Below are 54,913 nucleotides of genomic sequence, written 5' to 3'. Positions count from 1 at the left end.
CTCGATGATGCGTTCCGGCTGGAAGTTGGCGACCTCCGCCGGGGTCAGGGTGGTGACGCCATGGTCCGCCGTCTCGAATAGATTGCAGTAAAAGCCGATGATGTCCCCAGGCAGGACAAAATTGACGACCTGCCGGCGCCCGTCGGGAAGCGCTTTGTGACGGATCGCCCAGCCTTTGCGCATCACGCGCACGCAACCGTAGCGTTCGCCCTGTTGGAGAAGATCGGATCGCGAACCGTGCCGGGTAACATTGCGCTCCAAATCGACGAGGAAGTTCTTTTCCTCGTCTGTCAGTCTCATGTAACTCGTTATCTTGCGCCCCAGTGGAGATGACGGTATGTTGGCCTGGGCGCGGGTCATTTCTGTTCCAGCCTTTGATCGTCCAATTGTTATGGCCCCGAAGCGAGTGCCACTGCCAGCCCAATTCCGGGCGGCCTCGAACGATTAAGCCAAACGATAAAACCATCTATAACATAGGTTAATGGGGCTTAGATTTTCTCGACCGGACAGGTGAGGGATCATATACAGAACTGTTGGTGGCATTGGCCGGATGGGGTTTTGAACGGCCTGCGGTGGTAACAGATCAGTGCGGGGGGCGGCATGGCGGCGGAGCGGGATGCGGCGGGACTGGCTGCCCTCTCGATTTGTGAATCTCTTATGCTCGCATTGGTGGAACGCGGCGTCTTACGGCTCGAGGAAGCGCATGCCGCGCTCGAAGACGCCGCCGCCGCCCACCAGAATCGCGATCCAAAGGGCGAGGACCCGAATCTGCATGGCTTGGCGCTGCAGATCGTCGAACGGCTGATGATCCAGGTCAACGCCACCCATCCCGCGTCGGTGCATGTCGGAGTCGGGGAGATGGCGGATGGCGGTTCACAGGACTGAATAGGTTTGCGGGACGCCGACCGGGCACAAGGCAAAAGCCCCGCCGGAGGATGGCGGGGCTTTCTTCATGTCGCGTTCCGGTGAGCGGGAGCGGTCAGTCCGCCCCGGCTCCGGCGGCTTCCGTGGGTTCCGGGCGCCGCTTGCCCAGCCCGATGTTGGGGAAGGCGTTGATCAGGGCGGTGATGAAGGCCGACAGGTAGGGCAGCGACTGCACGACCAGCAGGCCCGACCACATGAAGGCGTCGCGGTTCTCGTGGCCGAACACCAGCACGATGGCCAGAGCGGCGCCCCACAGGCCCAGCAGCAGCGCTATCTCCTCCCGCGCCATCAGGAAGGCCTGCATCAGCGCCGGCTGGTTCTCGCACTTCGGCGTGCGGACGAAGGGGCGCCCGGAGGTGAACATGCCCAGCCACATGGCACGGCCCACCGTGTGGGTCAGCGCCATGCCGGCGATGGCCGCCCCAACCTTGTCCCAGAAGCCGCACTTCACACGCGCCTCATACAGCCAGAGCGAGGCGCCGACCTTGAACGCGAAGACGCTGAGCGTGGGGATCATGAAGACGCTGGGCGGAAACTCGAAATATTTCGGGAAGGCCAGCAGGCCGATCGACCAGATGATGCCGGCGATGCCGAAGATCATGTGCGCCGCGTCGGCGAACCAGGGCAGCCAGCCGGTGATGAAGTGATACTTCTGCCCGGCGGTCAGGCGCGGGCCGCCCGGCAGAAGGTCGCGCCAGTGGTGCTTGAGGATCTGCACCGCGCCGTAGGCCCAGCGGAAGCGCTGCGTCTTGTAGGCGGAGAAGCTGTCGGGGACGAGGCCCTTGCCGTAGCTCTCCGGCATGTAGACGGCCTCGTACTTGTGCTCGAACAGGCGCAGGCCGAGGTCGGCGTCCTCGGTGATGCACCACTCGCCCCAGCGGCCGACCTCCTCCAGCGCGGACTTGCGGATGATGGTCATGGTGCCATGCTGGATGATCGCGTTGCGCTCGTTGCGCTGGATCATGCCGATGTGGAAGAAGCCGGCGTATTCCCAGTTGATCATCCGCTGGAACAGGTCGTGGCTCCAGTCCCGGTAATCCTGTGGGGACTGCACGAAGCCGACTTCCGGCCGGCTGAAATGGGGAATGGTCGCCTTCAGCCAGTCGGGGTGGACCTGATAGTCGCTGTCGATGACCGCGATGTGCTGGGCGTCCGGCGCCGTCTGGGCGAGGCCGAAATTCAGCGCGCCGGCCTTGAAGCCGGGCCAGTTGTCCAGGTGGAAGAAGCGGAATTTCGGCCCCAGCTTGCGGCAATACTCCTCGACCGGACGCCACACCGCCGGGTCCTTGGTGTTGTTGTCGAGCAGCAGGACCTCGTAGTTCGGGTAGTCGAGCCGGGCCAGCGCGTCCAGAGTCTCCATGACCATGTGCGGCGGCTCGTTGTAGCAGGGCACATGGATGGACACCTTCGGCGCATCGGGCAGGGGTGTCGCCGAGCATGGCTGGAACTTGCGCCTGAAGCGGTCCTGCCAGACCACCTCCGTCAGCTCAAGCCCGTCGATCAGCATGACGGCGAGCAGGACGAGCTGGCAGAAGACCAGGATGCCCCAGGCGATTTCCGTGGTGGTGGCGAGGCCGGCGACGCTGGCCGCGGTGAAGGTGAAGACCAGCACCGACGACACGCCCTGAATCATCGCGCCGTAGAAGATCTGCCCGCCGAACTTCAGGTCGCCGCCGCGGCGCCACAGGAAGAAGACGAGCGGCAGGAAGCCGACGGCGATGGAGATGCCGCAGAGCAGCGGCCAGTTCCGCAGCTCCGTCACCTCGCCGATCATCGGAAACTTCGGCTTGCGCCAGGCGTCCCACAGGCCCCAGCTGGTGCCGGCGGTGCCTTCGATCTCCCGCTTCCAGGGCTGGTCGAAAGCTTCCATGATGAAGTAGTCGAGCTTGTTCTGCGCCGCGACGTTCAGGAAGGTGCGGATGAACTTGGCCTGGTTGACCTGGCTCGCCTCGGCGCCGCGGCGCCACGGGCCGTCCGCCGGCCAGCCGATTTCCGAGATCAGGATGTGCTTGTTCGGGAACTTGGTCTTCAGCTCGTTGTAGCGGAACATGGCGTAATCGACCGACTGGTCGGCGGGCACGCCTTCCCAGTAGGGCAGCAGGTGGACGGCCAGGAAGTCCACCGCGTCGGCCAGTTCCGGATGCTCCAGCCAGACGTGCCACGGCTCCGCGGTGGAGACCGGGACGTTGACCTTCTTCTTCACGCGCTTGATGTACTCGATGGCCTGCGGGACGGTGACGTCGGCGCGCAGAATCGCCTCGTTGCCGACCAGGACGCGGCGGACGTTGTTGTTGTCGCGCGCCAGCTTGATCAGGCCGTTGATCTCCGGCTCGTCGATCTCCGGCTTGCCGGCGATCCAGGCGCCCGCGGTGATCGGAATCCCGTACTTCCGGGCGATGGGCGCCGTCTGCTCCGACCCGTCGGTGGTGGAGTAGATGCGCACGCCCTTGACCGACCCCTCCAGGGCCTTCATGTCCTTCTCGATGTCCTCCGCCGAGGCCTTGTCGCCCTTGGATGGGCTCTTGTCCGGGTGGAAGGGCGTGTAGCCGACGCCGCTGATGGCGCCGCCCCAGGAGCGTTCGGCGACCGGGCGGTTCCACAGCGCCCAGACTCCGATGTTGCCCAGGATCACGAGAAGGAGAGCCGCGATCGCCGACTTGCGCATGACCGTCTTTCTTTATCCCAAACGTCTGCCGACCGTCCTGGCTTTGTCCGCCCCGGCCGGGCATCTTTCAATTCAGCGAAGGGGTTCAACCGGATCGGCACGCAGGGGGACCCGCCGCCCCGACACCGCCTTCGGACCGAACACCCGTACCCACACCCTGGTTGTAGGAACGTCTAAATTCCGCCGCGCGATCCGCATAAGCCGGAGGACCGAACACCACCGACCGGAACATCATCGGACCGAATAAAGATCGTGCGGCAGTTTATACATTTTTCCTAGTCCCGCAACCAGTGTCCCGCAACCAGTCCCGCTCCCGCGCGCAGAGGCTCAGCCCTGCACCGGCGGCAATCCTCACTGGACGAACGCAGCGGATGCGCGTTTTCATCCCCTGAGCGCCGCAAGAAAATCCTTGCCAGACGAAGGGAAGACACGGGACCCCATGACGATGTTCCATCTGCACGACCGTTTGCAGGCCGATACCGCCCCAGTCGCCGAGTTGCCGCTGTGCCGCGTCCTGCTGATGGACAACCGGGTGTGGCCGTGGCTGATCCTGGTTCCGGCCCGGCATGGCCTGACCGAGATCCATCAGCTGTCCCGTGAGGACCAGCACCGTCTGGTGGATGAGATCGCCCTGGCCTCGCGCACGCTGGAAACACTGTTCGGCCCTGACAAGATCAATGTCGGGGCCTTGGGCAACCTGGTTCCTCAGCTTCACATCCACGTCATCGCCCGCTCCAGGACGGACCCGGCGTGGCCGGGGCCGGTGTGGGGATCAGGCTTCGCGGAGCGCTACAGCCCGGACGAGCGGGGGCGTCTGATCCGAAAGATCGGGGAGGAGTTGGACCAAAAGTGAGGTCCGCCGACCCCGAACGCGACGAACCTCTCTCCCTTTGCGGCCAAGCGAAGGCGTGACGTTTCCCGTGCGGCCTTGTTTAGGGTCGCTGAAACATTCACCGATCAAAGGAGAAGGCACCATGAACACCGATCGCATCACCGGTGCCGGCAAGGAACTGAAGGGCGAAGTCAAGAAGCAGGCGGGCGACCTGACCGGCAATCGGGACCTGAAGGACGAGGGCCGCGCCGACAAGGCCGAGGGCAAGCTGGACAAGGTCGTCGGCAAGGTGAAGGACATTCTCAAAGGCGACAAGTGATGGGCGCGGATGAGCGTGGGCATCGCAAGGACGATGCCCCGTCCGACGCCGCCCAGCGGATCGAGGACAAGCTCATCGAGGAAACCGGGAAAGCCTCCGGCGACCCCGACAAGCCCGTTCAGGAAAAATTCGATGAGCTGGGCGAGAAGCCCGACATCAAGAAGAAGAGCCTGAGGGACTAGGAATCGCCCCCTTCCGTTTGGAAGGGGGCTTTCCTTATGGCCCGACCGTGATTTTCGCCTCGACCCGCACCGGGAAATTCACCGAATTGGCGATAAAGCATTTCTCGTGAGCTTCGTGGTGCAGGGCCACGGCCTTTGCAGAATCGCTGCCGGGGGCGACGGTGACCCGGGGGCGCAGGACGACGTCGGTGAAGCGGCCCCCGCCGCTGGAGTCCTCGGCCATGGTGCCGGCGGCCTCGTCCGCGTAGGCGGTCACGGTGACGCCGTTCACGGCGCACAGATGCAGATACCACAGCATGTGGCAGGCCGAGAGCGACGCCACGAGCATGTCTTCGGGGTTGTAGCGGGCGGGATCGCCGCGGAAGGCCGGGTCGGACGAGCCGGGGATCGGCGGCTTGCCGGGAGCCGCGATGTCGTGGTCGCGGCTGTAGGTCTTGTAGCCCGCGGTGCCGCTGCCCTGGTTGCCCGTCCAGCTGACCGTCGTGCCGTAATGGTGTTCGCGCCCTGACATGGTCCCTCCGCATGCTGTTCCGGGAGGGTAACCGCGAACGTCGAACCTGGAAAGAACAGGACCGAAAAGAAAACGGGAGAGCCGAAGCCCTCCCGCATTCCCGAAATCGCTGTGTTCCGAAGCCTCAGCTGGCTTCCGCCGCGCGGGCGTGGCGCTTGCGCTCGTTCGGGTCGAGGTAGCGCTTGCGCAGGCGGATGGACTTCGGCGTCACCTCCACCAGTTCGTCGTCACCGATGTACGACAGGGCGCGCTCCAGCGTCATCTGGATCGGCGGGGTCAGGCGAACCGCCTCGTCCTTGCTGGTGGTGCGGATGTTGGTGAGCTGCTTGCCCTTGATGACGTTGACCTCGAGGTCGTTGCCGCGGGTGTGCTCGCCGATGATCATGCCCTGATAGACCGGAACGCCCGGATCGATCAGCATCGGGCCGCGATCCTCCAGGTTCCACAGCGCGTAGGCCACCGCGGTGCCGTCGGCGTTGGAGATCAGCACGCCGGTGCGCCGGCCGGCGATCGTGCCCTTGTAGGGGGCGTAGCCGTGGAACAGCCGGTTCATGATGCCGGTGCCGCGGGTGTCGGTCAGGAACTCGCCCTGGTAGCCGATCAGGCCGCGCGACGGGGCGTGGAAGACGATGCGGGTCTTGTTGCCGCCCGACGGACGCATCTCGATGAGGTCCGCCTTGCGCTCCGCCATCTTCTGCACGACGGTGCCGGAGAACTCCTCGTCCACGTCGACGACGACTTCCTCGATCGGCTCCAGGCGCTGGCCGTTCAGCGGGTCGGTCTTGAACAGCACGCGCGGACGGCTGATGGCCAGCTCGTAGCCCTCGCGGCGCATCGTCTCGATCAGGATGCCGAGCTGCAGTTCGCCGCGGCCCGCCACCTCGAAGGCGTCGCCGCCCTCGGTGTCGCTGACTCGCAGGGCGACGTTGCCTTCGGCCTCGCGCATCAGGCGGTCGCGGATCATGCGGCTGGTGACCTTGTCGCCCTCGCGGCCGGCCAGCGGGCTGTCGTTGACCGAGAAGGTCATCGCCAGGGTGGGCGGGTCGATCGGCTGAGCGGCCAGCGGCTCGGCCACTTCCGGCGCGCAGATGGTGTCGGCCACGGTGGTGGTGGTCAGGCCGGCCAGGGCGACGATGTCGCCGGCGTGCGCCTCGTCCACCGGAACGCGCTCAAGGCCGCGGAAGGCCAGCACCTTGCTGATGCGGGCGTTCTCGATCAGCTTGCCGTCGCGGCTCAGCGACTTGATGGCCATGTTGACCTTGACGCTGCCGGTCTGGATGCGGCCGGTCAGGATGCGGCCCAGATAGGGGTTCGCCTCCAGCGTGGTCGCCAGCATGGCGAAGGGCAGATCCTCCTCCACCTTCGGCGCCGGGACGTGGTCGCGGATCAGCTCGAACAGCGGGGTCAGCGTCTCGCGGGCGCCGTTCTCCAGGTCCGTGGTCGCCCAGCCGTTGCGGCCCGAGGCGAACAGGGTCGGGAAGTCGAGCTGCTCGTTCGAGGCGTCGAGCGAGGCGAAGAGGTCGAACACCTCGTCATGCACCTCGTGCGGACGGCCGTCGGGACGGTCCACCTTGTTGATGACGACGATCGGGCGCAGGCCGAGCTTCAGCGCCTTGCCCAGCACGAACTTGGTCTGCGGCAGCGGGCCTTCGGCGGCGTCGCAGAGCAGGACCACGCCGTCCACCATGGAGAGGATGCGCTCGACCTCGCCGCCGAAGTCGGCGTGGCCGGGGGTGTCCACGATGTTGATGCGCAGGTCGTTCCACAGGACCGACGTGCACTTGGCCAGGATGGTGATGCCGCGCTCGCGCTCCAGGTCGTTGGAGTCCATGGCGCGTTCGGCGACCTGCTGGTTCTCGCGGAACGAACCGGCCTGCTTGAGGAGCTGATCGACCAGGGTCGTCTTGCCGTGGTCGACGTGCGCGATGATGGCGACGTTACGAAGATTCATGTGTCGGGGACTCTTAAATCCGCTCTGGGGCTTCCGTTGCGCAATGCCGCCCCGACACCGCGGCACGTTGGCCGCGCACAACAAAAAAACCCTCCGAGATCGATCGGGGGGCTCTGCCGGGGAAACTGTTGCGACGCAATATAATGATCCGGCTTCATAACGCAAGCGGCGTGGTGGTGGAAACTCGCCCAATGTGCCTATGCGGAATTTCCTTGCGCCGCGGCGACCGAATCATTGGCGTCTGCGTCGCGGATTCCCACATGGTCCGGTGATGACCCGCCGCGTTTCCGCTTCCCGCCTCGCCATCATTCTCCTGTCCAGCGCGCTCGTTGCCGCGCCGGGCGACCCGCTGCGCGCGCAGGACCCTGCGCCCGACACCGCAAGGGACGCCGCTCCGCCGCCCGCGGCGCAGGAGGATTCCGGGCAGGATGACCCCACCCCCGACGCACCCGGCCCGCAGATCCCCTACGAGGTGGAGTTCACCGGGCTGGAGGACGACGATCTGCGCGACCTGCTGCGCGACAGCTCCTCGCTGGTCAGCCTGAAGGACGACCCGCCGCCGTCGGTGCTGGGGCTGGAACGGCGGGCCGACAGCGACCGGGGACGCCTGCAGACGGCGCTGCGCTCCGCCGGCTTCTACGATGCCGTGCTGGACATCCGGGTGGACGCGAACCAGACGCCGGCCAAGGTGACTGTCGCGGTGACGCCCGGTGCACCCTACCGATTCAAGACCGTCACCATCGCTTCCACCGACGGCGCGCCGCTGCCGGGCGGGGACGTGACCCCCGGCGACATCGGCCTGCCGGTGGGGGAGCGGGCGCGCGCGCCGCAGGTGGTGGACGCCCAGGCCGCGCTGCTGCGCCGGATGATCGAGCGCGGGCATCCCTTCGCCACCGTCGCCGAGCGGCGGGTGGTGGTGGACCACGACGACCACAGCATGGACGTCACCTACACGGTCGATCCCGGCCCGCTGGTGATGTTCGGCGACACCAAGATCGACGGGCTGGCCAGCGTGGACGAGGGGCTGATCCGCGGGCGTCTGCCCTGGAAGCAGGGCGACATCTACAGCCCGGCCAAGGTCGACCGGGCGCGCCAGCAGATCGCCCAGCTCGACGTGTTCGACACGGTGCGGGTGCGATTGGCCGAGGAGCCGGGGCCGGGCGGCGTCACGCCGGTGGACGTGACCCTGTCCGAGAAGCTGCACCGCTTCATCGGGGCCAGCGCCTTCTACTCTTCGGAGGACGGGGTGGGCGGCTCGGCCTATTGGGGCCACCGCAACCTGTTCGGCGGAGCGGAGCGGCTGCGGCTCGGCGTGGAGGTCGGACGGATCGGCGGCGACAACGGCGCCGCGCAGGGACCGCGCGGCAGTCTGGACCTGCCGGACATCCGGCTGTCCGCCAACTTCCGCAAGCCCGATTTCCTGGCGCCGCGCCAGTCGCTGATCCTGGATTTCCAGGTCGCGTCGGAGCAGCCGCCGGCCTACGACCGCGTCGCCACCATCGGCTCGGCCTCGCTGGAGCGGCAGGTGACCGACCAGCTCAAGGTCTCCTACGGCGTGTCGGGGGAGCGCGGGCGGGTGCGATCCAACCTGCGGGAGTACCAGACCGGCTTCATCGGTGTGCCGCTGGGCGTCGCCTGGGACGGCTCGGACAATCTGCTGAATCCGTCCAGGGGCTACCGCGCCTCGCTGCTCGCCACCCCCTGGTTCCCCTACGCCGGGGACACCGATTCGATCTTCACCAGCTTCCAGATCAACGCCTCGGCCTACCGTGATCTGTCCGACGACGGGCGCTACGTCGCGGCGGCGCGCATCGGTGTCGGCAGCACGGTGGGAGCCTCTCTGGACGAGGTTCCGCCGGACCACCGATTCTATGCGGGCGGCGGCGGGTCGGTGCGCGGCTACGGCTTCCAAAAGGCCGGGCCGCGCGACATCTACGGTGACCCGACCGGCGGGCGCTCGCTGTTCGAGGCTGGGCTGGAACTGCGCGTCAAGGTGACGGAGACCGTCGGCATTGTGCCCTTCGTCGACGCCGGCACCGTCTTCGACAGCGCCTTCCCGGACTTCAAGGAGCCGTTGAAGGTCGGCGCGGGCATCGGCGCCCGCTACTACACCGATTTCGGGCCGCTGCGGGCCGACGTCGCCTTCCCGCTGAACGCCGACTCCGGCGATGCGAAGTGGCAGCTCTATCTCAGTCTGGGTCAGGCCTTCTGATTCGTTCTTTCAACCGGTGATGCCGGACCGGGTCGCATTTTTGCCACTTGGATCGGGATCGCCCATGCTCTTTCCCGTTATACCATTCGGGGAATGCCGCAACGGGGTGCGTGGTGTCGGGTCTGCGTCGTCTGATCGTCCTTCTTCTGGCCATCGCCGTCCTGACCGGGGCGGTCCTGACGGAGGCCGCCCGCGCGGCCGACACCGAAGGGAGCGGCTGGGGTCCGGCCAACGCCGTCCGTCGCTGGATCGCCCAAACCATCGAGAAGGCGGTGAACGGACCCGACCTCCAGGTGAGGATCGGCACCATCGGCGGCGCGGTCCCCGTCAACTTCACGATCTCCGATGTCACCGTCGCCGACCGCGAGGGCGTGTGGCTGCGGCTGGAAGAGCTGCGCGTCAACCTCGCCCCGACCGCGCTGCTGACCGGGCGGGCCAAGGCCGACGCGATCGAGGCGCAGCGAGTCATCGTGGAGCGCGCGCCGCTGCCCGCCGAGGGGCCGGAGCCGCCGCCCGACCAGGGGCCGACCTCGCTGCTGCCCAGCCTGCCGGTGGGCGTCGCCGTGGACAAGCTGGCCATCGCCGAGCTGCGCTTGGCGGAGCCGCTGCTCGGGCAGGAGGCGCGGCTGAAGATCGACGGATCGCTCGACCTCGCGTCGGGCGGGTCGTCGCTGGAAGCGCATCTGAACGTGGACCGTCTGGGTGAACAGCCGGGAACGGTGGCGCTCGACGTCGTCTTCAACCCCGACGACAAGCGGCTCGACCTGAATCTGAAGGCGTCGGAGCCGGCGGGCGGGCTGATCGCCACCGCGCTGAACATCCCCGGCGCGCCGCCGGTCAGCGCGTCGCTGGACGGGCAGGGCTCGCTGGACGACTGGAAGGGCACCTTCACCGCGGCGGCGGAGAACGCCGCCCGGCTGGCCGCCGACGCCACGATCAAGGCGGTGCCGGAAGGGCACGCCGTCACCATCGCGGCGACCGGCGACGTGGCGTCCCTGCTCGGCCCCGACATCGCGCCGCTGGCCGGGCCGCAGCCGGCGCTGAAGGGCACCGTGGTGGTCGCTCCGGACGGCGCCCTGACCCTGCAGCCGGTGGCGGTCGAGACCGCCGCCGCAACGGCCAGCCTGTCCGGACGCGTCGGCGCCGACCGCCGCAGCCTCGATCTGCGTTACGAGGTCCAGGCCGGGCCGGATTCCACCCTGCACGGCTTCGCCCCCGGCATCGCCTGGCGGGAGGGCACCGTGTCGGGCACCGCACAGGGCACGCTGGACGCGCTGACCGTAGCGGTGGAAGGGCTGATCCGCGACCTCGCCGCCGACGATCCCGCCCTGGCCTCGGTCGCCGGGCCGGAGGTGCGGCTGGACGGGCGGGCGCAGATCAACGCCGACACCGGAGCGGTGGGGATCGAGGGGGTGACCCTGACCACCGCGGCAGCCAGCGCCGGGGCGCAGGGCAGCGTGACCGGCTGGGGCCAGACCGCCGACGTGACGGTGTCTCTGGATGCCGACGACCTGTCGCGCCTTTCCACCCTCGCCGGGCAGCCGCTGGCCGGTTCGCTGGCTCTGGCCGGGCCGGTGCGGCGGCAGGAGGACGGCACGCTGACGGCGGACCTCAGCGGCGCGCTGCGCGGTCTGGAAACCGGGACGCCCGCCGACGGCGTGCTCGGCCGTGACGTCAGCCTGGGCGCACAGGCGGTGATGGAGCCGGGCGGCGCCATGCGCCTCACCGACCTGACGGTGGATGGCCGCAATGGGCGGCTGACCGGTGCGGCGGCCCTGGTGGACGGGGCGGTGGACGCCAGGACCCGGCTGGAGATTGCCGACCTCAGCCCGGTGGGCACCGCCGCCGGAACGGAGATGGCCGGCGGCCTGACGCTCGACGCGACGGCGAAAGGCCCGCTGGACAAGCTGGTGGCCGAGGCGGCGCTGCACGCCCGGAACCTCGTCGTGCAGGGGCGCCGCTTCGGCGACACGCGGCTGAACGCCACCGCACAGAATCTGCCGGGCGCCCCGCAGGGGCGTGTGTCGGCCCAAACGGAGCTGGCCGGCGCCGGGCTGACGGCGGATGCCGCCTACGCGCTGGAAGGGCAGGCGCTGCGGATCAGCGACCTCGCGCTGGCGAACGGGCCGAACCGGATCACCGGGGCGGTGCGCGTGGCGCTCGACGCCATGACCGCGACCGGCAAGCTCGACGGCACCCTGCCGCAGCTTCAGGCCCTGTCGGAGCTGGCCGGCGTGCCGCTGACCGGGGCGGCAGGCTTCACCGTCGCGCTCGACGCGCCGAACGGCAAGCAGGCAGCCAACCTGACCGCGAACGCCACCAACCTCCGTGTGGAGGGCGAGGGCGGGCCGTTGTTCGCCGCGCGCCGCCTGACCGCCAACGCGGACGTCGCCGACGCGCTGGGCAACGCCAGCGGCAAGGCGCGGCTGGAGCTTCAGGACGGGGCCGCCGCCGGCAACGACCTGTCGCGCGTGACGGCCAGCGTGGACGGCTCGCTCGCCAAGGCGGCCTTCCGGGCGGAGGCCGCAGGGGCCGGGCGCGACCCGCTGGGGCTCGAACTGGCCGGGGAATTCACCCAGAACGGTGCGCTGAACCGCATCCGGCTGGACCGGCTCCAGGGCCGCTACAGCGGCGAATCCTTCCGGCTGACCCAGCCCGCCGCCATCGCCTTGGGCGAGCGGCGCTACGAGGTGTCCGGCCTGCGGCTGGTCAGCGGTAACGCCCAGCTCGCCGCCGACCTCGGCCTGAACGGGGAGCGGCTGTCGGGCGAGCTGCGGCTGGACCGCGTGCCGATGGCGCTGGCCCGGCTGGCGAACCCGACCCTCCGGCTGGACGGCATGTTGAACGCGCAGGCGACGCTCGGCGGCACCGTCCGCCGCCCGCAGGCCGACGCCACGCTGCGTGTCGCCAACCTGAAGGCGCAGCAGACCACCCAGGCCGGCGTGCCCGGCTTGAACGCCACCGTCAACGCCCGCTGGCGGGACGCCCGCCTGTCGGTGGACGGCGATGTCGCCACCGGCAACAACGCGGGAAGGGTGACCCTGACCGCCGCCGCACCGCTGGTCATGGACCCGGACACGCTGGCCTTCTCGGTGCCCGAGCGCGGGCGGCTGGAGGCGGCGCTGCGCGGCGCCATCGACGCCTCGCTCGCCAACGACCTGCTGGCGGCGACCGGCGACCGGGCGCGCGGCACGCTGCGGCTGGACGTCAGCGTCGACGGCACCGTGGCGGCCCCCCGGCTGGGCGGCACGGTGACGCTGGCCAACGGACGCTACGAGAACCGGGCGAGCGGCGCCATCATCAGCGACATCGACGCCCGCATCGTCGGCGACGGCGACGTCTTCACCATCCAGACCTTCCGCGGGCGGACCACCAACGGTGGCTCGATCAGCGCCCGCGGCGTGATCCGTCCCGCCGCCGCGGACCCGCAGCAGCAGCTCGACCTCGCCATCCAGGCCGACCGGGCGCGGCTGGTGCAGAACGATCTGGCGGCGGTCACCATCGGCACCAACCTGACCCTGACCGGCAGCTTTTTGAATCCGCGGCTGGCCGGTCCCGTGCGGATCGAGCGGGCGGAGATCCAGATCCCCAACCAGACCCCGCCCAACGTGGTCGACCTGAAGGTCGTCGAGGTCGGCAGGGGCCGCAAGGCGCAGCCGGTCAGCCTGAAGAACGGCCAAGCGGGCAACGGGCAGGCGGCGGCTCCGGAGCCGGCCTTCGCGATGATCCTCGACCTGACGGTCAGCGCGCAGAACCAGATCTTCGTCCGGGGACGCGGGTTGGAGGCCGAGTTCGCCGGGCAACTCGCCGTCACCGGCACCTCCAGCCAGCCGCTGGTCAGCGGGCGGCTGAACATGCTGAAGGGCGAATTGGACATCCTCGCCAAGACCTTCGTCTTCAAACGTGGCATCATCGAGTTCGACGGCGGCCCAACCATCGATCCACGTCTGGATTTCCTGGCGGAGGCCACCGCCAACGACGTGACCGCGCAGATCCTGGTCACCGGCACCGCCGGACAGCCGAAGCTGGAGCTGACCTCCCCACAGGGGTTGCCGCAGGACGAGGTGCTGTCCGCCGTGCTGTTTGGGAAATCGGTCGGCAGCCTGAGCGCCGTGGAGGCGGTCCAGCTTGCCCAGTCGGCGGCGACGCTGGCCGGATTCGGCGGTGGCGGCCCCGGCCTGATCGGCAACCTGCGCCGCGGCCTCGGCATCGACCGGCTGGAATTCACCGGCGGCGCCGACGGCAAGGGGGGCGCGGTGGAGGCCGGGCGCTACGTCAGCGACCGCGTCTATGTCGGGGTGGAGCAGGGCATCGGCGCGAACCAGAGCCGTGCCACGGTCGAGGTCGACATCACCAAGAACATCAAGGCCCAGGCGGACGTCGGCGCCGATTCCGACACCCGCGTCGGCGTCAAGTGGGAGTGGAATTACTGACCGCGCCCACACGGCCCCGCTTTGACGGTCGGCGGTGGCATGCTATGTTTGCCGTCAGGAGGTGACGCGCCTTCGTTTGCCTGAGTGGCGAGGCTGGTTTCCCAGCCCCGCCTTTCGGGTCATCAGCTTTCCGGGTTTTTTGTTGAAGCCGCATTCCAACTCGATCTTCAACCGGAACCAGAAGCGTCTGAAACACTTCAGGAAACGTCTCAAGCGCGTCACCTCCTTTCGGATTGCCGGACGGCAGGCATGCCGCCGACGCGTTACATCCATAGGAATGCACGCCTTGCGTCAACGGGAAAGTTGATTGTCCTTTCAGTGATGCAACCGCAGCTCTCCTGGTGCCGGTTTGACGCTGGTCATCGGCACAAGAGCCCCCATATCGAGCAAGGATGAAGGCCGGGTCGCCAAGGCTCCGGTCATCGGCGAAGGGGGAGCGGTGCGCGCTGCCAGAAGGATTCCCTACGTCAATCAGGGCATCGTCATGGCCTGCACGCTGGCCTTCGTGCTGGGCGTGCCGCCGGAAACCCTCGCCTTCGTCCCCGCCTACTTCTTCGGAACGGTGGAGACGGCCGGGCCGCTGCCGACCTGGGCGGTGTGGCGCGGGCTGTTCGGCCATGTCCTGATCCACAGCGACATCGTGCATCTGGTCAGCAACATGCTGGCGCTCTGGGCCTTCGGTGGTGCTGTCGAGCTGGCGATGGGCAGCCTGCGCTACCTGCTGTTCTTCCTGCTGTGCGCCGTGGCTGGGGCCGTGGTGGAGGGGGCCTTGGCCGTCGATCTCATGGCGCCCCTGGTCGGGGCGAGCGGGGCGATCTGCGGGGTGATGGGGGCCTTTCTGCTGCTGCACCCGCAGGCGACGCTCGGCGTGACGCCGGGGCCGCGCGTTCCCGCCTCCTTCGTGGTGGGCAGTTTCCTGGCGATCAATGTGGCGATGACGCTGATGCCGCCGGCTCCGGACTCCGCTATGGGCGACGTGGCCTGGGCGGCCCATCTCGGCGGGTTCGGCGCGGGGATGGCGCTGGTCGCCCTGTTCCGCCGTCCCGGCGTGGCGCTGTGGAGCGTCGCACGCCTCGGCACCGCGGCGAAGGCCGCCGTTTATCTGACCCTGGTCGTGGTTCTGCTGCGCACCTTGTGACCCTTGCCGCCGTGACCGTTGCCTTTGCGAGGCCGGGGCGGAATACTGCGCCCTCCCATTGACGGAGGCATGTGACTATGGCGGAAACCGGGTCCGCGCCGGTGCTCGGCGTCATCGGCGGCAGCGGCGTCTACGACATCGACGGGCTGGAGAACCAGCGTTGGGTGAAGGTGGAAACGCCCTTCGGCGACCCGTCGGACGAGCTGCTGACGGGCGAGCTGAACGGCCAGAAGCTGGTCTTCCTGCCGCGCCATGGCCGCGGCCACCGCATCCCGCCGTCCGAGCTGAACTTCCGCGCCAACATCCACGCGCTGAAGGCGCTGGGCGTGACCGAGATCCTGTCGGTTTCCGCCGTCGGCTCGCTGAAGGAACACTTGCCGCCGGGCACCTTCGTGGTGATCGACCAGTTCATCGACCGCACCTTCGCCCGCAACAAGAGCTTCTTCGGCACCGGTCTGGTGGCGCATGTGGCGCTGGGTCATCCGGTCTGCGGGCGGCTGGGCGACCTGATCGAGGAGGCGCTGGTGGAATTGAAGGTCCCGCACCAGCGCCGCGGCACTTACATGGTCATGGAAGGCCCGCAATTCTCGACCAAGGCCGAATCCGAGCTGTACCGGAGCTGGGGCTGCGACGTTATCGGCATGACCAACATGCCGGAGGCCAAGCTCGCCCGCGAGGCGGAGATGTGCTACGCGACCGTCGCCATGGTCACCGACTTCGACTGCTGGCATCCGGAGCATGACCACGTCACCGTGGACGCCGTCATCCGGGTGGTCGTCGCCAACGCCGACAAGGCCCGGTCGCTCGTCAAGACGCTCGCGCCGAAGCTCCAGGTGCGCGACGGGCTGTGCACCCAGGGTTGCCACACCGCGCTCGACCACGCGATCATGACCGCGCCGGACAAGCGCGACCCGGAGATGCTGAAGAATCTCGACATCATCCTCGCCCGCGCGCTGGGCTGAGGGCGCCAATGCAAAAAGCCGCGGGTCCCGGCGTGCGTCCGGGTCCCGCGGCTTTTTCTTTGGATCGGGCGGAAAGCCTCAGTGGCGGGTGCGCGCCGGGGTGACGTAGACGCCGTCCCAATCGACGCCGAACAGCGCGTCGTCGCCGGCCTCTTCCACCAGCTCGTCATAGTCGCTGATGTCGATCAGGCCGAAGATCGAGGCGGTGCCCGAGGCGTCCAGGTCGCAGGTGATGACGCGGCCCGCGAACTCGACGGAGGTGAAGAACACCTCCGGCAGTTCCATGCTGTCGAGGTCGGCGGACACCGCGCATTCGATCTCGTGGACGAGGCGGGAGGAGAGGGAGCTTCGCAGTTTCGCCGCCTGGGAGGCCCAGACGATCTTCTTGACCCGCGCAGCCGGACGGTTGTCGGGCTCGCCGATGCCCTCGTCGGGCTGGGCGGCCATGGCGATCATCCGGGAAACCAGGTTCGACGGGCTGGGCGCACGCATAGAGACCTCCGCTGAAGAACGAGCGCAGATTCACCCGGCTTCGGTTAACGGGGACTTAAATCCCGACGACACGGATGGCTTACCTCTTATGCGTAATGGCGTATGACCAATCATGCCGCCAGCGCCGCGTAAGCCGCCGCCAGCCGCGCCGCGGTGACGGCGTTGTGGCGGATCAGCGCCATGTTCGCGGTCAGGCTGCGCCCGCCGGTGATCCGCTCCAGCGCCGACAGCAGAAAAGGCGTGACGGATTTTCCCGTGATTCCATGATGTTCGGCATCCCTTAGCGCCCGCGCGATGGCCTGTTCCATGGCGGCACCGTCGAGCGCGTCGGCCTCCGGAATGGGGTTGGCAAGGACCACGCCACCCTCCAGCCCAAGCTCCCATTTGGTCCGCAGGATGGCCGCGACCTCGTGCACGTTGTCACAGCGATGAGATACGGGCAGACCAGAGTTGCGGCTGTAGAAGGCCGGAAACGCATCGGTGCCCAGCCCCAGGACGGGAACGCCGCGGGTTTCCAGCACCTCCAGCGTCTTCGGCAGGTCGAGAATCGATTTTGCACCCGCGCACACGACGCAGACGCTGGTGCGGGCCAGCTCGTCGAGATCCGCCGACACGTCGAAACTGGTTTCGGCGCCGCGGTGCACCCCGCCCAAGCCGCCGGTGGCGAAGACGGCGATCCCGGCCAGCCTTGCTGCGATCATCGTGGCGGCCACGGTGGTGGCACCCAGCGCTCCGGTCGCCAGAGCGACGGGCAGGTCGCGGCGGCTCAGCTTCATGACGCTGGTGCCGCCCCTGGCGAGCCGTTCGAGCGCGTCGCCGTCCAACCCGACGCGGATTCGCCCGTCCAGGACGGCGATGGTCGCGGGAACCGCCCCTTCGGCCCGCACCGCGTCCTCCAGCGCCGTCGCTGTTTCCAGATTCTTCGGGAAGGGCATGCCGTGGGAGATGACGGTGGACTCCAGCGCCACCACGGGGCGGCCCTCGGCCAGGGCGGCGGCGACCTCGGGCGTCGGGGACAGGCGGTCGTGCATGGTCGGAGGCTCCCTCGTTCTTCCGCATCCTGCGCTGTGGTTCGCGCCGGCGCAACCGGGGGAATCGGAATTTTGTCCTTTCGCGAGGACGGCCTATATTGCAGGGCATGCCTGCACAAAGCCCCTCCCGTCCCCCCGCCGAACGCTGGATGAAGGTCTGCCCCGAGGGACTCTATGTCGAGCCCGGCGGCTTCTACGTGGACCCGTTGCGCCCGGTGGAGCGCGCGGTCGTCACCCACGGCCATTCCGACCACGCCCGGCCCGGTCACGCCCATGTGCTCGCCACCGCCGGAACGCTCGCCATCATGCGGCAACGGCTGGGCGAGGGGGCGGGGGCGGCGACGCAGACGCTCGACTACGGCGAGGCGATCCGCATCGGCGACGTGACGGTGCGTCTGGTCCCCGCCGGCCATGTGCTGGGCAGCGCGCAGGTGGTGCTGGAGCACGCGGGAACGCGGGTGGTGGTGTCCGGCGACTACAAGCGGCGCTTCGACCGCACCTGCGCCCCGTTCGAGCCGGTGCCCTGCGACGTCTTCATCACCGAGGCGACCTTCGGCCTGCCGGTCTTCCGCCACCCGCCCGACCTGGGGGAGATCGACAAGCTGCTGCACTCGTTGTCGATCTTTCCGGAGCGCAGCCATGTCGTCGGGGCCTATGCACTGGGCAAATGCCAGCGGGTGATCTCCCTGCTGCGCGCCGCCGGTTATGATCGGCCGATTTATCTGCACGGCGCGCTGGAGCCGATCTGCAAACTCTACGAGGGCTTCGGCGTGCCTCTGGGCGAGCTTCGCCCGGCCACCGTCGCGGCCAAGGAGGAGTTGAAGGGCGCCCTGGTGCTGGCCCCGCCCGGCGCGGTGGCCGACCGCTGGGCGCGGCGGCTGACCGATCCGGTGGTGGCGATGGCCTCCGGCTGGATGCGGGTGCGGCAGCGGGCGCGCCAGCGCGGCGTCGAACTGCCGCTGGTCATCTCCGACCACGCCGATTGGGACGAGTTGACCCAGACGCTCGACGAGGTCGCGGCACCCGAGGTCTGGGTGACCCATGGCCGGGAGGAGGCGCTGGTCCACCACGCGACCCAGCGCGGCATCCGCGCCCGCGCCCTGGCCATGGTCGGCTTCGAGGAGGAGGAAGGGGCGTGAGGAACTTCTCCTCGCTGATCGACGGGCTGGTCTTCATGCCGGCGCGCAATGGCAAGATCCGCCTGCTGGCCGACTTCTTCGCCACCACGCCCGACCCCGACCGCGGCTGGGCGCTGGCGGCCCTGACGGAATCGCTGGTCTTCCACGAGGCCAAGCCGGCGGCCATCCGGCAACTGGTCGCCACCCGCGTCGACCCGGACCTGTTCGCCCTGTCCTACGACTATGTGGGCGATCTCGCCGAGACGGTTGCCCTGATCTGGCCGGAGCGCCCCGAGCGGGCAAACAGCCTGCCGCCTTCCATGACCGAGGTGGTGGAGACGCTGCGCGCGGCCAAGCGTGGGCAGGTGATGGGGCTGGTGGAGGGCTGGCTCGACACGCTGGACTCCTCGGGCCGCTTCGCGCTGCTGAAGCTCATCACCGGCAGCCTGCGGGTGGGCGTGTCGGCGCGGCTGGCCAAGACGGCGCTGGCGGAGTGGGGAAAGGTCGATCTCGGTGACCTTGAGGAATGCTGGCACGGACTGTCCCCGCCCTATGCGGACCTCTTTGCCTGGCTGGAAGGGAAGTCCGACCGTCCGGCGGCGGGGAAGGGTGCCGGCTTCCGCCCACTGATGCTTTCCCATCCCTTGGAAGAGGAGGACATGGCAGCCCTCGATCCGGCCGCCTACAGCGTGGAATGGAAATGGGACGGCATCCGCGTGCAGTTGGCGGCGCGTGGCGGCGAGCGGCGCATCTACAGCCGCACCGGCGACGATGTGTCCGGCGCCTTTCCGGACATCGCGGACCACATGACCTTCGACGCCGTTCTCGACGGCGAGTTGCTGGTCGCCCGCGACGAGGGGCAGATCGCGCCCTTCAACGACCTCCAGCAGCGGCTGAACCGCAAGACGGTCACCGCGGCGATGCTCAAGGAGTTTCCCGCCTGGGTGCGGCTCTACGACATCCTGTTCGACGGCGAGGAAGATCTGCGCGGCCTGCCCCTCACCGAGCGCCGCGCCCGGCTGGAGCGATGGCACGACGCGGTGCGGCCCCGGCGGATGGACCTGTCGCCCCTGGTGCCGTTCGAGGGCTGGGAGGCGCTGAAAGGGCTGCGGGAGGGCAGCCGGGAGAACAGCATCGAAGGGCTGATGCTGAAGCGCAAGGACAGCGTCTACGTCGCCGGGCGTCCCAAGGGTCCCTGGTTCAAGTGGAAACGCGGGGCGCTGACGCTCGACACCGTGCTGATGTACGCCCAGCGCGGACACGGCAAGCGGTCCAGCTATTACTCGGATTTCACCTTCGGCATCTGGCGCGGCGAGGAGCTGGTGCCGGTCGGCAAGGCCTATTTCGGCTTCACCGACGCGGAACTGGTGGAACTCGATCGTTGGGTGCGCAACCGCACCACCCGCCGCTACGGCCCGGTGCGGGAGGTCGAGCCGGGGTTGGTGCTGGAGGTCGCCTTCGACAGCGTGCACCCGTCGAACCGGCACAAGAGCGGGCTGGCGATGCGCTTCCCGCGCGTCCACCGCATCCGCTGGGACAAGCCGGCGGCGGAGGCCGACCGGCTGGAGACGCTTCAGGCGATGGTCGTGGGGTGACCCGCTCCGACGGAGCGCTTCTTCCATTTTGAACCGGGTCGGCGTTGACGCCGGCGGGATGGTGCTTAGTCTTCTGCAACCGTTCGCTGCGGTCGAGCGGGGTGGAAGATATCAAGCCGGAGACCCGACCATGCCGTTCGCCGCCGCTCCCGAGTTCAAGAAACACAAGGCGAAGTGCGAGGCCGAGGCGAAGAAGATCCCCAATTCGGGCGATGCCTTGGCCGTGGTGAAGAAGTCCGGCGACGTGGAGAAGGCCGCTGCGGCCTGGGACAAGGCCTACAAGGCCGTGGACGCCAAGGCGCTGCGCGAGGCGCTGGCCGACCTGCTCCAGGCGACCAAGATCTTCCGGGCGAAGCTCAGCGCGGTCATCGTGAAGGCGCAGAAGGCGAAGAACGAGGGCGCCGTCGAAGTGGCGGCCGACATGCTGGGCGGCACCATGAACGTCGAGCAGATGGCCCAGCTGGAAAGCCTGTCCGCCCTGAAGAAGCTGGAGAAGGCGGGCAGCGCCAAGGAGATGCCCGCCACCACCTTCTTCGCCGACTGGACCGCCGCCAAGAAGATGTTCGAGGCGCTGACCGGCAAGAAGAAGCCCGCCGAAGGCTTCCTGCTCGCCTTCCGGGCGTCGAGCGGGCTGGAAAAGGCGACGAAGGCGCTGGACGCCGCCACGCGGGCCAACGACGTGGACGCTCTGCAAAAGGCGATCAAGGGGTTCGAGAAGACCGGCGGCGAGTATTTCTCGACCGTGAAGAAGAAGGCCAAAGTCTCTGTCGCCGCCGACGACACCGACATCCCGGACGAGTCGGCGGAGGCCTTCAACTACGATCAGGCGCTGGCGATCCTGCTCAAGAACCTGAACGTCATCCGCAAGGAAGCCGGCGACATCCTGGCCGACGCCAAGAAGTGATGATTTTAATCACAGAGACACGGAGGCACAGAGTCAACATCTCTCTGTGTCTCTGAGACTCTGTGGTGACCGTTTTCCAATCTATCGGCTCAGCCGCATGTCGATGTGGTCGATGCCGACATCGTCGTAAATGTCGCTGACGCGCCGGAAGCCGAAGCCGCCGTAGAAGCTCTCCAAGTAAAGCTGCGCGCTGATCTGCACGTCGGACTCCGGCCAGTCCTTGGCCAGCCGTTCCAGGCATTCGGCGACCAGCCGACGTCCCAGCGCCTTGCCGCGCCATGCCGGAGCGACCGCCAACCGCCCGAAGGAGGTGGCGCCGGTTTCCGGATCGGGGCCGAAGACGCGGGCATAGCCGACCGGTGTCGGCGCGCCGTCGTCGTAAAGAGCCAGATGCTGCGCGGCCGGGTCGCGCCCGTCCAAATCGGGAAAAGGCGATGCCTGCTCCACCACCAGAACGCTCTGGCGGAGGTGGAGCATGTCATGAAAGGTGCCGGCGGACAGATCGGCGAAGCGGTACCAACGGGAGTGCATGTCAGCCCTTAAAAGGAAGGTTCGGCCGGAGCCAGATGCTCCACCGTGAAGCCGAAACGGCTGTGAAGACGCTCGCCGACGCGAAGCCGGTGGCAGAGATGCGGCGACGCCTCGAAGCAGAGCAGGCAGGCCGGGCGTTCCCGCGCCAGGGCGGCGGCGCGACTCAGGTCGTGCTCGGCTTCCGGAGTCTGCATCTTCGCTTCAACGATCGACCAGAACCGGTCCATGTCGCCCTGGTGGGCGGCGACGCGGCCCTCCTTCGGCGTGCCCAGCCCCTTCAGATGGACGTAGCCGATCCCGGCCTCCTCCAACCCCGCGGACAGCGGCCTCTTGGAGAATCCGGCGCGGCGGGACAAGGGCAACTCGCGCACGTCCAGCAGCACTCCGACGCCCCGCGCCTTCAGCGCGCGCAGAACGGAGTCGAAAGAGGCGCCTTCGTAACCAATGGTGTAGAGCGGCGGGGGCGCGCTCATGACGGGGAGGGCAGGGCGTTGCGGATCATGTACTCCCCGATGTCCTTCGGCTTCACCTTGACGTCGGTGAGCGGCTCGTCAGCGGACATGGCCTTGGCGACCAGAAGGCTGTTCTGCACGTTGGTCAAGGTGATGCGAAAGACGCCCGAGGCACCCTTGAGCTTCGGGTAATAAGTCGGATCGATGACCTTTTCCTTGCGCAACAGGCGCTCGACCACCGCCGCTTCCTCAAGGTCCGGCACCTCCTGGCTGTGGATCAGGCGCCAGTCGCGCTCGCCCGCCCAGCCGGCATCGATGACGGCCTTGGTCTCGTCCATGTCGGCGGCCACACCCAGTTTGAAGATGTGCTTCCCCTGTCCGACGTCGGACGCCCATTTCGTCAGCGCGGCGCTGCGCGCCACATAAACCACGGCCATTCTCGCGTTTCCTTACCGGTCAGGCGGCCATGCTGCCGCGAAGTGGCCGATGAGGCAACCGCCGGAAGAGGGGGGCGTGTCAGGGGAAGGAGGATTGCCGGGACAGCGGGGTGATGAGGATGCGGCTGACGACGTCCTTGCCGAACAGCTTGACGCTCTCCTCGTCGATCTTGCGCCGCAGGGCGGGCATGTTGGCGATGTTGCCGCGCACGATCCATCCCTCTTCGATTCCCAGATAGACCGCGCGCAGCGTGGCGTCGTGCAGACGCGGGATGGCGACCTGGACTTCACCGAGCCGGGTGGCGTTGGCCACCTCCAGCATCACCTCGATCTGGGTGTAGCGCTCCACCTGCCCGCGGGTGACGATGGGGACCATCACCGGCTTGATGCGGACGGAGGGCGGCAGGGCCGCTGGCCCTTCCGCCGCTTGGGCCACCGTGCCCGAACCGGCAAGGGTGGCGGCGATCAGAAGGGTACCGAGGACGAATGCGACCCTGCGCATGGACGGGCACCGGAAAAATCGATTGGATGGCCCCGATAGTAGGGGGTCACCCTTCGATCTTCAATGGCGCCCTCTGTAACAAGAGATTCGGCTTATGACATGGCGTGCCGTCGTCAGGCCGCCTTCTGCCCGCTGGCCTGGATCGCTTTTTTGTTCACGTCGTTGATTGCCAGGATGTTCAGCTTCTTGTCGGTTTCCTTCTCTTCGTTCAGAGTCTGCTCCAACAGTTCCGCCACCTTGGTGAGGCCGCAGGCGGTGGCGTAGGCGTGGACGGTGCCGTAGCTGGCGATTTCGTAATGCTCCACCTTCTGGGCGGCGGCGATCAGGGCGGCGTCCTGCACTTCCGGGGCGAGGCCCATTTCCATGATCTCGCGGGCCTCGCTGATCAGCCCCTCCATCGCGTCGCAATGCTTGCCGCGGGTGCGGGTGTCCAACTCCTCGAAGACTTGCTCAAGCCGTTCGATCTGGCCGCGGGTTTCCTCCAGGTGGGACTCGAAGGCCGCGCGGAGCTTCTCGGAATGCGCCGCCTTGGCCAGCTTCGGCAACGCCTTGGTGAGCTGCTTCTCGGCGTGGTAGATGTCGCGGAGTTCTTCGATCAGCAGATCCTGCATGGTCTTGGCAGCCATGGTGCCGGTACTCCCTTGCTGTGTGCGTCGTCCGCCAACAACAGGACGTGGCAGACGGGGTTCCGGGACGGTTGCGCTGTGCTAAGGTGGTAACGGGACCGGTGAAGGCCGGCGATGGAGAAAATGCGATGGTGGGCAATCGGGCGCCTGGAAAAGGCCAGGCCGCTGGAAACGGCACGGGAAGCGGTTTCGGCGAGGTGCTGTTCGAGTTCCAGCGGGTCGGCAGCTATCTGAAGGTGATGGCCATCGATCCCGTCACCGCGACGGAGGTGTCGGTCGTCGGACCGGCCACCGGCAGCCTGGAACTGCTGAAACGGACCGCGATCAGCAAGCTCCAGTTCGTCATGAAGCGCGACGCGGCCAAACGCTGATCGGATTCTGCGAACACAGACGCCAAGAAGCGCGCCCTCCCGGCGGGGCGGGGGGCGCGGCTAGTCTTGGCTTCTGCTGATGGTGAGCACTGACATCCCGGTGCCGGACCTGCGGAACCGGTCCGGGGGTGAACTGCTCAATTCCGACTCTAGACCTATGCCGCGCCGTGGGCACTGGTGCATCGGATGTAACGCCTGTAGAAACCGTTCCACGAACGAACGGACCGCCGTGCTTTCCGGACATTGTTTTCCAAGTGCGGCGGTCCTGACCGAATGCGGAGGGAGACGAGCGCATGCGTTGCGTGACGGTCTTGCGGAGAATGCCCGTGCTGTTGAGAGAGACCCTGAAACCGGCGGCCACGCTGCTGGTGCTGGCCGTGGCGCTGCAAAGCCCGGCGGCGCGGTCGGAAACCACCATCATCTGCACGAAGCCCGGCGTTCCGCTCTGCATGGGCGACACCACCACCTTTGTCAGCGCGGACAAGATGGCCGCCTGTCAGTTCGAGGTGAAGGAGTATGTGGACAAGACCATGGATTACCTGCGCTGCCTGAACGAGGAGAACACCAGCACAGGGCAGGAACTGACCCGCAATGTGGAACGATTCAACTGCCGACTGTCTGGCCGCAACTGTGGGTGATGGGCGGCGGGGGCGGGTTCGGCAAATCCCGTCCGCGTCACGGTCCGACTGATTCAGGGCCGATATAAGGCATGAGGGCGAAACGACACAGGGCCGGCTTCCCTCGCGGGAGGCCGGCCCTGTTCATTCAGGACGGTGCTGGCTCTCAGCCGGCCTTGCGGCGGGTCTGGCGGCCGGAGCTGCGGCCGAGGCCGATCCGCTTCGCGAACTCGGAACGCTGCGCAGCGTAGTTCGGCGCGACCATCGGGTAATCGGGCGGCAGGCTCCAGCGCGCCCGGTACTCGTCCGGCGACATATTGTAGGTGGAGCGCAGATGGCGCTTCAGCATCTTCAGCTTTTTGCCATCCTCCAGGCACACGATGTATTCGGGCGTCACCGACTTGCGGATCGGCACGGCGGGCTTCAAAGGCTCCGACGGAATTTCTCGGGGCTGCGTGTTCAGCCCGGTCAGCGACGAGTAGACCGTGTTGATCACCTCGGGAATCTGCTGCGCCGGCAAAACGTTCTTGCTGACATATGCGGAGACGATGTCCGCGGTCATCCGCAGAAGCTCGTTATCGGGCACATCGGCGCGAAGCTGGTCACTCATTGCCATTAGTCCTGATTTTTCATTTTGTCCCTAGCAACCAAGTTGCACAGCGTGATTTGGGTGTCAATATAATTTCGAGAGGAGCGAATTAAGTTATTTGAAAACTGCATGAAGTTACAAGGCGCGGCAAATCAGATGTCGCAGGAAATGGCCGGGCTGCGGCTGCACTGCCCCACGTTTAGGCATCGTCTAGTGCGGGGAAGCTAGGCAAGACCATGGGAATCGGGCACCGCAACTGACCGATTCGTGGTGCGAGACCGAATCGGTCGATCTGCTTACTGGCCGTTAACGTCAACGGGGGCGGGAAATAGAGAAACATTTGTTCTCGGCATGCATCGCGGATCGGCTCCCCTTCGCCGCGCCCACACCCGCCATCCGCTCTTTTGCGGTTCTGTGCCCAACGCAAAGCCCCTGTGCGTTGTGTCCTTCTGGCAGTTGGGAGCGATATCTGGTAGCTTGCGCGCCGTGCCGCCGTCCTCGCCGGGTGTTTCCCCCGGGGCGGCGCCATTTGTATTCGTGCATGGAGTTTTTCTTTCATGACCACCATCGCGATCGCGTCCGATCACGCGGGCTACGAGATGAAGGCCCAGATCGCCTCCTGGCTGGCCGGCAACGGCTACGAGGTGCTGGATCTCGGCTGCAACGGTCCGGAATCGGTGGACTATCCGGATTTCGCCACGGCGCTGGCCGGTGCCATCAACGACAAGCGCGCGGCGCGCGGCGTCTTGATCTGCGGCAGCGGCATCGGTATCAGCATCGCGGCGAACCGCCATCCGGGCGTCCGTGCGGCCCTGGTGCATGACGTGACGACCGCCCGCCTCGCGCGCCAGCACAACGACGCGAACGTGGTGGCGCTCGGCGCGCGCATCATCGGCGCGGAGATCGCGAAGGACTGCGTGGACGCCTTCCTGACGACCGATTTCGAAGGCGGTGAGCGGCACAGCCGGCGAATCGCCAAGATGGGATGAGACGGCCCTTCATCCGGCCCGTGACTGCTTTCTGAACCAAGGACCTGCCCTGCCATGACCGTGACCAACGCCGACCCCCGCGCCGAGATCGGCCGCTTCTTCGCCGCCTCGCTCGCCGAGACCGATCCCGAACTGGCCCGCGCGGTGCGCGACGAGCTGGTCCGCCAGCAGGAGCAGATCGAGCTGATCGCGTCCGAAAACATCGTCTCCCAGGCGGTGCTGGAGGCCCAGGGCTCGGTCATGACCAACAAGTACGCCGAAGGCTATCCGGGCCGGCGCTACTATGGCGGTTGCGAGTATGTGGATGTCGCCGAGACGCTGGCGATCGAGCGCGCCTGCAAGCTGTTCGGCTGCGGTTTCGCCAACGTCCAGCCGAACTCCGGGTCGCAGGCCAACCAGGCGGTCAATCTCGCCCTGCTCCAGCCGGGCGACACCATCCTCGGCATGTCACTGGCGGCCGGCGGCCACCTGACCCACGGCGCCGCCCCGAACCTGTCGGGCAAGTGGTTCAAGGCCGTGCAGTACGGCGTGCGCCGCGACGACCACCTGATCGACTTCGACGAGGTCGAGCGTCTGGCCCGCGAGCACAAGCCGAAGCTGATCATCGCCGGCGGTTCGGCCTACCCGCGCGTCCTCGACTATCAGCGCTTCCGCGCCATCGCGGACGAGGTCGGCGCCTACTTCATGGTGGACATCGCCCACTATGCCGGCCTGATCGCCGGCGGCGTCTACCCGAACCCGTTCCCCTACGCCGACGTGGTCACCACCACCACCCACAAGACGCTGCGCGGCCCGCGCGGCGGCATGGTGCTGACCAACAACGAGGAGATCGCCAAGAAGATCAACTCGGCGGTCTTCCCCGGCCTGCAGGGCGGCCCGCTGATGCACGTCATCGCCGCCAAGGCGGTGTCCTTCGCCGAGGCGCTGCGTCCGGAGTTCAAGGCCTACGCCAAGAGCGTCCTGGACAACGCCCGCGCCCTGTCGAAGGTGCTGATCGAGGGCGGCTTGGACATCGTGTCCGGCGGCACCGACAGCCACATCGTGCTGGTGGACCTGCGCCCGAAGAACCTGACCGGCAAGGCCGCCGAGGCGAGCCTGGAGCACGCCGGCATGACCTGCAACAAGAACGGCGTGCCGTTCGACCCGCAGAAGCCGATGATCACCTCCGGCGTCCGTCTGGGCAGCCCGGCGGCCACCACCCGCGGCTTCGGCGTGGCCGAGTTCGAGCAGGTCGGCCGCCTGATCGTCGAGACGCTGGACGGTCTGGCCGCCAGCAACTCCGGCGACAACGCGGCGGTCGAGGCGAAAGTGCGGGAGGAGGTGCGCGAGCTGTGCCGCCGCTTCCCCATCTACCCGACCCTGTAATCATCAAGACCGACTAAGGGGAAAGGCCGGACATGCGCTGCCCGTTCTGCGGACACGAGGACACCCAGGTCAAGGACTCGCGACCGACCGAGGACAACTCGGCGATCCGCAGGCGGCGGTTCTGCCCCAGTTGCAGCGCGCGCTTCACCACTTTCGAGCGCGTTCAGCTCCGTGAGCTGACCGTGGTGAAGAGCACCGGCCAGCGGGAGCCTTTCGACCGCGAAAAGCTCCTGCGCTCCATGCGCATCGCCCTGCGCAAGCGCCCGATCGACGCCGACCGCATCGACCGGGTGGTGAACAGCCTGGTGCGCCAGCTCGAATCCTCCGGCGAGAGCGAGATCCCGTCGAAGCAGATCGGCGAGATGATCATGGTGGCGCTCCAGACGCTCGATCAGGTCGCCTACATCCGCTACGCCTCGGTCTACAAGGACTTCCGCGAGGCGTCGGACTTCAACGAGTTCGTCGAGCAACTCGCTCCCGAAGCCCAGAACGGGTGAGCATCCGGCGCTTCTTCATCTCCCTCTCTCCTCTGGGGTGAGGATCGGGGTGAGGGGGATGCGCTTTTGCCGGACGTTCCGATATTGCCGGACCCCCTCACCCTAACCTCTCCCCAGAGGGGAGAGGGGATGTGACCATGGGGAGGAGGCGCGTCCATGGCGAACCAGCCCACCCATCCCGACGACCTCCGCCACATGCGGGCCGCCCTGGCTCTGGCGGCGCGCGGGCTCGGCAACACATGGCCGAACCCGGCGGTGGGCTGCGTCATCGTGCGCGACGGTGTGGTGGTCGGGCGCGGCTGGACCCAGCCGGGCGGTCGGCCCCACGCCGAGACGGAGGCCCTGGCCCGCGCCGGTGGTGATGCGCGCGGTGCTACCGCCTATGTGACGCTGGAGCCCTGCAATCATTACGGGAAAACGCCGCCCTGCGCTCTGGCTTTGATCGAAGCCGGGGTGGCGCGGGTGGTGGTGGCCTGCGGCGACCCTGACCCTCGGGTGGCCGGCGGCGGGTTGGAGCGCCTGCGCGCCGCGGGGATCGCCGTCGACACCGGAGTCTGCGAGGACGAGGCCTGGACGCTCAACGAGGGCTTCTTCCGGCGCATCCAGGACAACCGCCCGCTCTACACGCTGAAGGCCGCCACGACGCTGGACGGGCGCATCGCCACCCACACCGGCCAGTCGCAATGGATCACCGGGCCGACGGCGCGGGCCTGGGGACATCGGCTGCGTGCCACCCACGACGCGATCATGGTCGGCATCCGCACCGCTCTGGCCGACGACCCGGAACTCACCTGCCGCCTGCCGGGGCTGGTCCATCGTTCGCCCGTGCGCGTCGTGGTGGACAGCCGGCTGCGCCTGCCGCTGACCGGGAAGCTGGTTGCCGGGGCGAAGGCCGTGCCAACCTGGGTCGTCACGCGGGAGGATGCGGACCCCGCCCGTCTGGCCGTCTTCCAGGATTGCGGAGTCGAGGTAATCCGCGTGCCCGCCGACGCCGCAGGCCTGCCGGATCTGGTCGAGGCGGGCGCCGCGCTGGCCAACCGCGGCCTGACCCGCGTGCTGGTGGAGGGCGGGGCCACGCTGGCGGCCTCGTTGCTGCGCGCCAATCTGGTGGACCGGCTGGAATGGTTCCGCGCCGCCTCCGTCATGGGCGGCGACGGGCTGCCGGCGGTCCACGCCTTCGGGGTGGATGGTTTGGAGCGTATGGCGCTGTTCCGTCGGACCGACCTGCGGCAGGCTGGGGAAGACCTCGTGGAAAGCTACGTCCGCCGCGGTTGAGCGGTGCGCGATTCCGCGCCGTCCGGCACCGTGCCCGGCGCAACAGTCCGTTGCGTGCCGCGCCGTGCGGATGAATCTTTCACACGATTGAAAACCTGCTAAATTGCCGGCCCATGTTCACCGGAATCATCACCGATGTTGGGCGCGTTCGGGCCGTGGAACGGCAGGGCGACACCCGGTTCACCGTCGAGACCGTCTTCGCTATGGAGACGGTTCCCATCGGCGCGTCCATCGCCAACAACGGCGTCTGTCTGACCGTGGTCGAGAAGGGGCCGGGCTGGTTCGCCGTCCAGGCGTCCGCCGAGACCCTGTCGAAGACGACGCTGGGAGGCTGGAGCGAGGGCACACGCATCAATCTGGAGCGCGCGCTCAAGGTCGGCGATGAGCTGGGCGGGCACATCGTGTCCGGCCATGTCGACGGCGTCGCCACCGTCGTCGAGGTCCGCGCCGACGGCGAGTCGAAGCGCTTCACCTTCGAGGCGCCGGCCGCCCTGGCGAAATACATCGCCCCGAAGGGGTCGGTGGCGCTGGACGGCGTGTCGCTGACGGTGAACGAGGTCGATGGTGCGCGCTTCGGTGTGAACATCATCCCGCACACCCAGGATGCGACCACCTTCGGCGCGCTGAAGGCCGGGGACCGGGTGAACCTGGAAATCGATATGCTCGCGCGGTATGTGGCGCGGCTGGCAGGGCAGGAATGACGTCCGAGTTTCACGAGTATCTGTCGCGCCCCGAGGAGATCCTCGAGGAGGCGCGCCAGGGCAAGATGTTCATCCTCGTCGATGACGAGGACCGCGAGAACGAGGGCGATCTGGTCATCCCGGCCCAGTGCGCGACTCCCGAGGCCGTGAACTTCATGGCCAAGTACGGGCGCGGCCTGATCTGCCTCGCCATGGACCAGAACCACATCGAGCGGCTGCGCCTGCCGCTGATGGCGCAGCAGAACGGCACCCGCCACCAGACCGCCTTCACCGTCTCCATCGAGGCGCGCGAGGGTGTGACCACCGGCATCTCCGCCGCCGACCGGGCCCGCACCATCCAGGTCGCCATCGATCCGACGGCCGGGCCGGACGCCATCGTGACGCCGGGCCACGTCTTCCCGCTGCTCGCCCGCGATGGCGGCGTGCTGGTCCGCGCCGGCCACACGGAAGCCTCGGTGGACATCGCCCGCATGGCCGGGATGACCGCGGCGGGCGTGATCTGCGAGATCATGAACGACGACGGCACCATGGCCCGCCTGCCGGATCTGGTGAAGTTCGCGCAGTTCCACGGGCTGAAGGTGGGCACCATCGCCGACCTGATCGCCTACCGCCGCCGCACCGAGACGATCGTCGAGCAGAAGCTGGCGGCGACGCTGGACAGCCGCTTCGGCGGGCGTTTCCAGATGTACGTCTACGTGAACAAGGTGGCCTACGCGGAGCACATCGCGCTGGTGCGCGGCGACATCTCCGGCGACGAGCCGGTGCTGGTGCGCATGCACGCCCTCTCGGTGCTGGACGACGTGCTGGGCGACAGGAGCGCCTCGCGCGACGGCGAGCTACAGGCCTCCATGGAGATGATCGCGCGGGAAGGCCGCGGCGTCATCGTCCTGCTGCGCGAGCCGATGGCGAACAGCCTCACGGAATCGGTTAAAGCGCGGCTGGAAGGCCACGAGAACCCGACTCCCGCCCTGCGGGATTATGGCGTGGGCGCGCAGATCCTGCTGGACCTGGGCGTGCGCGACATGGTTCTGCTGTCGAACCGCAAGAAGTCCATCATCGGGCTGGAGGGGTACGGCCTGACCGTGCTCGGCCACCGTCCGATTCCCCTGCAAGACCAGTAACCGCCAGCCGAGCGACCAGAGATGACCGAAAAGCCCCATCTGATGATCGTGGAAGCCCGCTTCTACGAGGACATCGCCGACGAGCTGGTGAAAGGCGCCATTGCCGAGATCGAGAAGGAGGGCGCCACCTACCAGCGCGTCTCGGTCCCGGGGTGCCTGGAGATTCCGGCGGCGATCCTGTACGCCCTGCGTTCCATGGACTTCTTCACGGCGCGCCGGCGCTTCGACGGCTATGTCGGGCTGGGCTGCGTGATCCGCGGCGAGACCACCCATTACGACATCGTCTGCAACGAGAGCGCCCGCGGTCTTCAGGACCTCGCGCTGCGCTACGCGCTGGCCATCGGCAACGGCGTGCTGACGGTGGAGAACCGCGAGCAGGCCTGGGCGCGGGCCTCCGTGACGGCCAAGAACAAGGGCGGTTTCGCGGCGCGCGCCTGCCTTGACATGATCGAACTCAAGCGCCAATTCCGCCTCTATCCGCGGTGACCCCGCGGTGCAATTCCTGACTGTAAGAGCATCATGAGCAACGACGACGCGGCTGGCCGCGCGAAACAGAAGCGCAGCTCCCGGAACCGGACGGGTGGCGGATCGGCCAAGGCTCGGCGCAAGGCCGCGCGCCTTGCCGCCGTTCAGGCCCTGTACCAGATCGACCTGAACCAGATCGAACCGACCGGCATCGCCGTGGAATCCGTGATCGGGGAATTCATCAACCACCGGCTGGGCGAGGAGATCGATGGGGCGAAGTTCGTCTCCGCCGACCCGCAGCTGTTCGCCGACATCGTCCGCGGCGCCGCGCACCGCCGGGCGGAGGTTGACGGCATGCTGACCTCCGCGCTGGAGCCGCGCTACGCGCTGGACCGCCTGGAATTGCTGATGCGCGCCATCCTGCGGGCCGGTGCCTATGAGCTGTTCGTCCACAACGACACGCACCCGCGCATCCTCATCAGCGAATATGTGGATGTGGCGCACGCCTTCTTCGCGGCGCGCGAGCCGGGCATGGTGAACGGCGTGCTCGACCATGTGGCCCGTGCGCTGCGGCCGGACGAACTGGCCCAGCCGGACCCCAGCCGTGACTCATCCAGCGACCGGTAGGAGTTCATCCGGCAAGCCGCTCGGCGAGTTCGGGCGGATCGACCGTTATTTCAGACCGCTGGCGTCCGGTTTTCCGGGCGCCCGCGGGCTTGCCGACGACGCCGCCGTGTTCGGCGTTCCGCCGGACCAGGAACTGGTCGTCACCACGGACGCCATGGTCGCCGGCGTCCATTTCTTTCCCGACGACGCGCCCGGCGACATCGCCGCGAAGCTGCTGCGCACAAATCTGTCGGACCTCGCCGCCATGGGGGCGGCTCCCTACGCCTACACGCTGGTCACCGCCCTGCCGAAGACGGTGGGCGAGGATTGGCTGGCCGGCTTCGCCGCCGGTCTGGGCGAGGACCAGGCCCGTTTCGGCATTGCCCTGGCGGGTGGCGACTCGGTCTCGACCGCCGGCCCCATCACCCTGTCGGTGACCGCCTTCGGGCTGGTGCCGAAGGGCGGGGCGGTGCCGCGCTGGGGCGGGCGGCCCGGCGATCGCGTCTACGTCACCGGCACCATCGGCGACGCGGCGCTCGGCCTGCGGATCGCCTACGGAACGCTGGAGGTGGCCGACGACTCGGCGCGCGCCGAGCTGCTGGGGCGTCTGCGGCGGCCCGATCCGCGGACCACGCTGGGGCCGCGTCTGGTCGGGCTGGCGACCGGTTGCCTGGACGTCTCCGACGGTCTGGTCGCCGATTTGGGCCATCTGTGCGAGGAATCGGGCTGCGCCGCGCTTCTGGAGTCGGGCCGCGTGCCCCTGTCGGGTGCCGCAAGGTCGGTGATCGGCGACGATCCCGTACGCTTCGCCATGGCTCTGACCGGCGGCGACGACTACGAGTTGCTCTTCACCGCCGCGGAGGACGCCGCGCCGGCGCTCGCCGCCCTGTCGGCGGAGACCGGCGTCCCGGTGACGGCCATCGGGCATCTCGTGGAGGGGGCGGCGGGAGACGTCACGGTGACCGATCCGCAAGGGCGGGTTCTCGACCTGCCGACTCGCGGCTGGGACCATTTCTGAGAGCATCCTGGTCGCGCGACTCCGCTTAACGCAATCGAAAGCAGGGCGGCGCTAGGCTCGATCCGTACCGTTTCCGGGAAAGGATGGGCGTGATCAAGGCCGTCATATTGCTGGTTTTGGGCCTGCTGCTGCTGGGTGGCGCGGGCTTCGGCGGCTGGATGATCTACAACAAGTATTTCGTCGAGCATGAGGAGTCGGCCCCCAAGAAGGAGGAGCCGCCGCCCAAGCCGCCCACCGGCTTCGTTCGCATGGCTCCCTTCGTGGTTCCGGCCATCGGCACGCAGAAGGTCGAGCAGTTCGTGACCGTGGTCGTCACGCTGGAGGTCGTTCTCGACAAGGTTCCCTATGTCCAAGCCCGCCAGCCACTCGTCTACGACCGCTGCCTGTCGGCCCTCTACGCAGCCGTGGACGACCGGTCGGTGATGACGGGAAACTTGGTCAATATCATTGCCGTAAAAGAAAAACTCTCCGCCGCCGCCGCGAAAGTCGTGGGGGAGGGCGTGGTGCAAAATGTTCTTGTTCAGGTGGTTACACAGCGCAATTTGTAACCGTTCTGAAAAAAGCCCATCCGAAAGTCAGGAGCGCCTCGGCCAAATCGCCGCGCCTACTCGCGCGTGGCGGCTGTTGCATTGTGCCAATCTCTTCGGCATCCTTTTCCAGAACAATTCGCCCGTCATCCACCTTCGTTTGCACGGGTCGTTTTCACGACAAGGCGGTAATCGGGCCCGAAACCATAAGAATTTGGGGGAACCGATGGCAGCAGCGTTCGTCATCATCATCGCCAGCGGCCTGTTGGCCCTGGCGTATGGGTATTACGCGGGCAAGCAAGTCATGGCGGCCTCCGCCGGTTCCGACCGCATGCAGGAGATCGCTGCGGCCGTGCAGGAGGGCGCCCGAGCCTATCTGAATCGCCAGTACACCACCATCGCCATCGCCGGCGTGGTGCTTCTTATCATCCTCGGCGCGTTCCTCGGCCTGCATGTGGCCATCGGCTTCCTGATCGGTTCGGTCCTGTCGGGGGCCGCCGGCTATATCGGGATGAACGTGTCGGTGCGGGCCAACGTGCGCACGGCCCAGGCAGCGACCCAGGGCTTGGCTCCGGCGCTGGACATCGCCTTCAAGGCGGGGGCGATCACCGGCATGCTGGTGGTCGGTCTGGGGCTGCTGGGGGTGGGTGTCTATTACGGCATCCTGACGATGATCTACCGCGTGACCGACCCGACCGAGGTCCGCGCCGTGCTGGAGGCCCTGGTCGCCCTCAGCTTCGGCGCCTCGCTGATCTCCATCTTCGCGCGGCTGGGCGGCGGCATCTTCACCAAGGGGGCCGACGTCGGCGCCGATCTGGTGGGCAAGGTCGAGGCCGGCATTCCGGAGGACGATCCCCGCAACCCCGCGGTAATCGCGGACAATGTCGGCGACAACGTCGGTGACTGCGCCGGTATGGCCGCCGACCTCTTCGAAACCTACGCCGTCACCATCGTCGCCACCATGCTGCTGGCGGCGATTTTCTTTTCGGGCGAGGTGATCCGCCTGCTGCTCGTCTACCCGCTGGTCATCGGCGCCGTCTGCATCGCCGCCTCCGTCGCCGGCACCTTCTTCGTGAAGCTGGGCAGCAACAACAACATCATGGCCGCCCTCTACAAGGGCTTGGCGGCGACCGCGGGCATCTCGCTGGTGCTGATCCTGATCGTGACCGCGATCATGTTCGGCTTCACCCGGCCGATCGCGCTGAACGGCGGCGGCTACGTCACCGGCGGCAACCTGTTCGTCTCTTCCCTGGTCGGGCTGGGCGTGACCGGCCTGCTGGTATGGATCACCGAATATTACACGTCCACCGCCTTCCGACCGGTGCGCAGCATCGCCCGCGCATCGGAGACGGGGCATGGCACCAACGTCATCCAGGGTCTGGCCGTCTCGATGGAGGCGACGGCACTTCCGGTCCTGGTCATCTGCGTCGGCATCATCATCGCCTACGGGCAGGCCGGCGTGTTTGGAATCGGCATCGCCGCAACCACGATGCTTGCGCTGGCCGGCATGGTGGTGGCTCTGGACGCCTACGGCCCGGTAACCGACAACGCGGGAGGCATCGCCGAGATGGCCGACATGCCGAAGGACGTCCGCGTGACGACCGACGCGCTGGATGCGGTCGGCAACACCACCAAGGCGGTGACCAAGGGCTACGCCATCGGTTCCGCCGGACTGGCCGCGCTGGTGCTGTTTTCCGCCTATGTGCAGGATCTGAAACACTATTTCCCGAACGTGACGGTCGAGTTCAGGCTGGACGATCCCTACGTGGTCGTCGGGCTGCTGATCGGCGGTTTGCTGCCCTATCTGTTCGGAGCGATGGGCATGACGGCGGTCGGGCGCGCCGCCGGTTCGGTGGTGGTGGAGGTGCGCCGCCAGTTCCGCGAGATCAGCGGCATCATGGAAGGCACCGCGAAGCCCGACTATGGCCGCGCCGTCGACATGCTGACCCGCGCCGCGATCAAGGAAATGATCATCCCGTCGCTGCTGCCGGTGCTGGCGCCGGTGGTCCTGTACCTTGTCATCGCCGCCATCGCCGGTCAGGCGCAGGCCTTCGCCGCGCTGGGCGCCATGCTGCTGGGCACCATCGTGACGGGGATCTTCGTCGCCATCTCCATGACCTCGGGCGGCGGCGCCTGGGACAACGCCAAGAAGTACATCGAAGAGGGGCACCACGGCGGCAAGGGCTCCGACGCGCACAAAGCGGCGGTGACCGGCGACACCGTCGGCGACCCGTACAAGGACACCGCCGGCCCGGCGGTCAACCCGATGATCAAGATCACCAACATCGTGGCGATTCTGCTGCTGGCGATTCTTGCCCAGATAGGCTGACTTAAGATCGGCCGATCCCGGATCGGCCCCAAAAGAAAAGCCCCGCGAAAGCGGGGCTTTTCGTGTCTCTGCAGACCGATTGGCGTCAGCGGCCGGGGCCGCGGTTGCGCGAATCCTTGGCGGAGAAGCGCCCGACGTTGCCGAGCATCTGTTCGAGGAAGCTCAGCTCACGACCTGCGGTGGGGGTGCTGCGATCGACGATGTCGATCTGCTGGCCGTCGGTGGCGTCGAGCTGCTTCATCTCCGTCACCACGCCCGCGTCGTCGAAATGGACGACCACGACGCGGCGCTCCATCACGCTCGGCTGGAAGAAGGCGACCTTCTCCGTCTTCTGACCGATGTAGTACCAGACATTCTGGTCGAAGGTTCCCACGGAGGTCGGCGTGCCGAGGATGTCCGCCACATCCTCCCGCCGCGACTGGCCGGCCTTGATCTCGGCGATGCGGTCGGGGTCCGCCATGTTGCCGCGGGTCGCCACGGTGGGCGAGCACGCGGAGACGGCGAAACCCAGAAAGGCGAAGGCGCACAGCGCCGAAGGAATCGATCTCGTCATGGTGCTCAGGCTATGATGGCGCGGGCGGACCGCCGGACCCTTGCGGCAGGCCGGACTCCGCCCGCAATGCCGGGACAATCGCATCGCGCGGTTTGTCCTGTCAACGAAACTCCGAGCGAGAGAGAAACCGTGCTTGACCGCCTGTTTCGGCGCCGGCGTGAAGCCCGCGCCGTCGCCGATTTCTATCTCACGATCGTGGCGCAGGCCCGCTTGCCGGCCTTCTACCGTGACCTTGGCGTTCCCGACACGCTGGACGGGCGCTTCGACATGGTGGTGCTTCACGTCTTCTTGGTCATGCGCCGCCTGAAGGGGCAGGGGGCCGCCGCGGCGGACCGTTCGCGTCTGCTCTTCGAAGCGATGATCGACCATTTCGAGAAGTCGCTGATGGAGGAGGGGGTGGGCGACAGCGGAGTCGGGCGGCGCATCAAGACCATGGCGCGCGGCATCGCCGGCCGGATCGAGGTCTACGACCGCGCGCTCGCCGTCAAAGACGGTGACGAGGGCGACGCGGCGTTGCAGGTCGCGCTCGACAACAATGTCTATGGCACCGCATCGGATGCGTCGCCGCAGCGGCTGGCCGTCATGGCGGCCTATGTCCGGCGCGAGGCCGCCGGGCTGGAGTCGCAGCCGCTGGAGTCGCTCATGGCCGGAGAGGTCCGCTTCGGTCCGCCGCCCGGCGCCAGGGCGGACTGATCGCGTTAATCGAGTCTCTATGTTCTCCTGGGCTTGCCAATTGGACTTGCCTTTCCCGGCGTCCGAATTCATCTGACACTGTGACGAAGGCGTCCGCTCCAGAACGGGCGCTGTGACAAGGAATTGCCTGACATGCGCAACACGCCCCCGCTCTCCGCCGGCCCCGCGCCGGAATTCTCGCGCATCGTCCGCGCCGACGCCGTCCATCGCGAGGGCGATCTGGTCGAAACCATCGAGGCGACGGAGGCCGAGCGCAAGGCGCTGGCCGAACGGTTCGAACTGGAGGGAATCGGGAGGCTGATCGCCAGGGTCCGCCTGCGCTCCGTGCGTGGCGGCCAGATGGTCCGCGTGGAGGGGGAACTGGAGGCCGACGTGGTGCAGACATGCGTCATCACGTTGGAACCGGTGCCCGCCCGGGTTGCGGAGCGGTTCGGCGCGCTGTTCGCGCCGGAGTCGATGGTTCCCAGCGAGGATGACGACATCGAGATCGACCCGAACATCGCCGAGGAGGACATTCCGGAGGCGATGACCAACGGGCGCATCGACATCGGCGAGTTGACCGCCCAGCATTTGTCCCTGGCGCTCGACCCCTATCCTCATGCAGAAGGCGTGGCGTTCGACGGTTACAGCGAAGGCGAAGAGGAGGAGGAGGTCCCGGCCCCCGCCGATGATGATGCCGGAGCCGATCCGGAGAAGCCGAACCCGTTCGCCGTTCTGGAACGTCTGAAACGACAGAATTGAGGGCGGAACGGGCTTGCCCTTCGGGGGCAATTGCCGTATTGAATGCCGCTCGCGTCAGGCGGCCCCTCTTCGGGCCGCCTTTTACAATGAAGAGAGTTTACGGCCATGGCTGTTCCGAAGAAGAAGACCTCCAAGTCGCGCCGCAACATGCGTCGCTCGCACCACGCTCTCCCGACCTCGTCCTACGCCGAGTGCTCGAACTGCGGCGAGCTGAAGCGCCCGCACCATGTCTGCGGCTCCTGCGGTCATTACGACCAGCGCGAAGTGGTTCAGAGCGCTCCGGCGGCCTGATGGCGGTTTGGTTGGCCGCCCTACGTCCTAGCCAGGGAGCCTGTCCGCGGTGAGCCAGCGCCTGACCATTGCCCTTGATGCCATGGGCGGTGACAAAGGACCCGACATGGTGATCGCCGGGGCGGATATCGCCCGCGAGCGTCACCCGCAGGTGCATTACCTGCTGTTCGGGGACACCGCCCGCATCGAGCCGCTGCTCGCGCAGCGGCCCGCCTTGAGAGCGGTGGCCGAGGTGCGCCACACCCCGGACGCCGTGGCCGGCGACGCCAAGCCGTCGGTCGCGTTGCGCGCCGGGCGCCAGTCGAGCATGCGTCTCGCCATCGATTCGGTGGCGAGCGGGCAAGCCGCCTGCGTGGTGTCCGCTGGCAACACCGGCGCGCTCATGGCCATGGCGAAGTTCGTGTTGAAGACGATTCCCGGCATCGACCGTCCGGCCATCGCCTCGTTCTTCCCGACCCTGCGGGGGGAGAGCGTCATGCTCGACCTCGGCGCCAACACCGAATGCCAGCCCGAGAATCTCGTGCAGTTCGCCGTGATGGGCGCGGTCTTCGCGCGCACCGCGCTGAACCTGTCCGAGCCGACCATCGGCGTGCTGAACATCGGTTCGGAAGAGGTGAAGGGGAACGAGGTGGTGCGCGCCGCCGCTACCCGTCTGCGCGAGATGCCGCTGCCGGGGCGTTTCCACGGATTCGTCGAGGGCAACGACATCGCCACCGGAACGGTGGACGTGATCGTCACCGACGGCTTCACCGGCAATGTCGCCCTGAAGACCGCCGAAGGCACGGCGAAGCTCTTCACGGAGTTCCTGCGCCGGACGTTCCAGTCCTCCTGGACGGCGCGCCTCGGCTATCTGCTGGCCCGCGGGGCCTTCAAGCGGTTGAAGCAGCGCACCGACCCGCGCCGCTACAACGGCGCCATGTTCCTGGGCCTGCGCGGCGTCTGCGTGAAGAGCCACGGGGGCACCGACGCCATCGGGTTCGCCAACGCCATCGGTGTGGCCTGCAATCTGGCGGCAAACGGTTTCAACGACCGAATCAAGGAAGAGATGCAGCGTCTCGGCGACGCCAAGCCTCTTCCCGACACGAAGGCGGCGGCGGTCTAACATCATGGTCAAGCGTTCTCGGATTCTCGGCTGCGGTTCCTACCTCCCGGCCAACGTCGTCACGAATCGCGATCTCGAAGCCCGTGTGGACACCTCGGACGAGTGGATCGTCCAGCGCACGGGCATCAGGTCGCGCCACATCGCCGCCGACGGGGAACTGACCTCCGACCTCGCCATCGCCGCGGCGGCCCGCGCGCTGGAGCATGCCGGGGTGGACGCCGCCAGCATCGACTGCATCGTGCTGGCGACGACGACTCCCGACAACACCTTCCCGGCCACCGCGACGAAGGTGCAGGCCGCGCTGGGCACGAAGGGCTTCGCGCTGGACATCCAGGCGGTGTGCGCCGGTTTCGTCTACGCCATGTCGATCGCCGACAACTTCATCCGCATCGGGCAGGCCAACCGCGCCCTGGTCATCGGCGCGGAGACCTTCTCCCGCCTGCTCGACTGGAAGGACCGCACCACCTGCGTCCTGTTCGGCGACGGCGCCGGGGCCGTGGTGATGGACGGCTACGACGCCGCCGGTACATCGGCGGACCGCGGCGTGCTCTCCACGCACCTGCATTCGGACGGCGCCCAGTACGGGCTGCTCTACGTCGATGGCGGCCCGTCCACCACCGGCACGGCGGGGCATGTGCGGATGAACGGCCAGGACGTGTTCCGCCACGCCGTCAGCAAGCTGTCCTCGGTCGTCGAGGAGGCGCTCGCCGCCAACGGGCTGGAGCCTTCTGAGGTGGATTGGCTGGTGCCGCACCAGGCCAACCAGCGGATCATCGACGGCATCGCGCGCAAGCTGAAGCTGCCCACCGACAAGGTCGTGCTGACGGTCGACCGTCACGGCAACACCTCCGCCGCGTCGATTCCGCTGGCTCTGTGCGAGGCGGTGCATGACGGCCGCGTGAAGCGCGGCGACCTGATCCTCATGGAAGCCATCGGCGGTGGCTTGACCTGGGGTGCCGCGATGGTGCGCTGGTAAGCGGCGCACCCGCTTTGGTTCCCCAAAGGGCTGCGCTTGCTGCGCTGCTCACAACGACGCGATCCAAGCTTTTGAATTGACCGGGTTCTTTCCCCGGATTACGGTTTTTCCCCTATGGTTTCGGGGGGGAAGCGAACCATGTCACAGAACACTGTTACCCGCGCGCAGCTCAGTGAAGCGGTCTACCAAGAGGTCGGCCTGTCGCGCAACGAATCCGCCGATCTGGTCGAAAGCGTCCTTGAGGAGATCTCCGACGCCTTGGCCCGCGGCGAGATGGTCAAGATCTCGTCCTTCGGCAGTTTCCAGATCCGGCAGAAGGGCCAGCGGGTGGGCCGCAACCCGAAGACCGGCGAGGAAGTGCCGATCCTGCCCAGGCGCGTCCTGGTCTTCCGGGCGAGCCATGTCCTGAAGAACCGCATCAACGAGGTCGTGGAGGCGGAGGAAGCCGAGGCGCAGCGCGTGAAGGCGGTCTCCTGAGCCGCCGCACCGACCGGCCGACAACAGAGGTTTCCCGGATATGAAGGCGCGCGGCACCACGAAGTCCGCCACGGCGTTCCGCACGATCAGCGAAGTGTCGTCCGACCTGGACGTGCCGCAGCATGTGCTGCGTTTCTGGGAAGGCAAGTTCCCGCAGCTTCGTCCGCTCAAGCGCGGCGGGGGACGGCGCTACTATCGCCCGGAGGACGTGGAACTGCTGCGGCAGATCCAGAACCTGCTGTATGGCGAAGGCTACACGATCAAGGGTGTCCAGCGCCTGCTGAAGGACGGGAAGGTGGACGATGATCCGGACGCCCGGAGGAGGGTGGAGGACGCACCGGAAGAACCGGATGCACCCAACGCCTTTGAAGCCGTTCCGGACGAGGCGTCCGTGGCCTTGGCCGCCGAGGAGGAGGACGCTCCAATCGTTGCGCTCGCCAGCATGTCGGACACCATTCGGCAGGCCATAGCCCAGGCCCTCGACGAGCTGAGGGAGGCGCGTCTTCTGCTCGCTATGGGAGAAGAGAAGGAAATTCGAGAGGCGTGAAAAAAAGTGAACTGTAGCGCTTGCGTTGGACCAAGGTCCCGGCTATAGTCCCGCTCCCTTCCGGAACGAAGGGCGGTCCGTCGAACGGAGCGTAGCGCAGCCTGGTAGCGCATCAGACTGGGGGTCTGGGGGTCGCAGGTTCAAATCCTGTCGCTCCGACCAATGTTCCGGAAGATGAAAAGGCCTTGGAGCTGATCGGCTCCAAGGCCTTTTCTTTTGCTTTGTTCGTCCGAACGGCACACGGATGCCGCCGGGCCTCTGATGGAGAGGCCGGCGGCGGTTCCGCCAAGGATCGCGCCTTTGCCGGCGCTCAGGCGGCGCTCTCCGATGCGGCCACGGCGTCGTCGGTGGCGGCGTCCTGCTGGTTCATCTTGCGCCGCTGCGCGGCCATGTCGATCAGGGCGGTGCGCAGCGCCGGGTGGCGGGCGGTGAACTGGTTGAAGTCGCGCCGCTCCAGCACCTGGAACTGGCAGTAGTCGACCGCGGCGACGTCGGCGTTCCGCCGCTGGCCGCTCAGCAGGGCCATCTCTCCGAACATCGTGCCGGCGCCCAGCCGGATGGTCTGGCCGTCCATGAGCACCTCCACCGCGCCGGAGGAGATGAAGTACATGGCGTTGGCGCGGTCGCCCTTGCGGATGATCCGCTCGCCGGGAACCGCCGACTTGGGCCGGAACAGCATCATCAGCCGCTCCTGCTCGTGCGCGTCCAGAAGCGACAACACCGGGAAGGTCTTGGCCAGTGCCTGGATCTGCAGATCGTGCTCCTTCTCGCGCTCCTCAGCCTGATGGCGGGCGTCGGCGAGGCTGCTCTGAAGCTGCTCGAACTGTTCCCAGCCATAGGGCGGCACGCCGGCGGGCCGCTTGGCCTGGAGATGCTTGCGCAGCGCTGCAACGCCCGCGAAGACCGCTGGATTCAGCGTGATCGACAGCAGCGCGCCGGCCAGCACGAGGTCGCGTCCCTCCTCCGGCAACAGGCCGAGCGACAGGCCCAGCCCGACGAGGATGAAGGAGAACTCGCCGATCTGCGCGAGGCTCGCCGACACCGCCAGACCCATGCCCACCGGGAAGCGCAGCAGGATCACGATGCCGAAGGCGATCAGTGACTTGCCCACCACGATCAGGGCCACCACCGCGATGACCGCGAGCGGATCGCGCAGCAGGATCGACGGGTCGAACAGCATGCCGACCGACACGAAGAACAGAACGGCGAAGGCGTCCTGCAACGGCATCGAATCGGCGGCCGCCTTGTGGCTGAAACGCGACTCGTTCAGCACCACGCCCGCGAAGAAGGCGCCCAGCGCGAAGGACACGCCGAACAGCACCGCCGAGCCGTAGGCGACGCCGAGCGCGATGGCGAGAACGGACAGGGTGAACAGCTCGCGCGAACCGGTCCGCGCCACATTGGTCAGGATCACCGGGACGACGCGCGGGCCAAGGACGATCGCCAGAACCGAGAAGGCCGCCACCTTGCCCAGCGTGAGCGCCAGAGTCAGCCAGATCGGTCCGTCGGACCCGACGCCATGGTCCCCGGCGGCGCCCGGCGCGTGGCCGCCCAGGACCTCCGCCAGGGCCGGCAGCAGGACGAGTGCCAGGACCATCGCGAGATCCTCGACGATCAGCCAGCCGACCGCCACGCGGCCTTCGGCGGTGTTCAGCATGTCGCGCTCTTCCAGGGCCTTCAGCAGCACGACCGTGCTCGCCACCGACAGGCTTAGGCCCAGCACGAGGCCGGCGCCAAGACTCCAGCCCCAGAGCCACGCCAGCCCGACGCCGAGCACGGTGGCGAGACCGATCTGGCCGACCGCGCCGGGAATGGCGATTTTCCGGACCGCCAGCAGGTCCGATGGTGAAAAATGAAGGCCGACGCCGAACATCAGAAGAATGACGCCGATCTCGGCCAACTGGGCGGCCAAGCCGCTGTCCGCGACGAAACCCGGCGTGAAGGGACCGATGATGATGCCGGCCATCAGATAACCGACGAGGGGAGGCAAGCGAATGCGATCGGCGAGGTATCCGAAGATGAAAGCCAACCCAAATGCGATGGCGATCATGGAAATAAGTGGAACGTCATGAGACATGCGAAAACCCTGGCTGCATCGGCGCGATGCCGCATACTACGGATTTTGGCCGGCGGTGTGAGCAACGTTGTCGGGATTTTTCCAGTCGTTTGCGCGCGTTCGCGGGGACTAAAGTGCGATCCCCGCACATTCGTCTCAATTGCACAATGCTTCGGCATGGAGGTCGGAACCCATGCGGTGTGACTTTGCTGGCCCGTCGCGTTGCAGGGCTGGATAAGCGGGCCGGGACCGCTATGCTCCGCAGGCGGATGGTTGAGGTGAATGGCATGGCGAGCAAGAGACGCAAGGCATCCAGGAAGACCGGCCGAGGGCGGTCTGTCGCGGGACGCCCTCTGGCAGGCGAATCGATGGTCCTGGAAGGACGGGCGCCGCGACCGCAGGTCCGGACGTCCCCTGTTGTTCGAAGCCGGGGCAACGCGAAACGCGCCATCTCCCTGGACGGCGATTCGGGGGCCTTTCTCGGGCCCGAGCAACAGTATCTGCTGAGAAAGCGCCAGGAGGTCGAACGGCGCGAGGCACGGTGGCGGCGCACCGTGGCCGGGATGCTGGTGGTGGTCGCCGTCGCCGTGGCGGCGGGCCTGTACTGGGTGTTCAGCGGGATGTGAGCCGCGCCGCGCCCGGCCCCCATGGATCGGGAGGCGGGCGCGGCGGGAAGCGGGTCAGGACCCCAGGCGGCGGCGCAGCAGCGACAGCGGCTGCGGGTCGTCCAGCGACGGCTGGAAGGCGACGGTGATTTCCGTCAGGGCGTGCGCCCAACTCTCAGGGTTGGTGTTCTCCGGCGCCTCGGCGGAGGTGAAGCCGGTGCGCAGGAGGAAGCGGTATTGGTCGGGGATGACGTGCCCGACCGCCCGGATCTCACCCTCGTAGCCGTAGCGTTCCCGCAATTCGCGCGCGGTGGAGAAGCCGCGCCCGTCGCGGAATTTTGGGAACTCGATCGCCACCAGCGCGAAACGGTCGAGGTCCGGTGCGATGGCCGGGGCCAGGGTCCCGCTCTTGACCCGGACGCCCAGCGCCGCGTTGCGCCCGTCGAAGCTCGCGCGCTCCGCCTGCCAGCGCTCGAAGGTGACGATGGCGGGGCGGTCGGCGGGAACCGGCTCGCCGTCGGCGACCGCAACCCACTCGTCCTCGACGATGCGGCCGTCCTTAATGAGCGGCATAGACTCTCTCCTTGAACGGGCCGTGGCCGACGCGCTTCAGCGTGTCGATGAAGCGTTCCCCGTCGTGCCGGTTGGACAGATAGACCTCGACGATGGCCTCGATGGCGTCCACCGTCTCGTCGGCGGTCACCGCCGGGCCGAGGATGTCGCCGATCGCCGTGGTCAGGGTCGGGTCGCCGCCGACGGTGATCTGGTAGAACTCCTCGCCCTTCTTATCCACGCCCAGGATGCCGATGGCGCCGACATGGTGATGACCGCAGGCGTTGATGCAGCCGCTGATCTTGATGCCCAGCTCGCCGATGGCCTGCTGCCGCGCCGGGTCGGCGAAGCGGGCCGAGATGGCCTGGGCCAGCGGGATCGAGCGGGCATTGGCCAGCGCGCAGTAGTCGAGGCCGGGGCAGGCGATGATGTCGCCGATCAGCCCGGCGTTCGGCGTGCCCAGCCCGTTGGCCTCCAGCGCCGTCCACAGGGTGAACAGCGCGTCCTGCCGGACATGGGCGAGAACGAGGTTCTGGACGTGGCTGACGCGGAGTTCGCCGAAGCTGTGCGCGTCGGCCAGATCGGCGACCAGCTCCATCTGCTCCGACGTGGCGTCGCCGGGGATGCCGCCGGCGGGCTTCAGGGAGATGGTGGCGGCGGCGTAGCCGGGCACCTTGTGGGCGAGCACGTTGACCGCCACCCAGCGGGCGAAGTCCGGGTTCGCGGCCTTGGCGGCCTGGAAGGACTCCGGCTCGTCGGTCAGCGTCTCGAAGGCCGGGCCGCCGAAGCGGCGGCGGATCTCGTCGACGATCTCCGGGGCGAGGCGGTATTTCGGGCCGCGCAGGCGGGCGAACTCCTCCTCCACCTCCCGGGTGAATTTCTCCTGGCCCAGCTCATGGACGAGGATCTTGATGCGCGCCTTGTAGATGTTGTCGCGTCGGCCATACTGGTTGTAGACGCGCAGGATGGCTTCGAGATAGGCGACGAAGTCCTCCTCGGGCACCCAGTCGCGGATCAGCTTGCCGATGAAGGGCGACCGGCCGAGACCGCCGCCGACGTAGAAAGTGAAGCCGACCTCGCCCCGCTCGTTGCGCTTGGCGAAGACGCCGACGTCATGGACGCGGATGGCCGCGCGGTCGGCGTCCGACCCCATGATGGCGATCTTGAACTTGCGCGGCAGAAAGGTGAATTCGGGGTGCAGGGTCGTCCACTGCCGCAGGATCTCGGCGTAGACGCGCCCGTCCACCACCTCGTCCCGCGCCGCCCCGACGAACTGGTCGGTGGTCACATTGCGCACGCAGTTGCCGCTGGTCTGCAGCGCGTGCATGTCCACCTCGGCCAGCTCGTGCAGGATGGCCGGGGTGTCCTCCAGCTTGATCCAGTTGAACTGGAGATTCTGGCGGGTGGTGAAGTGGCCGTAGCCCTTGTCGTATTTGCGCCCGATTTCGGCCAGCTTGCGGAGTTGCCGCGAGGTCAGGACGCCGTAGGGAACGGCGACGCGCAGCATGTAGGCGTGGAGCTGGAGGTAGAGGCCGTTCATCAGCCGCAGGGGCTTGAACTCGTCTTCCGTCAGCTCGCCGGACAGGCGGCGCTCGACCTGGGCGCGGAACTGCTCCACGCGCTCCGCGACGAAGCGGCGGTCGATGTCGTCGTAGCTGTAGACCCCGGCGTTGCGGCCGGGCGCGATGTGGTTCATGGAACTCGCCCTAATAAGAATGTTGGCCGCCCGGTTCAGGCCGCAGCCTGCTTGCCGAGATCGATGCGGACGGTGGGGCCGAGCGCCCGGATGCGCTCCCGCGTCTTGACCGGCACCCGCTGCCCGTCCGCGACGCGCAGATCGAAGGCGTAGACGTCCACGGCGAACTGCTCGCCCTCGGCCTGGGCCTTGGCGGCGGCCAGAGCGGCGTCGGTTGCGGCGTCCTCGAACAGGGCGGCGTCGTCCAGACGCTCCACCCAGCGGAGATCCGGGCCGGGAGCGAGGAAGATCACCTCGCCGTCGCGCAGGCGATTCGCGGTGATGGCCTTCAGCACCGCCTCGTTGCTGGACTGATCGTTCAACGCCATGCCTTCAACTCCTAACACGTACGCTTACGCCGACACGGCGATGGGAAACGGATGCTGGCCGGTGGTCTGCTGCCACGCGCCGATCAGGGCGCGCAGCCGCACGACCTCGCCGACCACGACGATCGCGGGGCGCTTGGCCTGTAGACGCAGGACGTCCCGCGCGCAATGGGCAAGATTGGTCTCGATGACGCTCTGCGCCTCGGTGCTGGCGCTCGACACGATGGCGACCGGGGTCATCGGCGGCTTGCCGGCGGCTTCGAGCCGTTCGGCGATGGTCCCGATGGTGCCCAGCGCCATGTAGAAGACCAGCGCGCCGGGCATCCGCGCCAACACGTCCCAGTCCAGATCGGCGGGAAGACCGCCGGCCTTGTCGTGGCCGGTGACGAAGGTCGCGGTGGTGCCGAAGCCGCGGTGGGTCACCGGGATGCCGGCGTAGGCCAGCCCGCCGATCCCCGCGGTCACGCCCGGCACCACGCGGAAGGGAATCTTGGCCTCGGCCAGCGCCAGGCACTCCTCGCCGCCACGCCCGAAGACGAAGGGGTCGCCACCCTTCAGCCGCAGCACCCGCCGTCCTTCGCGCGCCAGCTCCACCAGCCGCGCGTTGATCGCCTCCTGCTTGGGGGAGGGGTGGCCGGCGCGCTTGCCCATGTCCACCAGAAGGGCGTCGGGGTTGGCGGCCTCCAGGATGCCGCCGCCGACCAGCGCGTCGTGGACGATGGCGTCGGCCTCGCCCAGCGCCTTGGCGGCCAGCAGGGTCAGCAGGCCCGGATCGCCGGGACCGGCCCCGGCCAGCCAGACGCTGCCCGGCTCGAAGGCGGGCAGGCGGGACAGAAGAGACGATGCGATCATGGCAGCCATCCTTTGGCGGCGATCAAATCCCGGCAGGCGCGCAGCACCTCGGGTCCCTTGGCACCCGCAGCGCGCAGGCGGTCGCGGAGCGCGGCCAGCTCAGCCAGCCGGTCCGCCCAGACGGCGGGGAACAGCGTCTCCAGCCGTTCGCGGAGGACCTGGGCCAGCGCCGGGCTCTTGCCACCGGTGGAGACGGTCATCAGAAGGTCGCCGCGTCGTATCACAGACGGCGCGTGGAAATCACAAAACGGAATTACGTCTTCGACGTTCACCAAGATGTTGCGGTCACGCGCCTGATGGGCCAGCGCCTCCGCGACGTCCTCCGATATCCCCACAACGAACAACACCTGCGCATTGTCCAAGTCGGTGGGCGAGGGCAGGGCACGCCGCAGGCCGTCACCGGCCAGAACTGCCAATTCCGCATCCGGTTCCGGTGAATAGACCGCTGGCGAAGCGCCGCCTTCCAGCAACTGCGCGAGGCGGCGCTTCGCCAGCGGTCCTTGGCCGACCAGCGCGATCCGCACATGCGTAGGGTCGAGGGCGATCGGGATCACCGCGTCCACCCGAAAAGCACACCGAAGGCATCGTGAATAGACATCATGGGCGCATTTAAGCGCGATGGCGGGGTGCAATCAACAGATTTCACAAACTCATTTAAACCTATAATACAAGTAGACAATGTATATGCATTGCAACGCCGTGAAACTGGTGTTAATGTGCAATTCAGAACAAATACTCCACTTCGTGGATAGGCAAACGGGCCATGCTTGATGGACTTGCTCGGGCTGTGAAACGCGACCGCGTGGCCGATCTGACCGAACGTTACGGACGGCTGGACGGGGCGGTGCTTCTGAACGCCCTTCTGCGTGATGAATTCGACGGCCGCGTCGCCGTGGTTTCGTCCTTCGGAACGGAATCGGCGGTGCTGCTCGCCTTGGCGGCGGAGGCCGACCCGTCCTTCCCGGTGCTCTTCGTCGACACGGGGAAGCTGTTCGGGGAAACGCTGCGCTACCGCGACAAGCTGATCGCCGCGCTCGGCCTGACCGGCGTGCGCACCATCGGCCCGACCGACGCGGAACTGGCCGCGGAGGACCCCGACGGTCTGCTGTTCACCCGCTCGCACGACGCCTGTTGCCATCTGCGCAAGACGGTGCCGCTGGACCGCGCGCTGGAGGGCTTCGACGCCTGGTTGACCGGGCGCAAGCGCTTCCAGGCGAGCACACGGGCCGCCCTTCCCCTGTTCGAGGCGGAAGAGGGGACGGGCCGCATCAAGATCAACCCGCTCGCCCATTGGGACCGCGAGCGGATCGACCAGGAATTCGCGCGGCGCAACCTGCCGCGCCACCCGCTTGAAGCCGACGGCTTCCTGTCCATCGGCTGCTTCACCTGCACCGAGCGTGTCGCTCCCGGTGCGGACCCGCGGTCGGGCCGCTGGGCCGGAACCGCCAAGACCGAATGCGGCATTCACACCTTCAAGAAGACCGGAACCGCACAATGACCGCCGATCTCGATTACCTTGAGAGCCAGAGCATCTACATCCTCCGCGAGGCCTACAACCGCATCGACAAGCTGGCTCTGCTGTGGTCGATCGGAAAGGACAGCAACGTCCTGCTCTGGCTCTGCCGCAAGGCGTTCTTCGGGCGCGTTCCGTTCCCGGTCGTCCAGCTCGACACCGCGATGGAGCTTCAGGAGGTCTACGACTTCCGTGACCGCATCGCCGGTGAGTGGGACCTCGACCTGCGGGTGGAGCAGTGCCCGCCGGAAGCGGACATGGACCAGACCCTGCCGCCGCTGACCCGCGCCGCCGCCCGCAAGACGGAGGGGCTGAAGAACCTGCTCCGCACCGGCAAGTACCAGGGCATCATGGTCGGCATCCGCCGCGACGAGCAGGCGACCCGCGCCAAGGAGCGCGTCTTCTCGCCGCGTTCGCTGGAAGGCGACTGGGACGTGAAGGACCAGCCGGCGGAGTTCTGGGACCATTACAAGACCCGGTTCGACGAAGGCACCCACGTCCGCATCCACCCGCTGCTGCATTGGACCGAACTGGACATCTGGCGCTATTCCAAGCGCGAGGGGATTCCCATCGTCCCGCTGTACTTCGCCAAGGACGGCAAGCGCTACCGCTCGCTGGGCGAGAAGAACATCACCTTCCCGGTGGACAGCACCGCCGGCACCATCGACGAGATCATCGCCGAACTGGTCGTGACCCGCATTCCGGAGCGCGCCGGCCGCGCCATGGACAACGAGGCCGAGGACAGCTTCGAGCGCCTGCGCAGCTCGGGCTACATGTAAGAAGCGGGGATTGGGACCATGGACATCCGGAACGAATTGAACGGCCAGCTCCGCATCGTCATCGTCGGCCATGTCGACCACGGCAAGTCCACGCTGATCGGGCGTCTGCTGAACGACACCGGCAGCCTGCCCGACGGCAAGGTGGAGCAGGTCCACGAGATGAGCCGCAAGCGCGGCATGCCCTTCGAGTGGGCCTTCGTGATGGACGCGCTCCAGGCCGAGCGCGACCAGGGCATCACCATCGACACCACGCAGATCCATTTCAAGACGGAGCAGCGCCCCTACGTCATCATCGACGCGCCGGGCCACACCGAGTTCCTCAAGAACATGGTGACCGGCGCCTCCCAGGCCGACGCCGCCCTGCTGGTGATCGACGCCGCCGAGGGCGCGCTGGAGCAGTCGCGCCGCCATGCCTTCCTGCTGCATCTGCTGGGGGTGCGTCAGGTGGCGGTCGCCGTCAACAAGATGGACCGGGTGGAGTTCGACCAGTACCGGTTCGAGGCGGTGTCCCACGAGATCCGCGCCTATCTGGCGGAACTCGGCCTGCACACCTCCACGGTGATCCCCATCGCGGCGCGCCACGGCGACAACATCGTCACCCGCTCCGACAAGGCGCCCTGGTACGACGGCCCGACGGTGGTGGAGGCGCTCGACGCCTTCCGCCCGCAGCAGGCGCCGACCGAGCTTCCGCTGCGCTTCCCGCTCCAGGACGTCTACAAGCCCGACGACCGCCGCATCCTGGCGGGCCGGATCGAGAGCGGGCGGCTGCGCGTCGGCGACACGCTGCGCTTCTCGCCGACCGGCGCCACCGCCACGGTGGTCAGCATCGAAGGGTGGAACCACAGCCAGCCCATCGTTGCCGCCCAGGCCGGGCAGAGCATCGGCATCACGCTCGACAAGCGCATCTTCGCCGAGCGCGGCCATGTCGCGCACCATGAGGAAGGGGCGCCGCACGTCACCCACCGGCTGGGCGTCCGCGCCTTCTGGCTGACCTCGGAGCCGCTGGCGGTCGGCAAGACCTACACGCTGAAGATCACGACGGGCGAGCACCGCGTGACGGTGGAGAGCATCACCGCCGTCATCGACATCGAGGACCTGTCGAGCACCCCGGCCAAGGCCGTCCACCGCAACGAGGTGGCCGAGGTCGTCCTGCGCTCCCGCTCGCCGATCGCGGTCGACCTCGCCTCGACGCTGTCGCGGACCGGGCGCGGCGTGCTGATCGACGGCCACGACGTGGTCGGCGGCTGCATCGTGGTGGAGGTGGACGAGGGTCCCGCCGCCTCGGCCAACACGACCGAGGTCTCGCACGCCGTCACCGCGGACGAGCGCAACGCCGCCAACGGGCACAAGGGCGGCGTCCTCTGGCTGACCGGCCTGTCCGGGGCCGGCAAGTCCACGCTGGCCATGGCGCTGGAACGCGCCCTGTTCGACCGCGGCTGGCAAGTCTTCGTGCTCGACGGCGACAATGTGCGCAACGGGCTGAACGCCGGGCTGGGCTTCTCGGCGGAGGACCGGGCGGAGAACATCCGCCGCGTCGCCGAGACGGCCAAGCTGTTCGCGGACGCGGGCGTTCTGGTCATCGCCTCGCTGATCTCGCCGCTCCAGGCCGACCGGGCGCGGGCGCGGGCCATCGGCGGCGAGCGCTTCCACGAGGTCTATGTGGCCGCCGATCTTGCCACCTGCGAATCGCGCGACCCCAAGGGCCTGTACCGCCGGGCGCGCGCCGGAGAGATCCCGGAGTTCACCGGCGTCTCCGCCCCCTACGAGGCCCCGGAGTCGGCGGAGCTGACCATCGACACCGGCACGGTCACCACGGTGGAGGCACTGGGCGAACTGCTCGACTATGTGGACGGCGCGTTCGGCCGGAACGCCCTGAAGCGCGGCCGGGTGTAACGGCTTCGCTCTTCCGTTCTGGAAAAAGCCCCTTCGCGGCGACGCGAAGGGGCTTTTCCTATAGTGGTTCTGATTTCACATGCCAAAACGTATTATGTGAAATAAGTCATTTCATCACTTGCAGATGTGTAATTTGCTCTTCCTTCCGATAGGAGATGTGCTAAATAGGCGGGCAATTTTCTGCGAGGATGGAACCATGACCGCCCTGACCCGACGCTCCGCAATGCTGGCCGTGGCCGCCGTCGCCTCCCTGGCCGCCCTCACGCCCGGTGCGGCCCGCGCAGCCGATCCGGTTAAGCTGGAGGTCGGCTACATTCCCATCCTTGCCGCCGCGCCGCTGTTCATCCTGGAAGGGGAAGGCTGGGCGCGTGAGGCCGGCATCGACCTTAAGCTGACCAAGTTCGAATCCGGCCCGCACGCGATCCAGGCGATGGCCGCCGGCAAGATCGACCTGCTCTACGCCGGCGTCGCCCCGGTGCTGGTCGCCCGTTCGAAGGGCGCCGACGTGTCGGTGATCGCCAACTCGGCGGTCGAGGAGATGGTCGTTGCCAGCCGCGGCGAGTTTGCCAAGGCGCTGGGCGGCAAGGCCACCGCGGAGTCCATCGCGACGTTCGTCGCAGACAGCGGCCGCAAGGTGAAGATCGGCACGCAGCCGCCGGGTTCGGTCCCGGACACGGTGCTGCGCCATTGGCTGTTCAAGGTGGTGAAGGCCGACCCGGCCAACGTGGAGATCATCTCCATGGGCATCGAGAAGACCCAGCAGGCCCTGCTCGCCGGCGCCCTCGACGCGGCGACGATCCGTGAGCCGACGGTCACCGTGACCCAGAAGGTCGATCCGAACGTCGGTCTGCTCGCCACCGGCGCGGAGATGTTCCCGAACCAGCCCGGCACCGTGATCGCCGTCCGTGGTCCGGTCGCCAAGGAGCATGGCGAGGCGCTGACCCGCCTTCTCAAGGCGCACATCCGCGCCGTGGACCTGATCGCCAAGGACCCGGCCCGCTCCGCCAAGGTCGCCAACGAGTATCTGGGCAAGGGCCTGATGGAGCCGGCCACGCTGGAGGCCGCCTTCCGCTCGCCGGGGTCCAAGTTCGTCGCCGACCCGCACGGCGTCGTCCCGGCGGTCGAGCAGATGATGGCCTACGCCAAGGAGATCGGTTCCGCCGAAGGCACCATCCCGGTGGCGGAGGCGTTCGACTTCCGCTTCTACGACGCGGCCGCCGCGAAGTAAGCGCGATGCGTCAACCGTTGAAGCTCCACAGCTCCATCGCCCTGTCGGCGCTCGGCGTCGGCGCTTTCCTGCTCGCCTGGGAAGCGCTGGCGCGCAGCGGCGTCGTGCCCGCCGGGCTGCTGCCGTCGCCCAGCGCGGTGCCCGGCGCCTTCCTGGCGGAGTTCCGCTCCGGAACCTGGCAGGCGATGGTCTTCGCCAGCCTGTCTCACTACCTGTCGGGACTGGCGCTCGGCACCGTCCTGGGCATCACCTTCGGCACGGCGGCGGCGACCTGGGGGGTGTGGGACGCCTTCCAGGCCTGGGTGGTGCGCATGCTGCGCCCCATCCCGTCCATCGCCTGGATTCCCTTCGCCATCATCTGGTTCGGCGTCAGCAAGTCGGCGGCGACCTTCCTGATCGCCCTGACGGTGTTCTGGATCAACTACTACGCCACCTACAGCGCGGTGCGCGGGGTGGACAAGGACCTGATCGAACTCGGCCACGCCTTCGGGCAGGGCGGGCTGATCCCGCGCCTGTTCAAGATCGTCCTGCCCGGCGCGCTGCCGGGCATCCTGTCCGGCGTGCGCGCCGGGCTGGGGCAGGGCTGGATGACCGTGGTGGCGGCGGAGCTGTTCGGCATCTCCGGCCTGGGGGCGCGCATGTCCGACGCCTCCGGCCTGCTCGCCACGCACATCGTCGTGCTCTACATGGTCACCATCGCGGCGCTCTACGGCGTGTGCGACTTCCTGTTCATGCAGGTTCAGCAGCGGGTGCTGGCATGGCAAAAGTGAACGGCGCAAAAGTGAACGGCGCAAACGTGAACGGCCCAAATGGGAACGGCCCAAATGGGAACGGCTCTGCCGTGATCGACCTGAAGGGCGTCGCCATCGGCTACGGTGCCGAGGCTCCGCCGGTCCTCGTGGACGTCGACCTGTCCGTCGGGCGCGGCAGCTTCGTCGCCATCGTCGGGCCGTCCGGCGTCGGCAAGTCCACGCTGCTGCGCGTCGTCGCCGGGCTGCACACGGCGCGCGCCGGTGCCGTCACCATCCACGAGACGAAGAAGCCGGGCCACCGTCCGGTCAGCCTCGTCTTCCAGGACGCCCGCCTGCTGCCCTGGCGGCGGGTCGCCAAGAACGTCCGCTTCGGCCTGGAGGGCCTGCCGATCTCCACCGACGAGCGGGAGGAGCGGGTGGCCGCCGCGCTGCGCCTCGTCCGGCTGGACGATTACGGGCGGCGCTGGCCCTACGAATTGTCGGGCGGGCAGCGCCAGCGCGTCGGCATCGCCCGCGCCCTGGCCGTCGATCCCGACATCCTGCTGATGGACGAGCCGTTCGGCGCGCTCGACGCCATCACGCGGCACAGCCTTCAGGACGAGTTGCTGCGCATCCACCGCGAGACCGGCAAGACGGTGCTGTTCGTCACGCACGATCTGGAGGAGGCGGTGCATCTCGCCGACCGCATCATCGTGCTGGGCGGCAGCCCGGCGCGCATCGTGCAGGACGTTCGCAACGAGCCGGGTCGCGAGAGCGGCGGCTTCCGCGAACAGGTCGAGCAGTTGCGATCGGGGATCGCGGACAATTACAGCATTTGAGGGTGTCGAACCGGGCCCCCACCCAACCCTCCCCCGCTCCGCAGGGGAGGGCTTTTCTCCTCCCCCTGCGGAGCCGAGCCGTTCGCTTATCGTGGACCTATTCTAGGGTTGTGCTTCCGGGGGCTCGATTTGTTTCA

General features: G+C 67.5%; 57 protein-coding genes and 1 tRNA gene (1 of these 58 cut by a window edge). 39 read left to right on the top strand and 19 right to left on the bottom strand.

Annotated features, from left to right (window positions below):
* Positions 1 to 300, bottom strand: the 5' end (the start) of a protein-coding gene (locus tag JJL56_RS12675; protein WP_247889437.1) for a Crp/Fnr family transcriptional regulator. It extends 435 nt beyond the left edge of the window; only the first 300 of its 735 coding nucleotides appear in the window; its start codon is at positions 298 to 300; its stop codon lies off the left edge, out of view.
* Between the two features lie 300 nt (positions 301 to 600).
* On the opposite strand from JJL56_RS12675, the gene JJL56_RS12670 reads away from it, so the two are divergent.
* Positions 601 to 885 carry a hypothetical protein gene (locus JJL56_RS12670; protein WP_145625960.1) on the top strand — a complete coding sequence of 95 codons (285 nt, stop codon included), beginning with the start codon at positions 601 to 603 and terminating at the stop codon, positions 883 to 885.
* 94 nt (positions 886 to 979) lie between these two features.
* Here JJL56_RS12670 and JJL56_RS12665 read toward each other — a convergent pair whose 3' ends face one another.
* On the bottom strand, positions 980 to 3,589 hold the full coding sequence (locus tag JJL56_RS12665; protein ID WP_200485311.1) for a glycosyltransferase family 2 protein: 2,610 nt from the start codon (positions 3,587 to 3,589) through the stop codon (positions 980 to 982).
* Between the two features lie 439 nt (positions 3,590 to 4,028).
* On the opposite strand from JJL56_RS12665, the gene JJL56_RS12660 reads away from it, so the two are divergent.
* The 3 genes from JJL56_RS12660 to JJL56_RS12650 all read left to right on the top strand — a co-directional run bounded on the left by JJL56_RS12660 (position 4,029) and on the right by JJL56_RS12650 (position 4,922).
* Positions 4,029 to 4,442 carry an HIT domain-containing protein gene (locus JJL56_RS12660; protein ID WP_247890365.1) on the top strand — a complete coding sequence of 138 codons (414 nt, stop codon included), beginning with the start codon at positions 4,029 to 4,031 and terminating at the stop codon, positions 4,440 to 4,442.
* 121 nt (positions 4,443 to 4,563) lie between these two features.
* On the top strand, positions 4,564 to 4,740 hold the full coding sequence (locus JJL56_RS12655; RefSeq protein ID WP_014240705.1) for a CsbD family protein: 177 nt from the start codon (positions 4,564 to 4,566) through the stop codon (positions 4,738 to 4,740).
* A complete protein-coding gene (locus JJL56_RS12650) occupies positions 4,740 to 4,922 on the top strand; it encodes a hypothetical protein (protein WP_145625957.1) in 183 nt (60 codons plus the stop codon). Before JJL56_RS12655 ends, JJL56_RS12650 begins: the two co-directional genes overlap by 1 nt.
* Before the next feature lie 34 nt (positions 4,923 to 4,956).
* Here JJL56_RS12650 and JJL56_RS12645 read toward each other — a convergent pair whose 3' ends face one another.
* Both JJL56_RS12645 and typA read right to left on the bottom strand, forming a co-directional pair.
* On the bottom strand, positions 4,957 to 5,433 hold the full coding sequence (locus JJL56_RS12645) for an OsmC family protein (protein ID WP_200485310.1): 477 nt from the start codon (positions 5,431 to 5,433) through the stop codon (positions 4,957 to 4,959).
* A 124-nt stretch (positions 5,434 to 5,557) separates the two neighbouring features.
* Positions 5,558 to 7,384 (bottom strand): translational GTPase TypA, encoded by a 1,827-nt coding sequence (gene typA / locus JJL56_RS12640; RefSeq protein WP_145625955.1) that lies wholly within the window; start codon positions 7,382 to 7,384, stop codon positions 5,558 to 5,560.
* Positions 7,385 to 7,655: 271 nt separating this feature from the next.
* On the opposite strand from typA, the gene JJL56_RS12635 reads away from it, so the two are divergent.
* The 4 genes from JJL56_RS12635 to JJL56_RS12620 all read left to right on the top strand — a co-directional run bounded on the left by JJL56_RS12635 (position 7,656) and on the right by JJL56_RS12620 (position 16,129).
* A complete protein-coding gene (locus tag JJL56_RS12635) occupies positions 7,656 to 9,596 on the top strand; it encodes an autotransporter assembly complex protein TamA (RefSeq protein WP_247891059.1) in 1,941 nt (646 codons plus the stop codon).
* A gap of 113 nt (positions 9,597 to 9,709) precedes the next feature.
* A complete protein-coding gene (locus JJL56_RS12630) occupies positions 9,710 to 14,029 on the top strand; it encodes a translocation/assembly module TamB domain-containing protein (RefSeq protein ID WP_200485309.1) in 4,320 nt (1,439 codons plus the stop codon).
* A 439-nt stretch (positions 14,030 to 14,468) separates the two neighbouring features.
* Complete coding sequence (locus JJL56_RS12625) at positions 14,469 to 15,167, top strand: rhomboid family intramembrane serine protease (RefSeq protein WP_145625953.1); 699 nt, start codon at positions 14,469 to 14,471, stop codon at positions 15,165 to 15,167.
* A 77-nt stretch (positions 15,168 to 15,244) separates the two neighbouring features.
* Complete coding sequence (locus JJL56_RS12620; protein ID WP_145625952.1) at positions 15,245 to 16,129, top strand: S-methyl-5'-thioadenosine phosphorylase; 885 nt, start codon at positions 15,245 to 15,247, stop codon at positions 16,127 to 16,129.
* Between the two features lie 78 nt (positions 16,130 to 16,207).
* On the opposite strand, the gene JJL56_RS12615 is transcribed toward JJL56_RS12620, so the two are convergent.
* A complete protein-coding gene (locus tag JJL56_RS12615; protein WP_145625951.1) occupies positions 16,208 to 16,621 on the bottom strand; it encodes a hypothetical protein in 414 nt (137 codons plus the stop codon).
* A gap of 110 nt (positions 16,622 to 16,731) precedes the next feature.
* Positions 16,732 to 17,652 (bottom strand): pseudouridine-5'-phosphate glycosidase, encoded by a 921-nt coding sequence (locus JJL56_RS12610; protein ID WP_200485308.1) that lies wholly within the window; start codon positions 17,650 to 17,652, stop codon positions 16,732 to 16,734.
* 149 nt (positions 17,653 to 17,801) lie between these two features.
* Here JJL56_RS12610 and JJL56_RS12605 point away from each other — a divergent pair, with 149 nt between their 5' ends.
* The 3 genes from JJL56_RS12605 (at position 17,802) to JJL56_RS12595 (ending at position 21,269) form a co-directional block, all read left to right on the top strand.
* On the top strand, positions 17,802 to 18,791 hold the full coding sequence (locus tag JJL56_RS12605; protein WP_145625949.1) for a ligase-associated DNA damage response exonuclease: 990 nt from the start codon (positions 17,802 to 17,804) through the stop codon (positions 18,789 to 18,791).
* Complete coding sequence (locus JJL56_RS12600) at positions 18,788 to 20,365, top strand: cisplatin damage response ATP-dependent DNA ligase (protein ID WP_200485307.1); 1,578 nt, start codon at positions 18,788 to 18,790, stop codon at positions 20,363 to 20,365. Before JJL56_RS12605 ends, JJL56_RS12600 begins: the two co-directional genes overlap by 4 nt.
* 130 nt (positions 20,366 to 20,495) lie before the next feature.
* Positions 20,496 to 21,269: a hypothetical protein gene (locus tag JJL56_RS12595; RefSeq protein WP_200485306.1), complete on the top strand. Its 774-nt coding sequence runs from the start codon at positions 20,496 to 20,498 to the stop codon at positions 21,267 to 21,269.
* An 81-nt stretch (positions 21,270 to 21,350) separates the two neighbouring features.
* Here JJL56_RS12595 and JJL56_RS12590 read toward each other — a convergent pair whose 3' ends face one another.
* From JJL56_RS12590 to JJL56_RS12570, 5 genes are all read right to left on the bottom strand, one after another.
* Positions 21,351 to 21,800 carry a GNAT family N-acetyltransferase gene (locus JJL56_RS12590; RefSeq protein WP_145625946.1) on the bottom strand — a complete coding sequence of 150 codons (450 nt, stop codon included), beginning with the start codon at positions 21,798 to 21,800 and terminating at the stop codon, positions 21,351 to 21,353.
* Positions 21,801 to 21,808: 8 nt separating this feature from the next.
* A complete protein-coding gene (locus JJL56_RS12585) occupies positions 21,809 to 22,273 on the bottom strand; it encodes a DUF488 domain-containing protein (protein ID WP_200485305.1) in 465 nt (154 codons plus the stop codon).
* Complete coding sequence (locus tag JJL56_RS12580) at positions 22,270 to 22,689, bottom strand: hypothetical protein (RefSeq protein WP_200485304.1); 420 nt, start codon at positions 22,687 to 22,689, stop codon at positions 22,270 to 22,272. The genes JJL56_RS12585 and JJL56_RS12580 overlap by 4 nt, the downstream gene beginning before the upstream one ends.
* 79 nt (positions 22,690 to 22,768) lie before the next feature.
* Complete coding sequence (locus JJL56_RS12575; protein ID WP_200485303.1) at positions 22,769 to 23,191, bottom strand: hypothetical protein; 423 nt, start codon at positions 23,189 to 23,191, stop codon at positions 22,769 to 22,771.
* 113 nt (positions 23,192 to 23,304) lie between these two features.
* Positions 23,305 to 23,817, bottom strand: coding sequence for a YciE/YciF ferroxidase family protein (locus JJL56_RS12570; protein ID WP_145625942.1), 513 nt, complete (start codon positions 23,815 to 23,817; stop codon positions 23,305 to 23,307).
* Between the two features lie 128 nt (positions 23,818 to 23,945).
* Here JJL56_RS12570 and JJL56_RS12565 point away from each other — a divergent pair, with 128 nt between their 5' ends.
* Positions 23,946 to 24,188 carry a DUF6898 family protein gene (locus JJL56_RS12565; protein WP_200485302.1) on the top strand — a complete coding sequence of 81 codons (243 nt, stop codon included), beginning with the start codon at positions 23,946 to 23,948 and terminating at the stop codon, positions 24,186 to 24,188.
* Positions 24,189 to 24,514: 326 nt separating this feature from the next.
* On the top strand, positions 24,515 to 24,826 hold the full coding sequence (locus JJL56_RS12560; protein WP_200485301.1) for a hypothetical protein: 312 nt from the start codon (positions 24,515 to 24,517) through the stop codon (positions 24,824 to 24,826).
* A gap of 145 nt (positions 24,827 to 24,971) precedes the next feature.
* Here the strand turns inward: JJL56_RS12560 and JJL56_RS12555 are convergent, their stop codons facing one another.
* Entirely contained in the window at positions 24,972 to 25,415 is a 444-nt protein-coding gene (locus JJL56_RS12555; protein WP_014240726.1) for a Ros/MucR family transcriptional regulator, read from the bottom strand.
* A gap of 536 nt (positions 25,416 to 25,951) precedes the next feature.
* On the opposite strand from JJL56_RS12555, the gene rpiB reads away from it, so the two are divergent.
* From rpiB to JJL56_RS12500, 11 genes are all read left to right on the top strand, one after another.
* Positions 25,952 to 26,383, top strand: a complete 432-nt coding sequence (gene rpiB, locus JJL56_RS12550) for a ribose 5-phosphate isomerase B (protein ID WP_145625940.1) — start codon at positions 25,952 to 25,954, stop codon at positions 26,381 to 26,383.
* A 54-nt stretch (positions 26,384 to 26,437) separates the two neighbouring features.
* The gene (gene glyA / locus JJL56_RS12545) at positions 26,438 to 27,748 is read left to right on the top strand and encodes a serine hydroxymethyltransferase (protein ID WP_200485300.1); all 1,311 of its coding nucleotides are present in this window, start codon (positions 26,438 to 26,440) and stop codon (positions 27,746 to 27,748) included.
* A 32-nt stretch (positions 27,749 to 27,780) separates the two neighbouring features.
* Complete coding sequence (gene nrdR, locus JJL56_RS12540; protein WP_014240731.1) at positions 27,781 to 28,245, top strand: transcriptional regulator NrdR; 465 nt, start codon at positions 27,781 to 27,783, stop codon at positions 28,243 to 28,245.
* Positions 28,246 to 28,401: 156 nt separating this feature from the next.
* Positions 28,402 to 29,520 carry a bifunctional diaminohydroxyphosphoribosylaminopyrimidine deaminase/5-amino-6-(5-phosphoribosylamino)uracil reductase RibD gene (gene ribD / locus JJL56_RS12535; protein ID WP_200485299.1) on the top strand — a complete coding sequence of 373 codons (1,119 nt, stop codon included), beginning with the start codon at positions 28,402 to 28,404 and terminating at the stop codon, positions 29,518 to 29,520.
* A gap of 113 nt (positions 29,521 to 29,633) precedes the next feature.
* On the top strand, positions 29,634 to 30,221 hold the full coding sequence (locus JJL56_RS12530) for a riboflavin synthase (RefSeq protein ID WP_145625937.1): 588 nt from the start codon (positions 29,634 to 29,636) through the stop codon (positions 30,219 to 30,221).
* Positions 30,218 to 31,342 (top strand): 3,4-dihydroxy-2-butanone-4-phosphate synthase, encoded by a 1,125-nt coding sequence (gene ribB / locus JJL56_RS12525; RefSeq protein WP_145625936.1) that lies wholly within the window; start codon positions 30,218 to 30,220, stop codon positions 31,340 to 31,342. Before JJL56_RS12530 ends, ribB begins: the two co-directional genes overlap by 4 nt.
* Before the next feature lie 21 nt (positions 31,343 to 31,363).
* The gene (locus JJL56_RS12520) at positions 31,364 to 31,828 is read left to right on the top strand and encodes a 6,7-dimethyl-8-ribityllumazine synthase (protein ID WP_145625935.1); all 465 of its coding nucleotides are present in this window, start codon (positions 31,364 to 31,366) and stop codon (positions 31,826 to 31,828) included.
* A gap of 33 nt (positions 31,829 to 31,861) precedes the next feature.
* A complete protein-coding gene (nusB, locus tag JJL56_RS12515; RefSeq protein WP_200485298.1) occupies positions 31,862 to 32,434 on the top strand; it encodes a transcription antitermination factor NusB in 573 nt (190 codons plus the stop codon).
* A complete protein-coding gene (thiL, locus tag JJL56_RS12510; protein ID WP_145625933.1) occupies positions 32,412 to 33,431 on the top strand; it encodes a thiamine-phosphate kinase in 1,020 nt (339 codons plus the stop codon). The genes nusB and thiL overlap by 23 nt, the downstream gene beginning before the upstream one ends.
* Before the next feature lie 83 nt (positions 33,432 to 33,514).
* Positions 33,515 to 33,979: a hypothetical protein gene (locus tag JJL56_RS12505; protein WP_145625932.1), complete on the top strand. Its 465-nt coding sequence runs from the start codon at positions 33,515 to 33,517 to the stop codon at positions 33,977 to 33,979.
* A gap of 205 nt (positions 33,980 to 34,184) precedes the next feature.
* Complete coding sequence (locus JJL56_RS12500) at positions 34,185 to 36,287, top strand: sodium-translocating pyrophosphatase (protein WP_145625931.1); 2,103 nt, start codon at positions 34,185 to 34,187, stop codon at positions 36,285 to 36,287.
* An 85-nt stretch (positions 36,288 to 36,372) separates the two neighbouring features.
* On the opposite strand, the gene JJL56_RS12495 is transcribed toward JJL56_RS12500, so the two are convergent.
* A complete protein-coding gene (locus tag JJL56_RS12495) occupies positions 36,373 to 36,840 on the bottom strand; it encodes an outer membrane protein assembly factor BamE (RefSeq protein ID WP_145625930.1) in 468 nt (155 codons plus the stop codon).
* 129 nt (positions 36,841 to 36,969) lie between these two features.
* Here JJL56_RS12495 and JJL56_RS12490 point away from each other — a divergent pair, with 129 nt between their 5' ends.
* The 8 genes from JJL56_RS12490 to JJL56_RS12455 all read left to right on the top strand — a co-directional run bounded on the left by JJL56_RS12490 (position 36,970) and on the right by JJL56_RS12455 (position 41,829).
* Positions 36,970 to 37,533 (top strand): ubiquinol-cytochrome C chaperone family protein, encoded by a 564-nt coding sequence (locus JJL56_RS12490; RefSeq protein ID WP_145625929.1) that lies wholly within the window; start codon positions 36,970 to 36,972, stop codon positions 37,531 to 37,533.
* Between the two features lie 132 nt (positions 37,534 to 37,665).
* Positions 37,666 to 38,274 carry a YceD family protein gene (locus JJL56_RS12485; protein ID WP_200485297.1) on the top strand — a complete coding sequence of 203 codons (609 nt, stop codon included), beginning with the start codon at positions 37,666 to 37,668 and terminating at the stop codon, positions 38,272 to 38,274.
* Between the two features lie 105 nt (positions 38,275 to 38,379).
* Complete coding sequence (rpmF, locus tag JJL56_RS12480; protein ID WP_014240744.1) at positions 38,380 to 38,565, top strand: 50S ribosomal protein L32; 186 nt, start codon at positions 38,380 to 38,382, stop codon at positions 38,563 to 38,565.
* 49 nt (positions 38,566 to 38,614) lie between these two features.
* Positions 38,615 to 39,667 (top strand): phosphate acyltransferase PlsX, encoded by a 1,053-nt coding sequence (plsX, locus tag JJL56_RS12475; protein WP_145625927.1) that lies wholly within the window; start codon positions 38,615 to 38,617, stop codon positions 39,665 to 39,667.
* A 4-nt stretch (positions 39,668 to 39,671) separates the two neighbouring features.
* On the top strand, positions 39,672 to 40,643 hold the full coding sequence (locus tag JJL56_RS12470) for a beta-ketoacyl-ACP synthase III (protein ID WP_200485296.1): 972 nt from the start codon (positions 39,672 to 39,674) through the stop codon (positions 40,641 to 40,643).
* A gap of 138 nt (positions 40,644 to 40,781) precedes the next feature.
* Positions 40,782 to 41,120: an integration host factor subunit alpha gene (locus JJL56_RS12465; protein ID WP_014240747.1), complete on the top strand. Its 339-nt coding sequence runs from the start codon at positions 40,782 to 40,784 to the stop codon at positions 41,118 to 41,120.
* A 40-nt stretch (positions 41,121 to 41,160) separates the two neighbouring features.
* Positions 41,161 to 41,667 (top strand): MerR family transcriptional regulator, encoded by a 507-nt coding sequence (locus JJL56_RS12460; protein ID WP_200485295.1) that lies wholly within the window; start codon positions 41,161 to 41,163, stop codon positions 41,665 to 41,667.
* Between the two features lie 85 nt (positions 41,668 to 41,752).
* A tRNA-Pro gene (locus JJL56_RS12455) sits at positions 41,753 to 41,829 on the top strand.
* 148 nt (positions 41,830 to 41,977) lie between these two features.
* Here JJL56_RS12455 and JJL56_RS12450 read toward each other — a convergent pair.
* Complete coding sequence (locus JJL56_RS12450) at positions 41,978 to 43,717, bottom strand: cation:proton antiporter domain-containing protein (protein WP_200485294.1); 1,740 nt, start codon at positions 43,715 to 43,717, stop codon at positions 41,978 to 41,980.
* Between the two features lie 374 nt (positions 43,718 to 44,091).
* Here JJL56_RS12450 and JJL56_RS12445 point away from each other — a divergent pair, with 374 nt between their 5' ends.
* Positions 44,092 to 44,349 (top strand): hypothetical protein, encoded by a 258-nt coding sequence (locus JJL56_RS12445; protein ID WP_247890609.1) that lies wholly within the window; start codon positions 44,092 to 44,094, stop codon positions 44,347 to 44,349.
* A gap of 54 nt (positions 44,350 to 44,403) precedes the next feature.
* On the opposite strand, the gene JJL56_RS12440 is transcribed toward JJL56_RS12445, so the two are convergent.
* From JJL56_RS12440 to JJL56_RS12420, 5 genes are read right to left on the bottom strand one after another with little or no spacing between them, the layout of a single operon-like run.
* Positions 44,404 to 44,901: a DUF934 domain-containing protein gene (locus JJL56_RS12440; protein ID WP_145625922.1), complete on the bottom strand. Its 498-nt coding sequence runs from the start codon at positions 44,899 to 44,901 to the stop codon at positions 44,404 to 44,406.
* On the bottom strand, positions 44,888 to 46,576 hold the full coding sequence (locus JJL56_RS12435; RefSeq protein WP_145625921.1) for a nitrite/sulfite reductase: 1,689 nt from the start codon (positions 46,574 to 46,576) through the stop codon (positions 44,888 to 44,890). Before JJL56_RS12435 ends, JJL56_RS12440 begins: the two co-directional genes overlap by 14 nt.
* 35 nt (positions 46,577 to 46,611) lie before the next feature.
* The gene (locus tag JJL56_RS12430; RefSeq protein ID WP_186452927.1) at positions 46,612 to 46,944 is read right to left on the bottom strand and encodes a DUF2849 domain-containing protein; all 333 of its coding nucleotides are present in this window, start codon (positions 46,942 to 46,944) and stop codon (positions 46,612 to 46,614) included.
* 24 nt (positions 46,945 to 46,968) lie between these two features.
* Positions 46,969 to 47,793, bottom strand: a complete 825-nt coding sequence (gene cobA / locus JJL56_RS12425) for a uroporphyrinogen-III C-methyltransferase (RefSeq protein ID WP_345772571.1) — start codon at positions 47,791 to 47,793, stop codon at positions 46,969 to 46,971.
* Positions 47,790 to 48,347: an NAD(P)-dependent oxidoreductase gene (locus tag JJL56_RS12420; RefSeq protein WP_200485291.1), complete on the bottom strand. Its 558-nt coding sequence runs from the start codon at positions 48,345 to 48,347 to the stop codon at positions 47,790 to 47,792. The genes cobA and JJL56_RS12420 overlap by 4 nt, the downstream gene beginning before the upstream one ends.
* A 209-nt stretch (positions 48,348 to 48,556) precedes the next feature.
* Between JJL56_RS12420 and JJL56_RS12415 the strand changes: the two genes are divergently transcribed.
* The 6 genes from JJL56_RS12415 (at position 48,557) to JJL56_RS12390 (ending at position 54,776) form a co-directional block, all read left to right on the top strand.
* On the top strand, positions 48,557 to 49,291 hold the full coding sequence (locus JJL56_RS12415) for a phosphoadenylyl-sulfate reductase (RefSeq protein WP_145625919.1): 735 nt from the start codon (positions 48,557 to 48,559) through the stop codon (positions 49,289 to 49,291).
* On the top strand, positions 49,288 to 50,085 hold the full coding sequence (cysD, locus tag JJL56_RS12410; RefSeq protein WP_014240756.1) for a sulfate adenylyltransferase subunit CysD: 798 nt from the start codon (positions 49,288 to 49,290) through the stop codon (positions 50,083 to 50,085). Before JJL56_RS12415 ends, cysD begins: the two co-directional genes overlap by 4 nt.
* Positions 50,086 to 50,103: 18 nt before the next feature.
* On the top strand, positions 50,104 to 51,978 hold the full coding sequence (cysC, locus tag JJL56_RS12405) for an adenylyl-sulfate kinase (protein ID WP_200485290.1): 1,875 nt from the start codon (positions 50,104 to 50,106) through the stop codon (positions 51,976 to 51,978).
* Between the two features lie 196 nt (positions 51,979 to 52,174).
* On the top strand, positions 52,175 to 53,206 hold the full coding sequence (locus tag JJL56_RS12400; RefSeq protein WP_145625916.1) for an ABC transporter substrate-binding protein: 1,032 nt from the start codon (positions 52,175 to 52,177) through the stop codon (positions 53,204 to 53,206).
* Between the two features lie 5 nt (positions 53,207 to 53,211).
* Positions 53,212 to 53,976: an ABC transporter permease gene (locus JJL56_RS12395; RefSeq protein WP_186452926.1), complete on the top strand. Its 765-nt coding sequence runs from the start codon at positions 53,212 to 53,214 to the stop codon at positions 53,974 to 53,976.
* A 71-nt stretch (positions 53,977 to 54,047) separates the two neighbouring features.
* Complete coding sequence (locus JJL56_RS12390) at positions 54,048 to 54,776, top strand: ABC transporter ATP-binding protein (protein WP_345772570.1); 729 nt, start codon at positions 54,048 to 54,050, stop codon at positions 54,774 to 54,776.
* The last annotated feature ends 137 nt before the right edge of the window (positions 54,777 to 54,913 follow it).

Source organism: Azospirillum aestuarii (assembly GCF_016632405.1).
In the GTDB taxonomy this organism is placed as follows: Bacteria; Pseudomonadota; Alphaproteobacteria; order Azospirillales; family Azospirillaceae; genus Azospirillum; species Azospirillum aestuarii.
The sequence above is the reverse complement of the archived record's forward strand: the minus strand, read 5'-3'. Positions and strand labels throughout refer to the sequence as shown.

Bases quoted from the DNA above. Each gene is read 5' to 3' on its own strand.
- JJL56_RS12670 (WP_145625960.1), top strand. From the start codon at position 601: ATGGCGGCGGAGCGGGATGCGGCGGGACTGGCTGCCCTCTCGATTTGT.
- JJL56_RS12665 (WP_200485311.1), bottom strand. From the start codon at position 3,589: ATGCGCAAGTCGGCGATCGCGGCTCTCCTTCTCGTGATCCTGGGCAAC.
- JJL56_RS12660 (WP_247890365.1), top strand. From the start codon at position 4,029: ATGACGATGTTCCATCTGCACGACCGTTTGCAGGCCGATACCGCCCCA.
- JJL56_RS12655 (WP_014240705.1), top strand. From the start codon at position 4,564: ATGAACACCGATCGCATCACCGGTGCCGGCAAGGAACTGAAGGGCGAA.
- JJL56_RS12650 (WP_145625957.1), top strand. From the start codon at position 4,740: ATGGGCGCGGATGAGCGTGGGCATCGCAAGGACGATGCCCCGTCCGAC.
- JJL56_RS12645 (WP_200485310.1), bottom strand. From the start codon at position 5,433: ATGTCAGGGCGCGAACACCATTACGGCACGACGGTCAGCTGGACGGGC.
- typA (WP_145625955.1), bottom strand. From the start codon at position 7,384: ATGAATCTTCGTAACGTCGCCATCATCGCGCACGTCGACCACGGCAAG.
- JJL56_RS12635 (WP_247891059.1), top strand. From the start codon at position 7,656: ATGACCCGCCGCGTTTCCGCTTCCCGCCTCGCCATCATTCTCCTGTCC.
- JJL56_RS12620 (WP_145625952.1), top strand. From the start codon at position 15,245: ATGGCGGAAACCGGGTCCGCGCCGGTGCTCGGCGTCATCGGCGGCAGC.
- JJL56_RS12615 (WP_145625951.1), bottom strand. From the start codon at position 16,621: ATGCGTGCGCCCAGCCCGTCGAACCTGGTTTCCCGGATGATCGCCATG.
- JJL56_RS12610 (WP_200485308.1), bottom strand. From the start codon at position 17,652: ATGCACGACCGCCTGTCCCCGACGCCCGAGGTCGCCGCCGCCCTGGCC.
- JJL56_RS12605 (WP_145625949.1), top strand. From the start codon at position 17,802: ATGAAGGTCTGCCCCGAGGGACTCTATGTCGAGCCCGGCGGCTTCTAC.
- JJL56_RS12595 (WP_200485306.1), top strand. From the start codon at position 20,496: ATGCCGTTCGCCGCCGCTCCCGAGTTCAAGAAACACAAGGCGAAGTGC.
- JJL56_RS12590 (WP_145625946.1), bottom strand. From the start codon at position 21,800: ATGCACTCCCGTTGGTACCGCTTCGCCGATCTGTCCGCCGGCACCTTT.
- JJL56_RS12585 (WP_200485305.1), bottom strand. From the start codon at position 22,273: ATGAGCGCGCCCCCGCCGCTCTACACCATTGGTTACGAAGGCGCCTCT.
- JJL56_RS12580 (WP_200485304.1), bottom strand. From the start codon at position 22,689: ATGGCCGTGGTTTATGTGGCGCGCAGCGCCGCGCTGACGAAATGGGCG.
- JJL56_RS12575 (WP_200485303.1), bottom strand. From the start codon at position 23,191: ATGCGCAGGGTCGCATTCGTCCTCGGTACCCTTCTGATCGCCGCCACC.
- JJL56_RS12570 (WP_145625942.1), bottom strand. From the start codon at position 23,817: ATGGCTGCCAAGACCATGCAGGATCTGCTGATCGAAGAACTCCGCGAC.
- JJL56_RS12565 (WP_200485302.1), top strand. From the start codon at position 23,946: ATGGTGGGCAATCGGGCGCCTGGAAAAGGCCAGGCCGCTGGAAACGGC.
- JJL56_RS12555 (WP_014240726.1), bottom strand. From the start codon at position 25,415: ATGAGTGACCAGCTTCGCGCCGATGTGCCCGATAACGAGCTTCTGCGG.
- rpiB (WP_145625940.1), top strand. From the start codon at position 25,952: ATGACCACCATCGCGATCGCGTCCGATCACGCGGGCTACGAGATGAAG.
- glyA (WP_200485300.1), top strand. From the start codon at position 26,438: ATGACCGTGACCAACGCCGACCCCCGCGCCGAGATCGGCCGCTTCTTC.
- nrdR (WP_014240731.1), top strand. From the start codon at position 27,781: ATGCGCTGCCCGTTCTGCGGACACGAGGACACCCAGGTCAAGGACTCG.
- ribD (WP_200485299.1), top strand. From the start codon at position 28,402: ATGGCGAACCAGCCCACCCATCCCGACGACCTCCGCCACATGCGGGCC.
- JJL56_RS12530 (WP_145625937.1), top strand. From the start codon at position 29,634: ATGTTCACCGGAATCATCACCGATGTTGGGCGCGTTCGGGCCGTGGAA.
- ribB (WP_145625936.1), top strand. From the start codon at position 30,218: ATGACGTCCGAGTTTCACGAGTATCTGTCGCGCCCCGAGGAGATCCTC.
- JJL56_RS12520 (WP_145625935.1), top strand. From the start codon at position 31,364: ATGACCGAAAAGCCCCATCTGATGATCGTGGAAGCCCGCTTCTACGAG.
- nusB (WP_200485298.1), top strand. From the start codon at position 31,862: ATGAGCAACGACGACGCGGCTGGCCGCGCGAAACAGAAGCGCAGCTCC.
- JJL56_RS12505 (WP_145625932.1), top strand. From the start codon at position 33,515: ATGGGCGTGATCAAGGCCGTCATATTGCTGGTTTTGGGCCTGCTGCTG.
- JJL56_RS12500 (WP_145625931.1), top strand. From the start codon at position 34,185: ATGGCAGCAGCGTTCGTCATCATCATCGCCAGCGGCCTGTTGGCCCTG.
- JJL56_RS12495 (WP_145625930.1), bottom strand. From the start codon at position 36,840: ATGACGAGATCGATTCCTTCGGCGCTGTGCGCCTTCGCCTTTCTGGGT.
- JJL56_RS12485 (WP_200485297.1), top strand. From the start codon at position 37,666: ATGCGCAACACGCCCCCGCTCTCCGCCGGCCCCGCGCCGGAATTCTCG.
- rpmF (WP_014240744.1), top strand. From the start codon at position 38,380: ATGGCTGTTCCGAAGAAGAAGACCTCCAAGTCGCGCCGCAACATGCGT.
- JJL56_RS12470 (WP_200485296.1), top strand. From the start codon at position 39,672: ATGGTCAAGCGTTCTCGGATTCTCGGCTGCGGTTCCTACCTCCCGGCC.
- JJL56_RS12465 (WP_014240747.1), top strand. From the start codon at position 40,782: ATGTCACAGAACACTGTTACCCGCGCGCAGCTCAGTGAAGCGGTCTAC.
- JJL56_RS12460 (WP_200485295.1), top strand. From the start codon at position 41,161: ATGAAGGCGCGCGGCACCACGAAGTCCGCCACGGCGTTCCGCACGATC.
- JJL56_RS12450 (WP_200485294.1), bottom strand. From the start codon at position 43,717: ATGATCGCCATCGCATTTGGGTTGGCTTTCATCTTCGGATACCTCGCC.
- JJL56_RS12445 (WP_247890609.1), top strand. From the start codon at position 44,092: ATGGTCCTGGAAGGACGGGCGCCGCGACCGCAGGTCCGGACGTCCCCT.
- JJL56_RS12440 (WP_145625922.1), bottom strand. From the start codon at position 44,901: ATGCCGCTCATTAAGGACGGCCGCATCGTCGAGGACGAGTGGGTTGCG.
- JJL56_RS12435 (WP_145625921.1), bottom strand. From the start codon at position 46,576: ATGAACCACATCGCGCCCGGCCGCAACGCCGGGGTCTACAGCTACGAC.
- JJL56_RS12430 (WP_186452927.1), bottom strand. From the start codon at position 46,944: ATGGCGTTGAACGATCAGTCCAGCAACGAGGCGGTGCTGAAGGCCATC.
- cobA (WP_345772571.1), bottom strand. From the start codon at position 47,793: ATGATCGCATCGTCTCTTCTGTCCCGCCTGCCCGCCTTCGAGCCGGGC.
- JJL56_RS12415 (WP_145625919.1), top strand. From the start codon at position 48,557: ATGCTTGATGGACTTGCTCGGGCTGTGAAACGCGACCGCGTGGCCGAT.
- cysD (WP_014240756.1), top strand. From the start codon at position 49,288: ATGACCGCCGATCTCGATTACCTTGAGAGCCAGAGCATCTACATCCTC.
- cysC (WP_200485290.1), top strand. From the start codon at position 50,104: ATGGACATCCGGAACGAATTGAACGGCCAGCTCCGCATCGTCATCGTC.
- JJL56_RS12400 (WP_145625916.1), top strand. From the start codon at position 52,175: ATGACCGCCCTGACCCGACGCTCCGCAATGCTGGCCGTGGCCGCCGTC.
- JJL56_RS12395 (WP_186452926.1), top strand. From the start codon at position 53,212: ATGCGTCAACCGTTGAAGCTCCACAGCTCCATCGCCCTGTCGGCGCTC.